The following is a 40,439-nucleotide window of genomic DNA, read 5'->3' as shown; positions in this document are numbered from 1 at the left end:
GTGCACGAGCGGCTCTCCGTCCACAACGTGACGTTCTACGGCGCACCGCTGTCCGAGCTCCATGAGCACTGGCAGCGGCTGGCGGTGAAACAGTTGAGCGTGATCGACTCGCAGCTCTTCGATTCGACGCGGTCCAGCGCTTCGCGGGCGGCGCGCACCTCGGCCGGCGCGACGGGAACCCTGCCCGCGCCGAACAGGTGATAGACGGCGTCCACCCGGTAGCCGTGGCGGGCCGCCAGCTCTGGCAGCGCCGAATCGAAGAGCTGCGAGTCGATCACGCTCAACTGTTTCACCGCCAGCCGCTGCCAGTGCTCATGGAGCTCGGACAGCGGTGCGCCGTAGAACGTCACGTTGTGGACGGAGAGCCGCTCGTGCACGGTCAAACCTTCAGTCCCGCTTCTCGATCTCGACGCCGAACCGCTCCCGGAAGGGCCGGAACTCCTCGTGCAGCGCGTCGAGGTTCTCGCCGATGTCGGTGAGCAGCGAGGTGGAGTAGCGGAACTTGCCGTACCGGTCGCCGGGATTGCGCGCCAGATAGTCGCGCATGGCGGTCTCGGCTCGCGGGGTCAGTTCGCGTCCGCTGAACGAGTAGTACGCGCGCGCAACACCGACCTGGTCGGCGACGAAATCGGTGTAACGCACGTGCAGGATGCGTGGGTCGGCGACGAGCGGATGGCTCATGGTGTTGGCGATGCTCGCCCGGGTCAGCTCCAGATGCATCTTCGCCGCGGCTTTCAGGTCGACCGGGCCGACGATGCCTTCGAGGATGTCGGCCATCATCATGGTGCGCGACGCCGCCACCTGGACCGGGTCACGATGCAGCCACAGCAGCGACGCGTCGGGATAGGTGTCGAAGAACTCGGTGAGCCGGAACCCGTGGAAACCCTTGCACACCCAGTACTTCGGCGGGCGGCCGTACTGGCATTGCTGCAGCATCGCCTTGTGGATACGGTACTGCGCCGCCGCGTCGGTGGGCAGTCCGCCGACCACGGTCTGCATCGGCACCCGCCACCACGCGGTCGGCGTCATCACCCGGAAGTCGAACGCCCAGGTGCGCTCGTCCTCCGGCAGTCCGGCGCCGAGCATGTCGTTGTAGGGGTGACTGTGCAGCCACTTGGGCATCCTGGTGTTGATCTCGCGCCAGTCCGCGTCGGCGCGCGCCGGCCGGGGATCGTCGCCGGTGGCCAGGCCCGGCGGCGGCGACGGATACATCACCTCCCAGAACCGCAGCGCCCGGGCGTCCGGATCCACCGACAGCAGGGCGTGCATCAGCGTTGTGCCCGAACGGGGTTCGCCTGTCACGAACATCGGGCGGTCGATGACCTCGGCGGCGACCGGGTGGCGAGCGCGGTCGGCGAAGAACTCCAGCCGCGAGGTCAGCAGCCAGTGACACACCTCCTCGGCCCGTGCGAGACCGTCGGCGTCCATGCCGGAATCGTTGAGAAGGTCGACGGCGGTCGCGAACCGCTGCGGCAGCGTCGGATCACCGTAGTCGCGCAGACCGGTGGCGGCCTCGGCGTCGCGCAGGAGCCGGCCCGCGTCCAGGACAGTGCTCACGATGCCGCCCCGCAGAGCCGCAGCAGTTCGTCCTCGGTCTCGCGTACCCGATCCGCGGACGTTGCGGCGTAGTGCAATCCGGCCATCGCGCCGTAGTCCATGATCTTCGGCACGCGTAACCCCGCATCGACGAACTCCTTGATCCGGCGGGCCACCTGCGCCGGGGTGCCGTGCGGGATGACGGCCAGCAGAGCCTCCGGTTCGACCCGGCCGAGGAAGTCGACGATGCGTTCACGGGTCATGGTGGCGGGGTCGATGTCGTGGAAGCCGTGCCAGTCCTCGCCCATCGGATGCGCGAACCCGAACGACCGAAGCGTCTGTGCGGACACCTGTAGCAGGAAGGCCTTCACCAGCGGCGCTCGGAAGATCTCGGCCAGCATGGCCTCGTCGTCGGCGATCAGACAGACCTGGATGAAGCACGGGGTGACCGCCATCGGGTCACGGCCGGCGCGTTCGGCCGAGCCGCGCACCGCGGACAGCATGTCGGCGTAATGGTCAGGGGTCCACGCACCGGCCGGCCACCAGCCGTCGGCGTAGCGGCCGACGATGTCGAGCATCCGGGGACCGCTCGCGCCGATCCAGATCTCCGGAAAGCGGCCGTCGAACGGTTCGGTGTCCAACCGCGCGTGGTGCAGCCGGTAGAACCGCCCGGTGAAATCGACGGGTCCGTCGGACTCCCACAGCAACCGGATGACGCGCAGCGCTTCTTCGAAGCGGCTGACCGGCCGGGCGAAGTCGAACCCGTAGGGCACGATGTTCTCACTCTCGCCACTGCCCAGGCCGAGGATGAATCGCCCGCGGGCGAGGTGGTCGATGGTCAGGGCGGACTGGGCCAGCGACGCCGGATGGCGGCGGACGGTGTCGACGACCGCGGTGGCCAGAGGGGTGTGCTCGGTCAGCACCGCGGCCGCCGCGGCCACCGCCATCCCGTCGAGGTGCCGGTGCGGGGACGGTGATGCGGTGGCCAGATCGGTGAACTCGGGGGTCCAGATCGAGTCGGGCCAGAAGCTGACCATGTGGTCGGGCAACCAGATCGAGTGATAGCGGCCGGTGTCGAGCCGGCCGAGCCCGGACAGGTCGAGCGGCAGCGTGGTGCGCAGGAACGCCGCCGGTTGCACCGCTGCACTGCTGGGCACTCGCTCAGCATAGGGTGCGGCGCTCCGGCCGGAGTCGGGTTTGCGCCGATTCGGTCGTCAACGTGTGGCGCGCGCAATCGCGGCGACGACCGCCTCCCGCGGCTGGGGTCGCCCGAAGTGGTAACCCTGCGCCAGGGGGCATCCCATCGCCCGCAGCACGTCGGCCTGGTGCTCGGTCTCCACCCCCTCGGCGATGAAGGGCAGGCCGAGGGCATCGGCGAGGCCGGCGACGGCCTGCAACAGCGGCGGCGGCGAAGGTGCCGGCGTGATCGACGCGGTGAACGACGCATCGAGTTTGAGCAGGTCGGTCGGCAGCTTCTGGAGTCTGCTCAGCGACGAGTAACCGGTGCCGAAATCGTCGATGGCGATCCGGATCCCGTGGCGTCGGAGCTCGATCAAGGCTTTGATCGAGGACGGCCGGTCGACGTCGAGCACGCTCTCGGTGACCTCCAGGACCAGTTGTCGGGCGGGCCAGCCCGTGACCGCGAGGGTGCCGACGACCCGGTCGACGTAGCCGGGTTCGACCAGTTCGAGCCCGGACACGTTGACACTCAGAGTCATTCGCAGCTCGGCAGACTGCTGCTGCATCCAGCACGCGTCCAGGCAGGCGCGTCGCAAGACGTACTGGTCGAGCTCGCCGATCAGCTCGTTGTCCTCGGCGACGCGGATGACCTCGCCGGCATGCAGTTCGGAGCCGAGTGCCGGCGACCATCGCAACAGCGCCTCGACGCCCACGACGGCGTCGTCGTCGGTGAGCCGGACGACGGGCTGGTAGTGCACGCCGATGGTCTCCGCGGCGAGCGCGTCGCTGAGTTGACGCGCCAGGGGCGGTAGCCGCGAGGATTCCAGCATCGTGCGGTTCCGGCCGATCGATCTGGCCCGGCGCAGCGCGGTGTCGGCGCGCGCCAGAACCGGCGACGCCGATTCCCCGGGGCTCCACGCGCTGACGCCTGCCGAGAACTCTCGTGAGCTGCCGGCGCGAAGCAGTTCGGTCAGCTCGAACGCGCGCTGTTCGGTGGTCTCCGGCAGCAGCAACGCGAACTCGTCGTCGCCGCGCCGGGCGAGGACCTGGCCGGGGGCGAGCATGCTGCGCCACGCTGCGACGAGCTGTTGCATCACCGCATCACCGGCCCGGTCCCCGAATTCTTCGTGGATCGCGGCGTGCCCGTCGACCGACATCAGGACGACCGCCGGACCGTGCCCGGTGGCGAGCGCCTTCTTGATCTCGGCGTTGACGGCCCGGTCGAAACCCCGGCGGTTGGGCACGCCGGTGGCCTCGTCGAGCTCGGCCTTGGACACGATCCGGCCGAGGATCACGATGGCCGTCCCGATCGCTGCGGTGGTGGCGGCGGTGACCGCCCCGGTCCACCAGGGCACCGCCGGGGTCAGGGCCAGTGTGGTCAGGCAGCACGCGATCGCCAGCCCCATGTGGACCACCGCGGCGGGCCACGCGACGAAGAAGGCTGCGCAGGCGACGAATACATACAGGGTCGCGAAGGACACCGCGACGGGCCCTGTCGATGCGTTGACGGACAACGTGATCAGCGCGATCGCGGTCAGGACCAGCAGATGAAACTGCCGCAGACTCAACCGCGGTCCGATCAGCAGCACACAGACACCGACGAAGACGGCGACGGCGGCGTTGCCATACTGCACGGCGGCGCTGCGGAAGGCGTCGGAGGCCAGCGCGGTGACGAGAGCGACCAGGACGCCGCCGACCAGGAAGTAGGCACCGGCAGTGCGGGCCATGAGCGTCGGTGTCGCGATGCCCGGCCACATCTGCGCGCGCTTGACTGCGGTCCGGCCGGCCCGCACCCACCCCACGCCGACATGGTAGCCGCCGAACCGCACGATGCCGGTAGTCCTCAGCCCAGCCGGGCCCGCAGTTCACGCTTGAGCACCTTGCCGTAGCTGTTCTTCGGCAGTTCACCGACGAACTCGTAGCGCTTCGGCCGTTTGAACCGCGCGATGCGCTCGAGCAGGTGGACGTCCAGGTCGGCGGGCGAGACGTCACCGACGATGAACGCGACGACGACCTCGCCCCACTCCTCGTCGGGGGCGCCGACCACCCCGGCCTCGACCACGGCGGGGTGCTCCAACAGCACCTCTTCCACCTCGCGCGGATAGATGTTGCTGCCGCCGCTGATCACCACGTCCTTGGACCGGTCGCGCAGCGTCAGGAAGCCGTTGGCGTCGAACGAACCCATGTCCCCGGTGCACAGCCAGCCGTCCCGCAGCGTCGCCTTGGTGGCGGCCGGGTTCTTCCAGTACCCCGACATCACCACGTCACCGCGGCACACGATCTCACCGATCTCACCGATCGCGGCGGGTGCGCCGTCCGGTCCCAGCACCGCGACGTCGACGCCGGAGCGCGCGTAGCCCACCGAGCCGAGCACCGCGTCGGGCGCCCATCCGTCTTCGGCGACATGGTCCTGCCTGCGCAACCCGGTGATCGTCATCGGCGCCTCGCCCTGCCCGTACAGCTGCACGAAGACCGGACCCAACGCTGCCATCGCCTTCTTCAGGCTCTCCACGTACATCGGTCCGCCGCCGTACACGATGGTCTTCAGGTTCGAAGGACAGGCCCGTCCGGTCTGCACCAGCCGGGCCACCATGGTCGGCGCGAGGAACGCACTGCAGCCCGGGTGCCGCTCGCACAGGTCGAGGAACTCGTCGGGGTCGAACGTCCCCGACGCCGGCACCACTTGGCGTGCACCGCGCGAAACGTACGGGGGCACATAGAGTCCCGAACCATGTGACATCGGGGCGCCGTGGATCAGGCTGCAGTTCTGGTCGGGGGAGTCGAAGTCCGCCAGGTGTGACACCGTCATCGCGATCAGGTTGCGGTGCGACAGCATCGCGCCCTTCGACCGCCCGGTGGTGCCGCTGGTGTAGAACAGCCAGGCCAGCAGCGCCGGATCCGTGGTGCGCGGTACCGCCGAAGCATCTGCAGTACAACGGCTCTCGTACTCGACAGAACCGATCGTCTCGACCGGCGCCGACGTCACCGCGGCCAGCTCGGCGCCGACCTTCGCCGAGGTGAACACCCGGGCCGCACCCGAGTCGTCGAGGATCTGCGCCATCTCGCGGGGGTGCAGTTTGTAGTTGAGCGGCACGAACACACATTCCGCGGCCCAGATCGCGAACATCAACTCGACGAGGTGCGGGCTGTTCTCACTGGCCACCGCGATCCGGGCGCCGGGCCCCGACCCCCGCAGGGACGACGCGAGCCGCAACGCCCGCTCGCGCAACGACGCCCAGGTATGGACCTGCCGCTCACCGTGATACACCGCGCCCCGGTCGCCGTGGCGCGCCGCGGCCTGGTCGAGCAGGGCGAACAGGTTCAACGCGCCACCCAGTCCGAGTTCAGCGCGAAGTCGGACAGGTACTTCGTCGAACTCCAACCGCCGTCGACGACGATCGTCTGACCGTTGATGAAGCTGCCGCCCTCCGAGCACAGGAACGCCACCGTCGACGCGATGTCCTCGACGCGCCCGAGCCGCTGGTGCGGGGTCATCTCGGTGTTGATCTTGCGGAAGCGCTCGTCCTCCAGTCGCGTGGCGACCATCGGTGTCAGCGTGACACCGGGCGCGACGGCGTTGCACCGGATCCCCTGGGCGCCGTACTGGCAGGCGATGTGACCGGTCAGGGCCGTCAGTCCGCCCTTGGCCGCCGAGTACGCCCCGCCACGGAGCCCGCCGACGACCGCGAACGTCGACGTCACGTTGATGATCGCCGAGCCGGGCTGCATGTGCACGATCACGTCGCGTGCCAGCCGGAACGGCGCCCGCAGCATGATGCCCAGGAACCGGTCCAGGGTGTCGTCGTCGGTCTCGTGCAACGGCTTCGGGCTGCCGATGCCTGCGTTGTTGATCAGGAAGTCGATCCGGCCCCACCGCTCCAACGCCGCGGACACGATGCGCTGCGGGGCGTCGTCGTCGGTCAGGTCGACCGCCAGCGTCGCGATCCGGTCGGAGGTCCGGCCCAACTCGGCGAGCCGGTCCCGGTCACGCCCGGTGCCCAGCACCGCCATGCCCTGCGCGGCAAGCGTTGTCGCACAACTGAACCCGATGCCGCTGCTGGCGCCGGTGACGATCGCTACCTGCATGTCGAACCCTCCTTCGCCAGATCGGCTCTGATCGCGTGCTTGAGCACCTTGCCCGCATCGTTCTTGGGCAGTGCGTCGACGAACACCACCTGCTCGGGCACCTTGAACTTCGCGACACCGCGCGCGACGAGGAACTCCCCGAGTTCGGCGACGTCCGGCGCGGGCGGACCGGCGGCGACGATCGCCGCGCAGGCCCGCTCCCCGGTGCGCGGGTCGGGGAGGCCGACGATCGCGATCTCCGCGATCCGCGGGTGGGTGACGAGGATGTCCTCGACCTCCTTGGGGGAGATGTTCTCGCCGTTGCGGATGATGATGTCCTTGGCCCGGCCGGTGACCACCAGATGCCCGTCGTCGGTGAGGCGGCCCAGGTCACCGGTGCGGAAGTAGCCGGCCTCGTCGAAAGCGTCGCGGTTGTCCTCGGCGTGCAGGTATCCGGTCAGCATCTGCGGCCCGCGGGTACGGATCTCACCGTCGACCAGTCTGATGTCGGCGATGCCCGGCCGTCCGTCGGTGTCGGCGGCCCGGTCGACGTCGTCGAGGGATCCCACCGTGGTCACCGGGACTTCGGTCGAACCGTACACCCGGCTCACCGCTGCTTTGTCGAAATATTCTGCGGCGCTGCGGATGAGCGACGGCGGCACCGACGCCCCGCCGCAGATGAACACCTTCAGGTCGGGCAGTCTGGTGTCCGCGCGGCGGGCCGCGGCCAGCAGCCCGTCCAGGAACGGCGTCGCCCCGGCCATGTGGGTGCAGCGGTGTGCGAGCATCAGCGCCACCGCGGCGTCGGGATCCCACCGTTGCAACAGCACCGCCTGCGTGCCGAGCAGGAGCGGGCATTCGAACGCGTAGATCGACCCCCCGATGTGGGCGATCGGTGACGGGACCAGGAAGGTGTCGCCCGGGTCGATCCGCCAGTACCGGCCCAGCTGTGCGATCAGCGCAGCCAGCGACTCATGGCTGTGCAGCACACCTTTCGGCCTTCCGGTGGTTCCGGAGGTGTACATGATCATCCGGGTGGCGGCCGGGTCCGGCTCGGGCAGCGCGCCCCGGCCCGGTTCGGCCAGCAGATCCGGCAGCGCCAGGCGTCCCGGCTCGCCGCGGACGACGACGACCTCCGGCGGGGCCGCCAGGCCGGCGACCACACGGTCGAGCATCGCGGCGTAGTCGTGACCGCCGAACGTCTGCGGGATGAAGATCATCCGGCTGCCGGCGTCGTCGAGGATGAACGACAGCTCCCGCTCGCGCAACGACGGAAGGATCGGGTTGACCACCATGCCGGCCAACGTGGCGCCGAGGTAGACGATCGCGGCCTCGTGCCAGTTGGGCACCATGAAGGACACCACGCTGCCCGCCGGCATCCGCCGGGTGAGCGCATGTGCCAACGCCGTCGCCTGGTCCGACAGCTCGGCGCAGCTCAGCGACACCGCGTCGTCACGCAGCAGCACCCGGTTCGGCGTCTCGCGTGCGGCTTCGCGCAGCGCATCGGCCAGCGTCCCGCTCATTGTGCGTCCCGACTCAGGTCTGATTGTGCGTCCCGCACCCGGCGCATCGTCATCGCGTGCCGAAACCTCGACGCCGGATGGGTGTTCACCGTCACCTGGGCGATCTCGCCGTCGGAAGTGGTGTAGGTGCGCTGCATCTGCAACGCCGCGGTGCCCTCCTCGGCTTGCAGCTGGGCGGCGAGTCCGGCGTCGAGCACCACCGCCGAGATCTCCTGGTGCACCTCGACGATGCTGACCCCGAAGAGGTCCTCGATGAGCGGGAAGATCGGCCCGGTATGCCGGTGCAGCAGCCGTCCCACCGCGGCGAAACCGCGGTTGATGAAGTACTCGGTCCGGCAGATCGGCGCGGTGTCGTCGTCGGTGCGCCGAAATCCGCTCACCGACAGCCATTCCGACCCGGAGGGCAACCCGGTCCGGGCGGCCAGGGCGTCGTCGACGGTGACCATCGCGTTGCTCGCGATGGCGAACCGGGCACCCTGCGCGAAGGCCAGCAGATCGTCGATCGACACGACATCCTGCTCGTAGGAGTTCGTGTTGGGTCGCGGCACCACCAGAGTGCCTGCGCGGGGGCGGGATTCGACGAGCTTGTCGTCGCGGAGCCGGCGCAGCGCCTCGCGGATCGTGTACCGGCTGACCGCGAACCGCTCACACAGTTCGTGCTCGGTCGGCAGTTGCGAGCCCACCGGGTACACCCCGTCGACGATCTCCTTGCGCAGGGTGCGCGCCACCTGCAGGTAGCGGTGACCACCGGCCGTGGCGGTCATAGCCGGGCGACCGCCAGCACGCTGCCGTCACCGTCGGCCGACACGTACAGCGTGCCGTCGGGGCCGGACGCCACCCCGGCGAACGGTCCCTGCGGACCGGAGAACGGCGGCATGCCCTTGAGCGGCTTGGGTTCGACCCCGGGCGGCGGACCGACTGCCAGGCCGGCCGCGACGGTGGTGCGCGCCTTGGTGTCCAGGTCGAACTCGACGAGTTCCTTGGCGCCGGCGTCGACGATGTAGAGCCGGCCGTCGCGTACGTGGATTCCCTGGGGGCGCAGCAGGCCGTCCACCACGGTGTCGGCACCACCGGAGCCGACGCGCACCACCCGGCCCGCGCCGGACTCGGCCACCAGCGGCGCGCCGCCGGGGTCGATCGCGACACCGACGGGCTCGCGCAGTCCGGTCGCCAGCGTCTCGGTGGCACCCGAACGCAGTGCCAGAACCCGGCCGGTGCCGAGCTCGGCGAACACGATCGTGCCGTCGGCGGCGACGTCGACGCCGTAAAGTTGATCGAAATCGGTGGCCAGGAAGTCGGTTTCACCGTCGGCAGGACGGTAGCGGGCCACCTGTCCGCCCGAGGTGGTGACCACGAACTCGCCGGCGCCCACGGCCGTCACCCCGCGCAGGAAGCCGGGATAGCCGGGGGAGAACAGCATCCCGACCGTCTGCAGCCCCCCGTCGGGGGTCAGCTGATAGAAGTAGGTGCCGTCGGCGACGTACAGCCGGCCGTCGGAGACGGTCAGGTCCAGTGGCCAGTTCAGTCCGCCGGGCAGCAGCGTCGAGGTGTGCCCGTCGGCGTGGATCTCGGTGATCTCCCCGGTGAAGTTGGACGCGAACAGCCGGTCACCGACCAGCGTCAAATTGTCCAGTCCCGGGTTGAGCTGAGCGAGAACGGTTTTCTCGCCGGTGCGAGGGTCGATGCGCAACACCTGGCCGCTGGCCACCTGCGTCGACACGATGAACCCCTCGGCGTCGAACTTCACCGCGTCGGGCACCCCGAGGTCGGCGGCGACCCGCTGCGGTTCACCGCCGGCAGGGTCCACCCGCCAGATCTCGTTGGCCGTCATCAGCGGGTAGTAGAGAAGCCCGTCCGGGCCGACCTCCATCGCGTTGGGGGACGGCAGGTTCTCCAGCAGGATGCGGGGCGTCCCGCCGTCGAGCGGAAGTTCCAACAGCCGGCCGCCGTCGCGGCACTCGCCGACGAACAACCGTCCCCGGTGCACCGTGATGCCGTTCGCGCACGGAAGGTCGTCGCGCAGCACCCTTGTGCGGCCCGCGGTGTCCCGCGCCGAGACGCGCCCGTCCATCACCTCGGTCGCGAACAGTGTTCCGTCCTCGCCGAAGGCCACGTCGTCAGGGGCGACGATGTCGCCGCCCTTGGGGCTCACGGTGTCCAGCAGCCCGGTCGCCGGGTCCAGGGCGCTGATCTGACTTCCCGTCACCTGGGCCACGTAGACGCGTCCGTCCGGTCCGGTGCGCAAGCCGTTCGCACCGAACAGGCGGCTCGGTGCGGTCACCCGCCGGACCTGCCAACCCTCGGTGACGGTCGGGTCTGGCGCGTCGTACCGGGCAATCATGCGTCCGGACGTTAGCAAGCAGTGCTAGTCCAGACAATAGGGCCGCGATCAACGCTGTTCCGGCCTTGACGCCCACATAAGCCCTGCGGAATAGTGTTCTGCAATATGCAGAGCACCATTATTTGTCCGGACAAATGACGTGACGGTGGGGTTATCGCTGAGCCTCGACGGCAGGATCGTCGTCGTCTCGGGAGCAGGTGGCGGAGGCATCGGCACCACGGTCACCCGGCTGGCCGCCGAAGCCGGCGCCACGGTTGTCGCGGTCAGCCGGTCCTCGGCCAATCTCGACGAGCACGTCGCACCGCTGGCCGAACAGGGGCTTGCCGTCGTGCCCGTCGCCGCCGACGCGTCCACCGACGACGGCATCGCGACCGTGCTGCAGCAGGTGCGCCGCACCGACGGGCGGCTCTACGGTCTGGTCAACATCGCCGGCGGGGCGGCACCGTCGACGTGGATGCCGTCCACCCGCGTCACCCGTGACGACTGGCGCGCACTGTTCGCCGCCAATCTCGAGACCGCGTTCTTCATGAGTCAGGCCGTCGCCGCCGAGATCCGCGGCCAGGGTGATCCGGGTTCGATCGTGTCGGTGTCGTCGATCAGCGGCATGAACACCGCGCCGTTCCACATCGCCTACGGAACGGCCAAGGCCGCCATCGTCGCGATGACCCGCACGATGGCCGTGGAGTTGGCCACCGACGACATCAGGGTCAACGCCGTGGCTCCGGGGGTCACCGAGACAGCGGCGTCACGCATGTACGTCGACGAGGACCCCGACCGCGACCGCCGGGCCATCGCGATGGGCAGGCGCGGCACCCCGGAGGAGCAGGCCGGCGCGATCCTGTTCCTGCTCTCGGACCTGTCGAGCTACGTCACCGGGCAGACCCTGCTCGTCGATGGCGGGCTCAACCTCAAATGGAGCCATCTGGGCGCCGACAACACGTCGCTGTTCCTCAAGGACGAGTCATTCCGAGAAGCCATTAGGAGGATCTGATGACCGATCTCGAAGCGAAAGTGGAGACGGCAGAAGAACTGTCGGAACCGATGACCATCGGGGTGGACGCCTACATCTCCCCGGAGTACGCCCGCGCCGAACGGGACCGGCTGTGGCGCAAGGTGTGGCAGCAGATCGGCCGCGTCGAGGAGTTCCCCGAGATCGGCAGCTACCTCACCTACGACATCCTCGACGACTCGATCCTGGTGGTACGCACCGGCGACAAGGAATTCAAAGCCCACCACAACGTGTGCATGCACCGCGGCCGCCGACTGGTCGACACCCCGGAGGGCGCCAAGAACGCGCGCGGCCGCGCCCGAAAGTCGTTCGTGTGCGGCTTCCACGGCTGGACATACGGTCTGGACGGCACCTGTACCCACATCCGCGAACAGGACGACTGGGTCGGCAAGCTCACCCCGCGGAACACCCACCTGGCGCCCGTGCAGGTCGACACCTGGGGTGGCTGGGTGTTCGTCAACATGGACCCCGACTGCGAGCCGCTGGCCGACTACCTGTTCCCGGCGGCCAAGATCCTCGACCCGTTCGGGCTGGAGAACATGCGCTACAAGTGGCGCAAATGGCTCTACTTCGACTGCAATTGGAAGGTCGCGATGGAGGCCTTCAACGAGACCTACCACGTGTTCACCACCCACCCGGAGTTCAACAAGTTCGGCGAGTTCAAGGGCTGGGCCAAAGCGCAGGGCAAGCACAGCAACATCGGTTACGACGCGCCCAAGGGCATGGACGAGACCAAGTCCAAGATCCGGCTCGGCACCGGCGACGACCCGCGCGTCTCCACCGCCGAGATGCAGATGTACACCTGGGAACAGACCAACGCGACCACCACCGAGACACTGGTGAACGCCGCCAAGCGGCTGGTCGACGAACTGCCCGAGGGAACCCCGGCCGACAAGGTGCTGCAGCACTGGCTGGCCTCGGCCCGCCGCGACGACGAGGCCCGCGGGGTGATCTGGCCGACCATCCCACCGGACATCCTCGGCCAGAGCGGCACGGCGTGGCAGATCTTCCCGAACTTCCAGATCGGCCAGGGCCTGACCAGTGCGCTGTGCTACAGCGCCCGCCCCGATCCGAGCTACCATCCCGACAAGTGCATCTTCGAGGTGGCCGTCTTCGAGCTGTACCCCAAAGGCCAAGAGCCCGAGACGGAATGGGCCTACACCCCGAAGGACTCCCCGAACTGGCTGTCGGTGCTGCCGCAGGACTTCTCGAACATGGCGGCCGTACAGCAGGGCATGAAGTCGGCGGGTTTCCCGGGCACGCTGCCGAACCCGTATCGCGAACGCAGCACCGTCAACCTGCACCACCAACTGTCCAAGTACATGGGAACCGGCGAACCCCGAGCGCTGTAGAGCGATTTGGGCGTACTTCGTCACGCTCACCGTGACCAACTACGCCGAAATCCCGAAGAGGAGGAACTGTGGAGACCTGCGGGCCCACCGACACGCCGACCGACATCGACATCCCGGCGTTGCGTCAGAAGTACGCGGCCGAACGCGCCAAGCGGCTGCGCCCGGAGGGCGCGTCCCAGTACCTGGAGCTCGAGGGCGAGTTCGCCGAGTTCTACGAGGTGGACCCCTACACGCCGGCGACGGTGCGCGATCCGGTCGCCGAGGACGTCGAGGTCGTGATCCTCGGCGGTGGCTTCGCCGGGCTGCTGGCCGGCGCCTACCTGAAAAAGGCCGGTGTGACCGGGATCCGCGTCATCGAGATGGCCGGTGACTTCGGGGGCGTGTGGTACTGGAACCGGTTCCCCGGCATCCAGTGCGACAACGACGCCTACTGCTATATCCCGCTGCTCGAAGAGCTCGGTTTCATGCCGAGCAAGAAGTTCGCCGACGGCGCCGAGATCTTCGGCCACTGTCGCAACATCGGCAAGCACTTCGGCCTGTACGACGGCGCGCTGTTCTCCACCCAGGTGCGCGAACTGCGTTGGGACGACGAACTGCAACGGTGGCGGATCAGCACCGACCGCGGCGACGACGTCCGGGCCCGGTTCGTCGTGATGGCGCAGGGCTCCTACAACCGTCCGAAGCTGCCCGGCATTCCCGGCATCAAGGACTTCGCCGGACACGTGTTCCACTCCGCCCGCTGGGACTACGACTACACCGGCGGTGACGCCGACGGCGGCCTGCACAAGCTCGCCGACAAGCGGGTCGCGCTCGTCGGCACCGGCGCGACCGGTGTGCAGCTGGTGCCTCATCTCGGCCGGGACGCCAGGGAGCTCTTCGTCTTCCAGCGGACCCCGTCCTCGGTGGACGAGCGGGTCAACACCCCCACCGACCCGGACTGGGCCGCCTCGCTGCAGCCCGGGTGGCAGGAGGAGCGCAAGCGGAACTTCCACAACTGGTCGCCGTTCGTCGGCGTGGTGTTCGGTGAGCCGGATCTGGTGTGCGACTTCTGGACCGAGCTCGGCCGCAACCTGACCGCGCGCATCGCGGGCAGCGCCGATCCGGCGGCGGTGACCATCGAGCAGATCATGGCGTTCCGGGAGGAGGAGGACTACAAGATCATGGAGCGGCTGCGGCGCCGTGTCGCCGCCGTCGTGGAGGACCCGGTCACGGCCGAGGCGCTCAAGCCGTACTACCGGTTCATGTGCAAGCGGCCGTGTTCGAGCGAGCATTATCTGGCCACCTTCAACCGGCCGAACGTGACGCTCGTCGACGTGTCGGAATCCAAGGGCGTGGAACGGCTGACCGAGAAGGGGATCGTCGCCAACGGCGTGGAGTACGAGGTCGACTGCGTCATCTTCGCGAGCGGCTTCGAGATCTCGACGGAGATCAGCCGCCGGTACGCGATCGACCGCATCATCGGCAGGGGCGGGCTGTCGCTCTTCGATTACTGGCACGACAGCTACAAGACCCTGCACGGCATGACGACCTGCGGATTCCCGAACCAGTTCTTCATGGGCTTCATCCAGGGCGGGGTGTCGGCGAACACCACCGCGATGTTCGAGCAACAGGCCAAGCACATCGCGTACATCATCGCCGAGGCGCAGAGCCGTGGTGCGACGACGGTCGAGCCCACGCAGGAGGGCCAGGACAACTGGGTCGCGACCGTCCGCGAACTGTCGATCGACAACTCCGCCTTCGAGTTGTCCTGTACTCCGGGCTATTACAACAACGAGGGCCGCGGCGGCGCGGAGAACAACGGCGCGTTCCTCGGCGACTTTTATTCGCCCGGCTTCTACGCGTTCGACGATCTGATCGCCGAGTGGCGCGCGGCCGGTGCCCTCGAAGGCCTCGAGCTCCGTGGCTGACCTGCGTTTCGATGGACGCGTCGCCGTCGTCACCGGAGCCGGACGCGGGCTGGGGCGCGCGTACGCGCTGATGCTGGCCGCGCAGGGTGCCAAGGTGGTGGTCAACGATCCCGGTGGCGCGCTCGACGGCGAGGGCGCCGACACCGGCCCCGCCCAGACGGTCGTCGACGAGATCGTCTCGGCCGGTGGGGAAGCCGTCGCCAGTACCGACAGCGTCGCCACCCCCGAGGGTGGCCGGGCCATCGTCTCCGCGGCGCAGGAGCGCTTCGGCGGCGTCGACATCCTGGTCCACAACGCCGGCATCGTGCGCCGCGCATCGCTGGCGGAGATGACCTACGACGACTTCGAGGCCGTGCTCGACGTGCACCTGCGCGGCGCGTTCCACGTCGTGCGGCCCGCCTTCCCGGTGATGCAGGCGGCCGGGTACGGCCGCATCGTGTTGACCTCGTCGATCGGCGGGCTCTACGGCAACCACGACGTCGCCAATTACGCCGTCGCGAAGGCCGGGGTGATCGGTCTGTCCAACGTCGCGGCGATGGAGGGCGCCGCCCATAATGTGACGAGCAACGTGATCGTGCCCGCCGCGGTGACCCGGATGGCCGCCGGGATCGACACCTCCGCCTACCCGCCGATGGGCCCCGAGCTCGTCGCCCCGGTGGTCGGCTACCTGGCCCACGAAAGCTGTTCGGTCACAGGGGAGATGTTCATCGCGCTGGCCGGCCGGGTCGCCACCGCCGCGGTGACGGAGTCCCCCGGGGTGTACCGGTCGTCATGGACGATCGCGGACGTCGCGGACAATCTCGACGTGATCCGGGACCGTTCCGAGCCGCTCACGTTCCCGGTGGTGCCGGACGGGCACGGCGACCACATCCGGTACAGCTTCGCGATGGCCAACCGAGGGTCCGTCCATGCCTGAGAACGGACCGCTGGCCGGCATCCGCGTCGTCGATCTCACCGCGATGGTCATGGGCCCGTACTGCACGCAGATCATGGCCGACATGGGCGCCGAGGTGATCAAGGTCGAACCGCCCGAAGGGGACAACACCCGGTTCATCTCGGTCGGTCCGGTGCCGGGAATGAGCGGGGTGTTCGTCAACGTCAACCGCGGCAAGAAAAGTGTGGTGCTGGACCTGCGCTCCGACGGCGGCAAGGCCGCGATGCGGGAACTGATCGCCCGGGCCGACGTGTTCATCCACTCGATGCGGTCCAAGGCGATCGCCAAGCTCGGATTCGGCTATGACGACGTCGCGGCCATCAACCCCTCGATTGTCTACACCAACTGCTACGGATACGGGCGGCGCGGACCCGAACGTGACCGGCCCGCGTACGACGACACCATCCAGGCCGAGTGCGGAATCCCGGCCGTGCAGCGGCAACTCACCGGCGAAGCCGACTACGTCGGCACCATCATGGCCGACAAGGTGGCCGGACTCACGGCGCTGTACGCGACGACGATGGCGCTGTTCCACCGTGAACGGACCGGGGAGGGGCAAGAGGTCGAGGTCGCCATGTTCGAGACGATGGCCGCCTTCATGCTGGTCGAACATGCCAACGGCGCCATGTTCGACCCCCCGCTCGGTCCGGCCGTCTACCCGCGGACGGTGGCGCCCAACCGCCGCCCCTACCGCACCAAGGACGGCTACATCGCCGTGCTGATCTACAACGACAAGCACTGGAACGCGTTCGTCAACGCCGTGCAGCCGCCGTGGTCCTCGGATCTGTACGCGACACTGGAAGCCCGTGCCCACCAGATCGACGCCGTGTACGGACTCGTGGCCGAGACGCTGGCGGAACGCACGACCGACGAATGGCTGGATCTGTTCCGGGAACTGGAGATTCCGGCCGCGCCGCTGAACACCCCGGACGCGCTGTTCGACGACCCGCACCTCAACGCGGTGGGGCTTTTCGAGACCGTGGACACCGGGCACGGACCGGTCAGGTTCCCCGGTGTGCCGACCTGGTTCTCCCGCACCCCGGGCCGGGTGCGCGGGCCGGCGCCCGAACTCGGCGCGGACACCGCATCGGTGCTCGACGAACTCGGCCTGGGTGCGGGGTAGGGAACCCGATGGACTTCGACATGGGCAAGCGGGCGTCAGACCTGCGCCGCGAGTTACGCGATCTGGTGAACGAGCATGTGCCGGAAGACTTCCTCGGCGCGTTCACCGACGACCCGGCCGATCTGGCGACCGCGCAGGCGTTCTGCCGCATCCTCGCCGAGCGCAACCTGCTGTGCCTGGCGTGGCCGGAGGAGTTCGGCGGCGGCGGGGCGTCGGTGTGGGAGCAGACGGTCGTGCGCGAGGAGATGTGGGCCCACCACGAACCGCGGGGCGCCCAGTACATGGGCGTGAACTGGGTCGGGCCGATCATCATGCGCCACGGCACCGAGGAGCAGCAGCGCAGGCATCTGCCGCCCATCGCCGCCGGCGAGGTGATCTGGTGCCAGGGTTTCTCCGAGCCCGAGGCGGGTTCGGATCTGGCGTCGCTGCGGACCACCGCGCGTGCCGACGGTGACGGCTGGCTGGTCAGCGGTCAGAAGATCTGGACGTCCTACGCGACGATGGCACAGTGGTGCTTCCTGCTCGCGCGGACCTCCAAAGGTGAGAAGAAACAACAGGGCCTGACGATCTTCCTTGTGCCGATGGATGATCCGGCCATCACGGTGCGCCCCATCCGTTCCATGCTGGGCCCGCACCACCTCAACGAGGTGTTCTTCGACGACCTGCGCGTCAGCCGGGCCGACGTGCTCGGCACCGTCGACGCGGGCTGGTCGATCGTGCAGGACGTGATGGCCTTCGAGCGGGTGGGCATCGCGCGGTACGCCCGCTGTGAACGGTTGCTCGCCGCCGCGCCGGCCGTCCTGGGTGACCGGTGGGATGCGCTGCCCGGCGAGCTGCGCGGCCGGTGGATCCGGATGCTGACCCACTGCCGCCGGGCGCGCCTGCTCGCCTACCGCGTGGTGGCGCTGCAGAGCAGCGGCCGCATCACCCCGGGTGACGCGTCGGCCTACCGCATCGCGGTCACCACGCTCGACCAGGACAGCGCCGAGGTGTTGATGGACATCGCCGCCGAGGTCCGCCACGACGACGATCGCGCAGCGTGGTTCCTCGGCGAGGTCGAGGACCACTGGCGGTACTCGCAGGCATCCACGGTGTCGTCGGGAAGCATTGAGATGCAGCGGATTCTGCTGTCGCGGGCGATGCTGGGTGCGCACGCGAGGAGCGGTTCGGCAGGTGCCCGATGATCCTCGATCTCAGCGACGACGCGCTGGAGTACGGACGCCAGGCGCTGCATGCGTTCGAGGCCGCCGGCGGCGACCGGCTGCTGGAACGCGCCGAAGCCGACCCTGCCGACCGCCAGGCGCTGATCGGCCCCGTGCTCGACGGGCTCGGCGCGTGGGATCTCGACCCGCGCACCGACCCCGATGGCCTGGAGGCCGCGGCGGCGCTGTGTCGCAGTGCCGGTTACTGGGCACTGCCGTACCCGCTGGCCGAGCGGCTCGCCGCACCCGCCGACCTTGATGCCGACGGTCTCCTCGTGGTCGGCGGCCCGCGTCCGTCAGCCGCGATCGCCGGGCTGGAGCTACGTTGGGCAACAGTGGATCTCGACGGTCGGCGCGCCTCGGTCACCGGGCCCGGGCCGGCGGGCCCCGGGTTCGTCGCCGAGTTGGAGCTGTCACCCGTCGACGGTGACGGTTCCGGCGATGTCGCGCTCGCACTGGTACTGCCGTGCTGGACGCTGCTCGGCATGCTCGACCGCGCGGTGGCGCTGACCGTCGCCCACGTGAGCCTGCGCCAACAGTTCGGCCAGATACTGTCGTCGTTCCAGGGTGTGCAGTTCCAGCTCACCGACGCCGAGGTGGAGCGCAGCGGGGTCGACATCCTCGCCAAGCACGCGTTGTGGACCATCGCGACCGATCAGCCGCACGCCGTCGACGACGCGCTCGCGCTCCGCATGGCCGCCGTCGAGGCCGCCGACGTGGTGTTCCGGGTGTGCCATCAGCTGCACGGGGCGGTGGGCTTCTGCGACGAGACCACGCTGTCCTGGCTGTCGCGGTACAGCCAGCCGTTGCGCCGGCTGCCGTTCGGATTGTCCGCGACCCGTGACCATCTCACCCGGCGCGCCGGACGCCGCGGCCTGACAGGGCTGTTCGTATGACGGCACTGGACGACTTCCGCGCCGAGGTACGGGCCTGGTGCCGTGCGCACATCCCGGCGGACTGGCGCGCGGCCCAGACCGGGGTCGGTGACGACGAGTTCGTCCGGTTCCAGAAGGAGTGGTTCGCCGAGCTGCACAGCGCCGGGTACGCGGTGCCGCATTGGCCCGCCGAATGGGGCGGCGGCCTCCCGGTGGATCAGCAGGTCGTGCTGTACCAGGAACTGGCCGCCCATGACGCACCCCGGTTGGTGCTGGCCTTCGTCGGGATCCATCACGCCGCGTCCACGCTGCTGGTCGCGGGCACCGACGAGCAGCGCCGACGGCATCTGCCGGCGATCCTCGACGGCGAGATCTGGGTACAGGGCTTCTCCGAGCCCGAGGCCGGTTCGGACCTGGCGGCGTTGCGCACCACGGCCCGCCGGTGTGGCGGCGACGAGTTCGTGGTCAACGGGCAGAAGTTGTGGGCCAGCGGCGGAATGCACGCCGACTGGTGCCTGCTGCTGGCCCGCACCGACCCGGATGCCCCCAAGCGGAAGGGCATCTCGTACTTCCTGCTCGACATGACCAGCCCCGGGGTGGACGTCCGGCCGATCCGCAACGCGGTCGGGGACTCGCACTTCTGCGAGATCTTCCTCGACGACGTGAGAATCCCTGCTGCGAACCTGATCGGCGCCGAGAACAACGGGTGGCAGGTGGCGCAGGCGACGCTGGGAGCCGAGCGCGGCATGACGATGCTGGAGCTCGCCGAACGGCTCGGCAACGCGGGCTTCCGGTGGCTGGTGGAGTCCGCGCCCGTCGACGACCCGATCGTCGCCGACCGGCTGGCCGGCTTCGAAACCGAGATCACCGGGCTGCGCGGCCTGTGCAGGCAGATCGTGGAACACGGCGCCGCCGGACCGGCCGACGCGTCGATTGTGAAGCTGTACTACAGCGAGCTGTTGCAGCGGCTGACCGACTTCGGCGCCGAGATCGGCGGTCTCGACGCACACACCGTGCTGACCAAGCCGATGTCGAGCGGGTGGGAGTCCGGCTCGTGGGTCTTGGATTTCGTCGGCTCCTGGGAATGGACGATTCCCGGTGGAGCCAGCGAGATCCAGCGCACCATCATCGCCGAGCGGGGCCTCGGCCTGCCACGGGAACCGAGTCCGGCGTGACGGGCCGATTCTCCGAGTTCCACGACGAGCTCCGCTCTGTCGCGGGAGATCTGCTGGCCAAGGAGGGCACGGCCGACTGGTCGGTGCTTGTGGACGCGGGCTGGACCGGCCTGGAGGTCCCCGACAGCCTCGGCGGAGCGGGGGCGACGTTCGTCGAGACCGCGGTGATCCTCGAACAGATCGGGCGGGCCGCCGGGGCCAACAGCTATCTCGGAAGCGCGGTGCTCGCTGTCGGTGCGCTGAACATGCTGCCCGCCAATGCTCTTCGTGACGAACTGCTCGGCGCGGTCGCCGCCGGGCCGGGTCGGCTCGCCGTCGTCCCGCACGGCTTCGTCGTCGACGGCGGCAGGCTCACCGGCCGCGCCGACTTCGTGCCCGACGCCGACGGTGCCGACCGGCTGCTGGTGCTGGTGGACGGCGCCGCGGCGGTGGTGGACGCCGCGCAGATGACCGTCACCAAGCAGCCCGTCGTCGACCAGACGCGGCAGTTGGCGACCGTCACCGCCGACGCTGCCGAGATCACCGGACTGCTGGAGTTCGACGGCGATCCGGAGTCGGTGCGGCACCGCGCCGAGGTGGCAATCGCCTGCGACAGCCTCGGCCTGGCTGCGCAGATGCTGTCGGACACCGTCGATTACGTGAAGGTGCGACACCAGTTCGGGTGCCCCATCGGATCCTTCCAGGTCGTCAAGCACGCCTGCGCCGACATGCTCGTCGCGGTGGAAATGTCCCGCCGTCTCGTCTCCGACGCCGTCGGCATCCTCGCCGACGGCGGCGACGCGGCGGTGGCCGCCGCGATGGCGAAGTCCTACGCCTGCTCGGCGGCCGTCACCGTCGCCGGCAAGGCGATGCAGTTGCACGGCGGCATCGGCTACACGTGGGAGAGCGGCATCCACGTCTACCTCAAACGCGCCACCCTGAACCGATCCCTCTTCGGTTCTCCTGCAGCACAACGGAAACGACTCTCACAGAGATACTCGAAAGGGAAATGACCATGGGTGTACCCGTGTACAAGCGCATTCTCGACCTCTTCGAGGCGGAGGGCGTCAACACGCTGTTCGGCATTCCCGACCCCAACTTCGTGCACATGTTCGCCGAGGCCGACGCCCGCGGGTGGTCGGTCGTCGCGCCGCATCACGAGCTCAGCGCCGGATTCATGGCCGAGGCGGCGTCGCGGATGACCGGCAAACCCGGCCTGTGCATCGGCACGCTCGGCCCCGGTGTCGCCAACATCGCGGGCGCGATGATGTGCGCGCTGGTGGAGAACTCGCCGGTGATCTTCCTCGGCGGGCAGCGCGCCCGCATCACCGAGCGCCGGGTGCGTCGCGGCCGGATCCAGTTCGTGCAGCAGGAGGGCCTGTTCGCGCCGTCGGTGAAGTACAGCAGCTCGATTGAGTACGCCGACCAGACCGACGAGATCGTGCACGAGGCGCTTCGGCGCGCGATGTCCGGCACCCCCGGCCCGGCCTACATCGAGTTCCCGTCGCACGTCATCCTCGAAGAACTCAACGTGGGTGAGGCGCCGCCGCCGTCGGCCTACCGCCTGGTCGGGCAGGGCGCCGGCGCCCCCGAGGTGGCCCGTGCCGTCGAACTGATCCGCCAGGCGCAGAGCCCGGTCCTGTTGGTGGGCCACGGTGTTCACACCTCCTGCACGCAGCAGCAGGTCAAGGAGCTGGCCGAGCTGATGGCCTGCCCGGTGATCCAGACCTCCGGCGGCACCTCGTTCATCCCCGGCCTGGAGGACCGCACCTTCCCGTACCTGTTCTCCCCGGCCGCCAACCAGGCCGTCGAGGACTCCGACCTGTGCGTGGCGCTGGGCACCGAACTCGGCGAACCCATGCACTACGGCCGCACCCAGCACTGGGCCGGCAACGACGCCCACCGCAAGTGGGTTCTCGTCGAGCAGGACCCGACCGCGATCGGGGTGAACCGGTCCTTCGACGTGCCGCTGGTCGGCGATCTGCGAGGGGTGGTGCCCCAACTGGTCGAGGCGCTGCGGGACACGCCACGCACACCGTCGCCCAATCTGGAGACCCTGGTGAAGGCCGACGCCGCCGAACTGGCCCGGGTGGCCGACGAAGCCCCGAGCGGGCGCACCCCGATCCATCCGGCCCGCTACGTCGTCGAGGCCACCAAGGCGTTCGACGAGTACGCCCACGACGGCATCCTGGTCCGCGACGGCGGCGCCACGGTGATCTTCCAGTGGACGTACTCGCAGACCAAGCCGCGCGACGTGATCTGGAACCAGAACTTCGGTCACCTCGGCACCGGACTGCCCTATGCCGTCGGCGCGTCGGTCGCCGACGGCCGTAACCGCCCGGTGATGTTGCTGACCAGCGATTCGGCGTTCCTGTTCCACATCGCCGAGTTGGAGACCGCGGCGCGGGAGAACCTGCCGCTGGTCTGTGTGGTCGGCGTGGACCACCAGTGGGGTCTCGAAGTGGGTGTCTACAAGCGGACATTCGAGCAGCCGTCGCCGCAGCCCGGCGTGCACTGGAGCAAGGACGTCCGGATGGACAAGATCGCCGAGGGCTTCGGCTGCCACGGCGAGTACGTCGAGAAGGACGACGAGATCGGTCCGGCCATCCAGCGCGCGTTCGCCAGCGGCAAGCCCGCGGTGGTCCACGTCTGCATCGACCCGAAGGCCAACTCCGAGGAGATGCCCAAGTACGACCGATTCCGCACTTGGTATGCAGAAGGCACCCAGTAGGCCGGCGAATTAGGGAAGAGTGGAACCATGCGTGAGTATCTGAAGCACTACATCGACGGCCAGTGGGTGGACCCGGTCCGGCCCAACACCCTGGAGGTCGACAACCCGACCACCGAGGAGATCTCCGGCAGGATCGCGCTGGGCTCGTCGGCGGACGTCGACCTGGCGGTCACCGCGGCGCGGCGCGCGTTCACCACCTGGGCCGGCACCAGCCGCGAGGAGCGCCTGGAGTTGCTGGGCGCGATCATGACCGAGTACCAGAACCGGTCCGGCGACCTGGCCGACGCCGTCACCGAGGAGATGGGCGCGCCGGCGTCGCTGGCGTCCGGACCGCAGGTCAATCTGGGCATGGGCCACCTGGCCACCACGATCGACGCGCTGAAGAACTTCCAGTTCGAGGAGCAGCACGGCAGCACGCTGGTGGTCAAGGAGCCGATCGGGGTGTGCGGGTTGATCACGCCGTGGAACTGGCCGATCAACCAGATCGCGTGCAAGGTGTTCCCGGCGCTGGCCACCGGCTGCACCATGGTGCTCAAACCGTCCGAGGTGGCCCCGTATTCGGCGCAGATCTTCACCGAGATCCTCGAGGCCGCGGGGGTTCCGGCCGGCGTGTACAACCTGGTCTACGGCGACGGTCCCGGTGTCGGCGCCCCGATCTCCAGCCACCCCGACATCGACATGGTGTCGTTCACCGGATCGACGCGGGCGGGCATCGAGGTCGCCCGCAACGCGGCGCCGACCGTCAAGCGGGTCACCCAGGAACTGGGCGGCAAGAGCCCGAACATCGTGCTCGACGACGAGGACTTCGCCAAGAGCGTGGCCGCGGGCACCTCGGTGATGATGATGAACAGCGGCCAGAGCTGCAACGCGCCGTCGCGGATGCTGGTGCCGAACTCCCGCATGGACGAGGCCATCGCGGTCGCCCGCGAGACCGCGGCCGCGGTCAAAGTGGGTGTGCCCGAGGACAAGTCCGCGATCGGGCCGGTGGCGTCGAAGGCCCAGTTCGACAAGATCCAGGGCCTGATCCAGAAGGGCATCGACGAAGGCGCCACCCTGGTGACCGGTGGCACCGGCCGCCCCGACGGCATCGACACGGGCTACTACGTCAGACCGACGGTGTTCGCCAACGTCACCAACGACATGACGATCGCCCGCGAGGAGATCTTCGGCCCGGTGCTGTGCATCCTCGGCTACGACGACCTCGACCAGGCCGTCGAGATCGGCAACGACACCGAATACGGGCTGGCCGGCTACGTCTCGGGCGCCGACCTGGAGAAGGCGCGCGCGGTGGCACGGCGGATCCGGGCCGGATCGGTGGCGATCAACCACGGCTTCGACATGGCCGCGCCGTTCGGCGGCTACAAGCGCAGCGGCAACGGCCGCGAATGGGGCCCGTTCGCGTTCGACGAGTTCCTCGAGGTCAAGGCCGCGCTGGGCTACGCCCCGGCCTAGTCGGTGGATCGGGCGCGCTCAGGCACCCCCGCGGTGCTCGAGCGCGCCCGATTCGCAGGAGGATCGTGAGCGAGAAGTACGAGTACGGAATCGATTTCGATGCGGTCGCGGCAATCGACATGCACACCCACGTCGAGGTCGACAGCCACGGTTACCGCGCCTACGACGACGTGCTCGTCGACGCGACCGCCAGGTACTTCAGGATGCCGGAAGGCATCACCGCGAGCGTGGACGCCGTCGCCGACCAGTACCGGCGCCACAACACCGCCGCGGTGGTGTTCACCATCGACGCCCGCCACGGCATGCGGCACGCCCCGAACTCGATCGAGGACCTGGTGGCCGGCGCGGCGCGAAACAACGACGTGCTGATCCCGTTCGGGTCCGTCGACCCGTGGCAGGGCCGCCACGCCGTGCACCGCGTGCACGAGCTGGTTCGTGACCACGGGGTCAAGGGCTTCAAATTCCACGCGAGCATGCAGGCCTTCGAACCCAACGACCGCGCGTACTACCCGATCTACCACGCGATCGCCGAAGCGGGTGTGCCCGCGCTGTTTCACACCGGACAGACGGGCATGGGTTCCGGGCTGCCCGGCGGCCACGGCATCAAGCTGCGCTACAGCGACCCGATGCTGCTCGACGACGTCGCCGCGGACTTCCCGGAGCTGACGATCGTGATGGCTCACCCCGCGGTGCCGTGGGTGGACGCGCAGATCTCGATCGCGACGCACAAGGCGAACGTCTACATCGATCTGTCGGGCTGGTCGCCGAAGTACTTCCCGCCTCAGCTCGTGCACGCCATGGGGCGCCAGCTGCGCACCAAGGTGCTGTTCGGCACCGACTTCCCGTACATCCACATCGACCGCTGGCGCCGCGACTTCGACACCCTGGACATCGACCCGGCCGTGGTGCCGTTGATCTACAAACGCAACGCGCTGCGGGTTCTCGGCCTCGCCTCGTAGCGCGATGAGTTTTCCCGGTGGCTGCGGTCTGCATCGGTGACCTACCCCCACCACCGAGGAGAGTTCACATGCCCGTCCGCACCACCGCCCCGTTGGGCGCCCCCATCTGGATCGAACTGGCCACCTCCGACCTCGACCGTGCGCAGGATTTCTACGGCACGGTCTTCGGCTGGACCTTCGACGCGGCCGGGCCCGACTACGGCGGCTACGTGACCGCACTGCGCGACGGCAGGCCGGTCGCCGGATTGATGGTCAACGATCCGCAGTGGAACGCACCCGACGCCTGGACCACCTACCTGCACACCGCCGACATCAGCGCGGCCGTCGCCGCGGCCACCGCGGCCGGCGGCAGCTCCTGCGTGGGACCGATGGAGGTCAAGGACAAGGGCTGGATGGGCATGGTGACCGACCCGACGGGAGCGTTCTTCGGGCTGTGGCAGCCCACCGGGCACCGCGGATTCGAGGTCGTCGACGAACCCGGCGCGCCGGTGTATCACCAGCTCACCACCCGCGACTACGCCGCCGCGCTCGGCTTCTACCACACGGTCTTCGGCTGGAACACCGACACCGTGTCCGACTCCGACGAATTCCGCTACAGCACGGCGATGTTCGACGGTGCGGCGCTGCTCGGTGTGATGGATGGCAGCACCATCGGCGACGCCTCCTCGAGCTGGTGTTTCTTCCTCGGCGCCGACGACGTCGACAAGACCGTGCAGCTCGTCGTCGACAACGGTGGCGCCGTCGTGCGCGCCGCGGAGGACACCCCGTACGGCAGGCTGGCCGCCGTCACGGATGCGACCGGCGCCGCGTTCAACCTGTCCTCGATCGGGAGGTGACCTGGTCCCCCTTGTCGCCTTCTTGAACGCCTGTTCAGTCACAGCAATGTGCATACCCATGGCGTGACCCGCGTGTCGTGGGGAAAATGACGGGTACAGGCATCACCGGCGACAGCCTCGGCGGCATAGGGGACCATGGTGAAGTTTCCGGAAGTGGTGGTGACAGGGATCGCCATGACCACGGCACTCGGCACAGACGTCGAATCGACCTGGCAGGCGCTGCTCGCGGGACGCAGCGGAATCCGTCACCTGGAGGATTCCTTCGTCGACGAATTCGACCTGCCGGTCCGCATCGGCGGCCACCTGCTGGAGACGTTCGACGACCAGCTGACTCCCGAGGAAGTCGCGAACAATTCCTACCTCCAGCGCATGGCGCTGGTGCTCGGCCGGCGGGTCTGGGAGAACGCCGGTGCACCCGAAGTCGATCCCCGCCGGTTGGCGGTGTCGATCGGCACCGGGATGGGCGGCATCGAGATGATGATCTTCGCCTACGACGACCTGCGCCACCGCGGGTACCAGGCCGTCGCACCGACCACGGTGCAGCAGTACATCCCGAGCGGCCCGTCCACCGCGGTCGCAGTCGAACACCACGCCTGCGCCGGGATGGTGACGCCCGTGTCGGCGTGCGCGTCGGGGTCCGAGGGCGTGGCCCAGGCCTGGCGCCAGATCGTTCTCGGCGAGGCGGACATCGCGATCTGTGGCGGAGTCGAGTCCCGCATCGAGGCGGTGCCGATCGCCGCGTTCGCCAAGATGCGCATCGTGATGTCGACCAACAACGACGACCCGCAAGGCGCCTGCCGGCCGTTCGACAAAGACCGTGACGGCTTCGTCTTCGGGGAGGGAGGCGCGCTGCTGGTGATCGAGACCGAGGCGCACGCCAAAGCCCGGGGCGCGCGGATCCTGGGCCGCCTGATGGGGGCGAGCATCACCTCGGACGGCTACCACATGGTCGCGCCCGATCCGGACGGCAAGCGGGCGGGATACGCGATGGCGCGGGCGATCGAGCTGGCCGGCCTGTCACCGACCGACATCGACCACGTCAACGCCCACGCCACCGGCACCAGCGTGGGCGACGTCGCGGAGTCGGTGGCGATCAACAACGCGCTGGGCACTCACGCGCCCGCGGTGTACGCGCCGAAGGCGGCGCTGGGGCACTCGGTCGGCGCGGTGGGCGCCGTCGAGTCGATCCTCACGCTGCTGGCGCTGCGCGACGGCGTGGTGCCCGCGACGCGCAATCTGAAGAACCTGGATCCGGAGATCAACCTGGACGTGGTGGCGGGCAGCCCGCGGCCGGGGAACTACCAGTACGCGATCAACAACTCGTTCGGGTTCGGCGGCCACAACGTCTCGCTGGTGTTCGGCCGGCCCTGACCGTCAGGGTTTGACGAGCGTGAACTGGCCCAGTTCGCTGATGCCGCGGTTGAAGAAGTCGCTGCAGCCGGTCAGGTACTTCATGTACCGCTGGTAGACCTCTTCGGACGTCGCCGCGACCGCTTCGTCGTGGTGGGCCTCCAGCGCCTCGGCCCAGGTGTCGAGCGTCCGCACGTAGTCCTTGTTCAGGTACTGCTTGTGTTCCAGCATGAACCCGGCGTCGGTGGACAGCTCGAGGATGTTCTCCTCACCGGGCACCGAACCGCCGGGAAAGATCTCCTTGGCGATGAACCGCATGAACTTCAGGTCGGTCATCGTGATCGGAATGCCCATCTCGGGCCACTTCTTCAGTGGATGCCCGAGGATCGCCTGCAGCAGCATGCGCCCGCCGCTGGGCAGCACGCTGGCGCACATCTTGAAGAACGGCGCGTAGCGCTCCTGGGGGAACGCTTCGATCGCCTCGATGCTGATGATCCGGTCGACGGGCTCTTCGAACTGTTCCCAACCGCGCAGCAGGATGCGGCGGGACCGCTCGGTCTCCAGCCCGTCGAGCAGTTCGTGAGCGAACTTGCACTGGTTGCGGCTCAACGTCAGGCCGACGACGTTCACGTCGTACTTCTCGACCGCACGTCGGAGCACCGATCCCCAGCCGCAACCGATGTCGAGCAGCGTCATACCCGGCCGCAGATCCAGCTTCCCCAGCGCCAGATCGATCTTGGCCAGCTGCGCCTCGGCCAGCGTCATGTCGTCGCGTTCGTAATACGCGCAGCTGTAGGTCCGGGAGGGGTCCTGGAACAGGCCGAAGAAGTCGTCGGAGAGGTCGTAGTGCGCCTGGACCTCTTCGAAGTGGGGCTCCATGTCCTTACCCGACTCGGGCGGGTTCACCGTGCGCTTGGCCATCCCCGACCTCCATCCGAAAAGCGGACTTAGTTCCGTATGTCTGTATTCAGGTAACGCGCGTACCCAAATTACTACACCGGCGTCATTTGTTGCTTCTCACAGGTGAATTGGACGACATCGGTGTAACCGTCGCGGAACAGGTCCGCGCAACCGGACAGGTACTTGTAGAACCGCTCGTAGATCTCCTCCGAGGTGATCGCGATGGCCTCGTCCTTCTTCTCCTTCAGGTTCGAGGCCCACGTGTCGAGTGTCTTGACGTAGTGCGGCTGCAGGTGCTGCTCGCGGGTCACGGTGCAGCCGTTGCGCCTGGCCGCGTCGGTGACCTGAGCGGCCAGCGGCAGACGGCCACCGGGGTAGATCTCGTCCATGATGAACTTGATGAAGCGGACCTTCGACATCGTCAACGGCAGCTTCTTGGCTTTGATCTCCTCATCGCTGGGGATGATGATCGTGTGTAGCAGCATGACGCCGTCGTCGGGCATCCAGCTGAAGGTCTTCTTGAAGTAGTCGTCGTACTTGTTGAAGCCGAAGTGCTCGAACGCGCCGATCGACACGATCCGGTCGACCTTGCCCTCGAACTCCTCCCAGGGCTGCAGCCGTACCTCCATGCTGCGGCCGGTGTCGATGTTCGGGAACCGGTTCTGCTCGATGTGCTGCTTCTGGTTCTCCGACAGCGTCAGCCCGATCACGTTGACGTCGTACTTCTCGACGGCGCGCTGGATGGTCGAACCCCAGCCGCAGCCGATGTCGAGCAGCGTCATCCCGGGCTCCAGGCCCAGCTTGCCGAGGGACAGGTCAACCTTGGCGAGCTGCGCCTCTTCCAGGGTCATGTCGTCGCGCTCGAAGTACGCGCAACTGTAGGTCTGCGACGGGTCCTGCCAGAGCTTGAAGAAGTCGTTGGAGATGTCGTAGTGGAACTGGACTTCTTTCTTGTCCGAGCCTCGGGTCTGAGACGCGGATTTGGACAGCCAGGCGGATTCAGCGGTCTGATTCACTCGGTCGGTTGGGCTGTTCGGCATCGGGTGTCCTGTCGGCATGGAGATGTCACGCCCGGGCGGGACGCTGGTTCTCTACTACCCCGCCTGGGGAACGTGAAAACGGTCCGCATGTGAATGTACGCGCGGTACCCCGCGCGCCGCGCGCCCCACGCCCAAGGACGTCAAGATGGTCTGCATGTCCCGCAGTCCGCAGAGCTACGTCAAGGCGTGCATCAACGGCGCCCGCACGCCTGACCAGCATCCGAACCTGCCCGTCACCCCCGAACAACTGGCGGCCGAAGCGGTGGCCGCCCACCGGGCAGGGGCACGGGCCGTGCACATGCATCCGAAGAACGCCGACGGCGTGGATTCGTTGCTCGCCGGCGAGGTCGATGCCGCCGTGGCCGCGGTACGGCAGGCGTTGCCGGGCCTGCCGCTGGGCGTGACGACGGGCTTCTGGGCGCTGCCCGACCCTGCGCAGCGGCTGCGGGCCGTCGAGAGCTGGACGGTGCTGCCGGACTTCACGTCGCTGAACTGGCACGAACCCGGGTCACCGGAGCTGGCCGAGTTGCTGCTCAGCCGTGGGCTGGGGGTGGAGGTCGGCATCTTCCACGCCGAGGCGGCTCAGTCGTGGGCGGCGTCGGACATCGCGCAGCACTGCATGCGCGTGATGATCGAACTCGGCGCCGACGGTGACGCCGCGACCGCCGACGAACTGCTGGGCATCATCGCCGCGGCCGGGTCGCCGGCGCCGGTGCTGCTGCACGGACTCGACGAAAGCTGTTGGCCCTTACTGGAACACGCCGGAGCGCGAGGACTGCAGACCCGCATCGGGTTGGAGGACACCCTGCTGCTGCCGGACGGTACCACCGCCGACGGCAACGCGGCTCTGGTGACGGCCGCAGTGGAGCTGCTCAGTCGGTAGACGCGCCGAGCGCGAAGTCGGCGAAGTCGAACCCGGGCACCACGACGCAACTCACCAGGCAGGGTTGGTCGTCGCGCGGTCGGGCGCGTTGCCAGTGTCCGGGCGGCACCACGAACTGCGGGATCTCGCCGGCGGCGAGGTCGGCGCCGAGCAGATGGGTGGTCGCCGATTCCTGCTCGGACCCGACCTCCAGCACCAGCGGCCCGCCGAAGTGATAGAGCCACAGCTCGGCGCTGCGCACGGTGTGCCAGGCGGACTGCTGGCCTGGCATCAGCAGGAACAGGATCGCGGTGCCCGCGTTGCGAACCCCCGTGTAGTCCGGCGGGAGCGCCGACTGCGGGATGGTGAGATCGCTGCGCCACGTCTCCTTGAACCAGCCGCCCTCGGGATGCGGCGCGAGGTCGAGTCGACGCGCCCACTCGGGAAGATCGCTCATCGGTTCACTTTAGTAGGGTGCGGGGCATGGCTCGTGCGCTCCCGGGGTGGCTGGTCGCGCTGTGCGCACTCCTCGTCGCTGTCAGCGGATGGCTGCCGTGGCTGAATTCGGCAGAGAGCGGGGGCCGTGCCAACGCGATCGGCGGGGTCGTCGGCGCCATGCCGGCGCCTCCACCGGGCTTCGGGGTCGGTCAGTTGGTGGTGCTGCTGGCGTCGACCTTGGTGGTCGCGGGTGCGATGGCGGCGCGGGGGATTTCCGGGCGGGCGGCTTCCACGGCCGCGCTGGCGATTTCGGTGGTGCTGGTCGTATTGGCCGTGTGGTTCTACCGGCTCTATGTCTACCCGCCGGTGTCCGCCGGTTACGGTCTGTATGTCGCCGCGGCGCTGGCGCTGGCCGCGGTGGTGCTGTCGGTCTGGGCGATGGTGTCGGCGTGGACGTCGCCGGCGCCGGCCGGCATGCGATGAGCGGTTTCGTCGAGCCCGTCACCCTGGTGGGTGACCGTTGGGTCACGCTGGAACCGCTTGGCCGCGAACATGTCCCGGAGGTGGAGGGCCTGGCCGCCGACGGCGAGCTGGGCCGGCTGTGGTTCACCGGGGCGCCGAAGGCGGGCCTGGCAGGAGACTGGGTCGACATGCGGCTGGCCCGGCAGGCTCCGGACACAGGGCTGACGTTCGTGGTGCGCGGTCGCGACGGCGCGCTGGTCGGGTCCTCGAGTTATCTCAACGTCGACGGCGCGAACCGGCGTCTGGAGATCGGCAACACGTGGTACGTCGAGGCGGTGCGCCGGACCGGGGTCAACACCGAGGCCAAGCTGCTGATGCTCGGCCACGCGTTCGATGTGTTGGGTTGTGTCGCAGTCGAATTCCGCACGCACTTCTTCAACTTCGCGAGCCGGACCGCGATCGAGCACCTCGGCGCCAAGCTCGACGGCGTCCTGCGCAGTCACCAGCTGCTACCCGACGGATCCCGCAGGGACACCGTCGTGTATTCCATCCTGGACATCGAGTGGCCGGCCGTGCGGTCCAGCCTGCGCTTCCGGCTGGACCGCAACGGCTGACGCCGCCGGACTACCCGGCCTCGACCGTCGTCGTTTCGATCGACTTCTGGTTTCCTGCGTGGCTGACCTCGATCTTGCGCGGTTTGGCCTTCTCGGCGACCGGGATCGTCACCGTCAACACGCCGTTCTCGTACGTCGCCGAGATCGCGGACGTGTCGATGCCCTCACCGAGCGAGAGTTGCCTGCGGTAGCTGCCGAAGAATCGTTCGTTGGCCAACCACTGGGCCGACTCGTCGGACCGGGCGGTGCGGTGCGCCGAGATGGTCAACGTGCCGTTGTCGACGTTCACGTCGACCGATCCGGGATCGACACCGGGTAGGTCGGCGGTCAGGACGTAGTGGTCCTCGATCTTGCAGAGGTCCATCGGCATGAACCGCGGGGCTCGATTTGATCCGGTCTGGCTGCTCAGCAAGCCCCGGGTCAAGGCATCAAGGTCACTGAACGGATCAAAACGAAGCACAGCAATCCACCTCCTATGCCACTCAGAGCCCGCCACCCTGGCGGGCAGCCAAATCACTGTGCACCAGCGAGATTAGCACTCTCACTTGGAGAGTGCTAGCCCCTGCCGGGGGAATTTTCGGGCGTCGCACGGCGTGGTCCTGGGCGTTTGAGCCAGCGTTTCCAGGACTCGCAATCGGCTGGACGGGGTACCACACCTGACACGGTGATCGGAAGGGCGGGCGGCCCCGCCGGCTCGCAGTCTGAACCGACGAGACCTCGACAGTGATCACGGTCGACCGTCATCACTGTCTGGTGCCCTGCATTGCCCCGTGTGACGGGGCGCAAACCCCGCTCGCGTGTATGCATCGGGACGATGGGGAACCCTGCGCCGATGACCGAAACCTCCAGCCACACGTTGGCCAAGCGGATGGCTGAGCTGGCCCGGACGGTGGCAGCTCCCCGCCGCGTCGAGGACGTGCTGTCCGATGTCACCGGAGAAGTCATGGACCTCATCCCCGGCGCCGACGCGGCGGGCGTCCTGTTCGTCGGCAAGGAGGGGCGGTTCCGGTCCGTGGCCGGTACCTCGGACCTGCCGGGACGGCTCGACGAGCTGCAGATGACCTACCGCGAGGGGCCGTGTCTGGACGCCGCGCTCGACCACCTGATCGTGCGCACCGATGACTTCCGCACCGAGAAACGCTGGCCGCAGTACACCGCGGCTGCCCTCGCGATCGGAGTGCTGAGCAGCCTGTCGTTCAAGCTCTACACCAGTGCGCAGACCGCGGGTGCGCTGAATCTGTTCGCGCTCAGGCCCCATGCCTTCGACGGCGAGGCCGAGACGGTCGGCGCCGTGCTGGCCGCGCACGCGGCCGCCGCGATCATGGCCAGCCGCGAGAGTGAGCAACTAGAGTCTGCCCTGTCGACGCGGGACCGCATCGGCCAGGCCAAAGGCATCATCATGGAGCGGTACAACGTCGACGACGTCGCGGCGTTCGAGATGTTGCGCCGGCTGTCGCAGGACAGCAACACCAAGCTCATCGACGTCGCCGTCAAGGTCATCGAGACCCGGGGCCCGTGACCGGTGCGCGGTTGAGGACCGCCGACCTGCGGGTCAGGCGTCCGGCATGTTCGCCGAGGGGAGCCCGCACCGGGCGCGGAAGTCCGTCATCGGCTGGCGGATGCTCTGCAATTCGCCTGCCACGCGGGGGTTCATGTCCATGTACGCGTCGACCTTGCCGCGCCGTTCCTCGGGCGGGAGGCCGCGCAGGCTGCTGAAGAACCCGTTCACGTCCGGGTGGGTGAACATGTAGGCCGACAGCGACGCGGAGACTCCCGAGAGGATACCGGCCTGGTCGGCGATCGAGCAGTTCGGCGCCGGGGGTGGCTGCGAAGCTGCCGGCGCACTGGAGCCGAGCAACGCGGCACCGGCAGCCAACACTGCACTTGCGGATCGGACGAGAACAGACATACCCACTCCTCTACGTGGTCGAGTCAACATGCCGGGGACCCTGTGGTCGTCAATTGCCGTCATCATCGCTACCGAAGGCGGCGCCGCCGCCGTATCCCACCTCATGCCGGTCCCGCTGTGGGTTGAGAGCAACGCTGATGTCGTCGTCGTAGCAGAACATGTCCAGTTCGCACCACGGATACTCGGTGGGCAACGGCCAGGACAGTACCGGGGCGGCGCCGGCGACCGTGGCGGACGACAACGCGGTGGCCACCGCTCCGGCCGCCAAAAACGGAATTGCGTAGTACGCCTTACGCATCTCGACCTCCCGACCAGATCGCAACGTTTCGCGGGCCGGTAATCGGCGGCGCTGCTGCTCAATCTGCCGCCGTATCGGGGGACGAGCATCCCCCAGGATGGGGGAATTCGCTTGGTGCGACGAGTCCGAACTGCCCGGCGAGCGGCTGGGCACTACCGGCACGGCGACTTCCCGCGATACCCGAGCCGGTGACTCCTGTTGCGAAGCCGCCAGTTACGACCCGAACCGGCCGCACGTTCCGGGTCCGCGCAGGGTGGTGAAGGGTGACTCGTTCCGCTGATGAGCCACATCGGGTTCGTCGCATCACGCGCCAGAACCTGCGCAGCACTGGCTTGCGCCCCGATCACCGATGTTTCGCGAGCCGCCAACCCGAACCGGTGTGCCTGTTGCGCTTGTGCCGGCAGACCTGTCCGGCGGCGGCAACGGCGACCGGATCAAGGCCTGCCGGTACCGGACCACCGGCCACCAGTGCACGGATCAGGGCTTCCTGCCGCTGCGCCAACGTTTCTCGCGCCTCCGAAGCCTCGGTCATAGCCACACCTCCCGCGCCGTAGTGGTGATCGGCGCGGCCCCGGCGGCTGCGGCGATCGCGTCCAATTCGTCGAACAACTCGGCAGCCGGCGGGTACCAGCCGTCACGCTCCAACATGACCGGGGTATCCACCCGCTCCCGGAGCGCGGTGACCAGATCCAGCACCTCCGGCGGGGTGGCCGCGGTGTGGGTGTCGTGGTAGAAATCCTCGCCCTGGTGCCCGCCCGCGACGTGGCTGTAGGCGACCTGTTCCACCGGCAACCGGGCCAGCTCACGATGCGGGTCCCGCCCGCGGTTACGGGCGTTGGCGTAGACGTTCGCCACGTCCAGCACCAGCAGCACCCCGGTACGTTCAACCAGCTCGGCGAGGAACTCCGCTTCCGTGAGGTTCGATTCGGGCCACTCGATGAACGACGCGATGTTCTCGAGGGCCAGCGGCACCGGTAGGTTCTGCCGGGTCCGACGGATGTTCGCGGTCAACGCATCCAACGCCTCCCGGGTGCGCGGAACAGGCAGCAGGTGGCCGGCCTCGATGCCGGCGGCGCGGACGAAGGCGACGTGCTCACTGACGATCGGTGCGCCCAACGCCTCGGCGCAGGCCGCCAGCCGCCGCACCCGGGCACGTTGTCGATGTCGAAGGGCTGCAACGGATGTTCGATGAGCACGTGAGCGCGGACCGGGCCGGCGGTGGTGCCGTCGAGGGTGTCGAGCAGCTCCACCACCGGGACGGCGGGCGGCTTGCGCTGACCGCTGACCTCGTCGGCGCCGGTGTAGGTGACGACGAGTTTCTCGGTGGCCGCCTCGATGGCGTCCAGCAGCAGCTGGCGGTCCTCCGAGCGCAGGTCGCGCTCACCGGTTCTCGGGTCGCGGGCCAGCACGTCGTCGCCGTCGACCACGCCGATGCGGGGGAACACGCCGTCGTCGAGACCGACCAGGCACACCACGCGGTGGGGGACCGAGCGCATCGGCACCATCGTGCACACCGTCAGCGTGCCGGTGCGGAAGTTGGCGCGGGTGGGCCGGCCCGCGAGATGACGGTCCAGCATCGCCTTGACGTCCGGGAGCCGCAGCTCGATCCCGGCGTGCCGGCCCGCGGCGGCGCGGATGTCGTTGAGCTCACGCTCGACCTGGCTGCTCTGCCACAGGTCGGCATCCGGCACGGCGGTCAGCGCGTCCAGGCCCTCGACCAGGCGGGTCAGCCATGTGCTCAACGGCGCTGTGCCCGAGAGGGATCCGACGACCCGGTGCAGCCGGTCGATGTAGTCGGCCAGCCGCCCGGCCAGTTCGACACGGTTGCTGCTGACGTCGTCGAGCGGAAGCGTGGTGTCCAGCCAGGCGTGGGAGTCGTCGGACATCGCGACGCCGGCGAGCACCCTGTCGATGCCGAATCGCCAGGTGTTCTGCACGAAGTCGACGCCGTAGGGATGACGGTGATCCCGATCGAAGCCCCAGCGGATGTTCGCCTCGCGCACCCAGTCGCCGATCGCGTCGAGGTCGTCGTCGGAGAACCCGAAGCGGGACCGGACCGGCCCCGCCTCGGCGAGGTTGAGCACCTCGCCCGCGGTGGCACGCCCGCCCGCCAGTTCCAGGAGCTGCCGGGCGACACCGAGCAACGGGTTGGTCTGGGTCAGCGCCCGGTCGGCGAGTTTGACCCGGAGCCGGTGGGCCGGATGCGCCCCGGTCACGACGTCGCCGAGACCGAAGCCCGCCACGATCAACGGGGCGTAGGCCTCGATGTCGGGGCACATCACCAGGATGTCGCGGGGTTCCAGGGTGGGGTCGTCGGCGAGCAGACCCAGCAGCACCTCCCGCAGCACGTCGACCTGGCGGGCCGCCCCGTGGCAGCTGTGGATCTGCACCGACCGGTCGTCCTCCCGGCGGGAACGCCCCTGCGGGCGAACGCCATTGGCGGCGATGTCGGCCTGCAGCCAACCGAGCAGGGTGTCGGGCCGGTGGGCCGGACCCAGGCCCTCGTCGGTGTTCACCTGTGCCGGCAGCGCGCGTTGCAGCTCCCGCAGGTCCCGGCCCAGCGTGGCCAGCAGCGGATGACCGACGCGACGGTGGGACGTGTCGTGGCTTCGCGGCAGCACCCCGCGGACGTCGCCCAGCGCGTCCCACAACCGCGCGCTCGGATGCGGCAGCCACAGGTGCAGCTCGTGGTGGGTGCTCAGCGCGTCGAGCAGCTCGATCTCGGTGACCGGCAATCTGGTGTGCCCGAACAGCGACAGGCGCTCGGGTAGATCGGTCGGTGAATCCCGAAGGCGGGCCACGCTTTCGGCGTGCCGCACGTGCGGTGGGGTGGCGTCGAGTTCGGTGAGCAGCGCCCGGTAGAGCTCGGGCTGCCACCAAAGGTCCTCGTCCAGGTCACCGGTGCGGCCGGCGCTCCAGTCGATCAGGAGTTGCGGCCGCTGCCGGGCGTACGAGTCGAACAGGCCGGCCAGGCGGCGTGCCACGGCGTAGCGCCGGCCTTGTCGCAGCGCCTTCTCCTCACCGTCGGCGACGTGGCCGAGGTGGGTGGCCAGGGTGGCGCACCACGGTTCGGCCAGGCAGCGGTCGATGACGTGGAGCAGCGGCCACACCATGGCCTCGGGCGACCAGGGGTCATCGGCGGCGGTGCCCGTCAGTTCGGCGATCAGCGAGCGCGGATGGCGGAAGGTGACCCCGGCGCAGATGCCGTCCTGACCGGTGCCGCGCCCGAGAAGGTGGGACAGCCGCTGGCTGAGCCAGCGTTCGGTGCCGCGGGCCGAGACCAGCACGAGGTCCTCGGCGAACGGGTCGGCCGGCGGGGTGGCCAGCATCGCGCCGAGGCCGTCGGCAAGCAGATCGGTGCGGTCGGCCCGGTGCAGATGCAGCGCCATCGGGGGTCAGCCTACGACGGGCCGTCGCGCAGCCGCCTCAGCCCCGCTCGACGATGTTGCCCACCCCGGATCGCGTGATCTCGGGCTCGCCGGTGCGGTAGGTCACCCGGTTGTCGAAACCGGATGCGCTGATGGCGCCCGCGGACTCGACGGTGACGGAGTTCTCGACCCCGGAGACGCTGACCGTCGTGCAGGGCCCCTGCAGGTCGATGGTGTTCTTCACGCCGCTGACGATCACCGTGCCGTCGTCGCACATGACGGTCTGCCTGGTCTCGACGCCGCCGATGCTCAGCACGCCGCCGGACCCCACCGTCACGACCTGCTGGGTGGAGTCGATGCGGGTCTCGCCGGCCACGCTCGGTGGCGAGTCGAGCGGCCCCCCGCCGCCGGCGACGGGCACCGGGTGGCCGTCCGAGCTGCCGGTGTTGCCGAACATGACGAACCCGGCGACGCCGGCAGCGAGGACGAACACCACGACCGCCGGGATCAGCCACACGGCCGTGCGGTGGTTGCGTTTGTGCACCACCCGCTGCGGCGGCGCGTAATACGGCGACCCGCCGTAATGGGGGGCATGGGCGCCGCCAAGTTCGTTCGCCCGGGCCTGATCGGACAACGGCCGCTCGAGATCCCGGATGCGGGCTTCAGGGTCCCCGAACGGCTCCATGCGCAGATGTTCGCACATCACATCGCCGCAGCTCAACGGTTCGGATTGGAGTCATCACCGGGGTGGTATCCCCAGCCCATGGCGGCACCGGGATTCCTTGTCGTCGGGAGTGGACCGGCGGGCGTCAGCGCGGCCGAGACGTTCCGTAGCCGGCGTCCACGGATCCCGGTGCGCATCGTGTCCGCCGACCCCGCCCTGCCCTATGCCAAACCGCCGCTGAGCAAGGAGTTTCTCGGCGGCGGGCACACCGACCTGGATCTGCACACCGCCGGCTGGTTCCGGCGCCACGACATCGACCTGCTCTTGGGTGTCACCGTCGAACACCTCGACGTCGACGCCCGGGAGGTGGTCACCGCCGGCGGCGCCCGGTTGCCGTACTGGCACCTGGTGCTGGCGCCCGGCGCGGCGCCCGTGCCGTTGACCGTGCCCGGCGGGCACCGTGCCCAGCGGTTGCGCACCTTCGCCGACGCCGTCGCGCTGAAGATGGCGGCCCGGTACGCCGACAGCGCCGTGGTGATCGGCGGCGGCCTGGTGGGGTGCGAGGCCGCGGCCCGGCTGGCCGCGCTCGGGTTGGTCACCACCGTGGTGGTGCCGGAGTCGGCCCCGCTGCAGCGCAGATTCGGGCTCGGCGTCGGCAAGCGGGTCGCCGAGATGCTGTCCGACGCCGGTGTGCGGATGGTGTTGTCCACGACGGTGACCGCGGTCGACGACCGCGGGGTGACCCTGGCGTCGGGGGGCCGGATCGACGGCGACGTCGTCGTCGCCGCCACCGGCGTGCGCCCGGACATCCGGCTGGCCGCCGATGCCGGGCTGACGACCCGGCAGGGCCGCGTGGTGGCCGACGAACACATGCGCACCTCGGTGCACGACATCTACGCCGCAGGCGATGTCACCATCGCCCACAACGTCGCAGCGGGCCGGCCGATCATCGCCGAACACTGGCGCGACGCCACCCAGCAGGGCCTGGTCGCCGGCCTCACCGCCGCAGGTCAACCCGCCGTCTGGAACAAGGTTCCTGGATTCTCCTGCACGATAGGAACTTTCATGCTGTCCTACCGCGGCTGGGGCGGCGGGTACGACGAGTCCACCGTGACGGACAAGGACGGCGAGTTCTCCGTCGTGTACAAGGCCGGCGGCCGGGTGGTCGGCACACTCGACGTCAGATCCAGTCCCGCTTCTTGAACGCCCAGTAGAGCAACGCCACCAGGATCACGATGATCGCGCTGCTGGTGACGAATCCGCCGAACGTGTCGATGCCGGGATAGTCGAGGTTCTGCCCGTAGAAACCCGTGATCGCGGTGGGCACGGCGACGATCGCCGCCCACCCGGTGAGTTTCTTCATCACGGTGTTGAGCCGGGCATCCTGCAACGACAGGTTGGTCTCGAACACCGTCGTGACCATGTCGCGCAACGACTCGGTCCACTCCGACACACGTTGCACATGGTCGTAGAGGTCGGCGTAGAGGGGGTCGAGCTCGACGGCGATCCTGTTCTCGGTCCGGCGGTGCTGGATGGCCAGCACCACCTCGCGCATCGGCAGCACCGCGCGGCGCAACGCCACCAGGTCCTTGCGGAGCTGGAAGATGCGGTGCTGGAACTCTTTCCGGGGCGCGGACTCGTCGAAGAGCGCATCCTCGAGGGACTCGATCCCGTCGTCGAGCGTCTGTACCGCGTCGAAGTGCCCGTCCACCACCACGTCGAGCAGACCGTGCACCAGGGAGCCGACGCCGTACTCCTGGCCGCCGAGCTCGTCGAAACGCCGGGACACCTCGTCGATGTCGAACTTCTCGGACAACCGCACCGTGATCAGCCCGCGCGGCAGCACGAACGCCGAGATACGGTGCCGGGCGATCGTGGTCTCGGTGAAGGTCTGCGGCGGTGGGTCTTTGGCGGCGACGCTGTACACGGTGAAGAACGTGTGCGTGCGGTAGACGACCGCCTTGGTGCGTTCGGAATCGGCCAGCGCGTCCTCGACGGCCCAGCTGTTGAGGTTCAGTTCCTGTGCCAGGTCGGCCAGGATCGCGTGGTCGGGGTCGAGGATGTCGCACCACACCAGGGCGTCCTCGTCGGCCAGGTAGTCCGACACCGCCGAGAACTCGAACTCGTCGGTGGGTTTGCCTGCGCGCCAGACCCGGCCCCGGACGTGAGTCACCCGACCATCATGTCACCGACGCGGGAGGCCGGTGGGCGGTGTAGAACGCGATGTGGGCGCGCGCCGCGGCGTTGCCCGCCGGGGGCGGGTAGGCGATCACGGCGAAGGCTTCTGCGCACCGCTCGTGAGATGGGCAATGAGGCGTGTGGGGAGAGGGGTGAGTACTGTGGGGGGTCAGGGTGT

Annotated in this window: 36 protein-coding genes and 3 pseudogenes; 20 read left to right on the top strand and 19 right to left on the bottom strand. The window is 68.7% G+C overall.

Translation table 11 applies throughout. The features are described from left to right. A pseudogene (locus ASJ79_RS33850) lies at positions 1 to 123 on the top strand (sugar phosphate isomerase/epimerase); the annotation flags it as partial. A gap of 264 nt (positions 124 to 387) precedes the next feature. Here the strand turns inward: ASJ79_RS33850 and ASJ79_RS10875 are convergent. From ASJ79_RS10875 to ASJ79_RS10840, 8 genes are read right to left on the bottom strand one after another with little or no spacing between them, the layout of a single operon-like run. Continuing rightward, complete coding sequence (locus ASJ79_RS10875; RefSeq protein WP_067954974.1) at positions 388 to 1,557, bottom strand: sulfotransferase; 1,170 nt, start codon at positions 1,555 to 1,557, stop codon at positions 388 to 390. After that, on the bottom strand, positions 1,554 to 2,693 hold the full coding sequence (locus ASJ79_RS10870; protein ID WP_231750814.1) for an LLM class flavin-dependent oxidoreductase: 1,140 nt from the start codon (positions 2,691 to 2,693) through the stop codon (positions 1,554 to 1,556). The genes ASJ79_RS10875 and ASJ79_RS10870 overlap by 4 nt, the downstream gene beginning before the upstream one ends. 57 nt (positions 2,694 to 2,750) lie before the next feature. Continuing rightward, positions 2,751 to 4,517: a bifunctional diguanylate cyclase/phosphodiesterase gene (locus ASJ79_RS10865; protein ID WP_067954989.1), complete on the bottom strand. Its 1,767-nt coding sequence runs from the start codon at positions 4,515 to 4,517 to the stop codon at positions 2,751 to 2,753. Between the two features lie 41 nt (positions 4,518 to 4,558). Further along, positions 4,559 to 6,040 (bottom strand): long-chain fatty acid--CoA ligase, encoded by a 1,482-nt coding sequence (locus ASJ79_RS10860; protein ID WP_067954972.1) that lies wholly within the window; start codon positions 6,038 to 6,040, stop codon positions 4,559 to 4,561. After that, entirely contained in the window at positions 6,037 to 6,801 is a 765-nt protein-coding gene (locus ASJ79_RS10855; protein ID WP_067954970.1) for an SDR family NAD(P)-dependent oxidoreductase, read from the bottom strand. The genes ASJ79_RS10860 and ASJ79_RS10855 overlap by 4 nt, the downstream gene beginning before the upstream one ends. Further along, positions 6,792 to 8,303, bottom strand: a complete 1,512-nt coding sequence (locus ASJ79_RS10850) for an AMP-binding protein (RefSeq protein WP_067954968.1) — start codon at positions 8,301 to 8,303, stop codon at positions 6,792 to 6,794. The genes ASJ79_RS10855 and ASJ79_RS10850 overlap by 10 nt, the downstream gene beginning before the upstream one ends. Next, a complete protein-coding gene (locus ASJ79_RS10845) occupies positions 8,300 to 9,067 on the bottom strand; it encodes a GntR family transcriptional regulator (protein WP_067954966.1) in 768 nt (255 codons plus the stop codon). The genes ASJ79_RS10850 and ASJ79_RS10845 overlap by 4 nt, the downstream gene beginning before the upstream one ends. Continuing rightward, on the bottom strand, positions 9,064 to 10,644 hold the full coding sequence (locus ASJ79_RS10840) for an SMP-30/gluconolactonase/LRE family protein (protein WP_067954964.1): 1,581 nt from the start codon (positions 10,642 to 10,644) through the stop codon (positions 9,064 to 9,066). The genes ASJ79_RS10845 and ASJ79_RS10840 overlap by 4 nt, the downstream gene beginning before the upstream one ends. Before the next feature lie 139 nt (positions 10,645 to 10,783). Between ASJ79_RS10840 and ASJ79_RS10835 the strand changes: the two genes are divergently transcribed. From ASJ79_RS10835 to ASJ79_RS10770, 14 genes are all read left to right on the top strand, one after another. Further along, complete coding sequence (locus tag ASJ79_RS10835) at positions 10,784 to 11,635, top strand: SDR family NAD(P)-dependent oxidoreductase (RefSeq protein WP_067954962.1); 852 nt, start codon at positions 10,784 to 10,786, stop codon at positions 11,633 to 11,635. Continuing rightward, on the top strand, positions 11,635 to 13,005 hold the full coding sequence (locus ASJ79_RS10830; RefSeq protein ID WP_067954960.1) for an SRPBCC family protein: 1,371 nt from the start codon (positions 11,635 to 11,637) through the stop codon (positions 13,003 to 13,005). Before ASJ79_RS10835 ends, ASJ79_RS10830 begins: the two co-directional genes overlap by 1 nt. A gap of 68 nt (positions 13,006 to 13,073) precedes the next feature. Beyond that, positions 13,074 to 14,912 (top strand): NAD(P)/FAD-dependent oxidoreductase, encoded by a 1,839-nt coding sequence (locus ASJ79_RS10825; protein WP_067954958.1) that lies wholly within the window; start codon positions 13,074 to 13,076, stop codon positions 14,910 to 14,912. Beyond that, positions 14,905 to 15,828 (top strand): SDR family NAD(P)-dependent oxidoreductase, encoded by a 924-nt coding sequence (locus tag ASJ79_RS10820; RefSeq protein ID WP_067954988.1) that lies wholly within the window; start codon positions 14,905 to 14,907, stop codon positions 15,826 to 15,828. Before ASJ79_RS10825 ends, ASJ79_RS10820 begins: the two co-directional genes overlap by 8 nt. Continuing rightward, positions 15,821 to 16,969 carry a CaiB/BaiF CoA-transferase family protein gene (locus ASJ79_RS10815; RefSeq protein WP_067954957.1) on the top strand — a complete coding sequence of 383 codons (1,149 nt, stop codon included), beginning with the start codon at positions 15,821 to 15,823 and terminating at the stop codon, positions 16,967 to 16,969. Before ASJ79_RS10820 ends, ASJ79_RS10815 begins: the two co-directional genes overlap by 8 nt. An 8-nt stretch (positions 16,970 to 16,977) precedes the next feature. Beyond that, the gene (locus ASJ79_RS10810) at positions 16,978 to 18,153 is read left to right on the top strand and encodes an acyl-CoA dehydrogenase family protein (RefSeq protein WP_067954956.1); all 1,176 of its coding nucleotides are present in this window, start codon (positions 16,978 to 16,980) and stop codon (positions 18,151 to 18,153) included. Beyond that, positions 18,150 to 19,067 (top strand): acyl-CoA dehydrogenase family protein, encoded by a 918-nt coding sequence (locus ASJ79_RS10805; RefSeq protein ID WP_067954955.1) that lies wholly within the window; start codon positions 18,150 to 18,152, stop codon positions 19,065 to 19,067. Before ASJ79_RS10810 ends, ASJ79_RS10805 begins: the two co-directional genes overlap by 4 nt. After that, positions 19,064 to 20,221: an acyl-CoA dehydrogenase family protein gene (locus ASJ79_RS10800; RefSeq protein WP_067954954.1), complete on the top strand. Its 1,158-nt coding sequence runs from the start codon at positions 19,064 to 19,066 to the stop codon at positions 20,219 to 20,221. The genes ASJ79_RS10805 and ASJ79_RS10800 overlap by 4 nt, the downstream gene beginning before the upstream one ends. Next, positions 20,218 to 21,213 carry an acyl-CoA dehydrogenase family protein gene (locus ASJ79_RS10795; protein ID WP_067954952.1) on the top strand — a complete coding sequence of 332 codons (996 nt, stop codon included), beginning with the start codon at positions 20,218 to 20,220 and terminating at the stop codon, positions 21,211 to 21,213. The genes ASJ79_RS10800 and ASJ79_RS10795 overlap by 4 nt, the downstream gene beginning before the upstream one ends. Before the next feature lie 2 nt (positions 21,214 to 21,215). After that, positions 21,216 to 22,931: a thiamine pyrophosphate-binding protein gene (locus tag ASJ79_RS10790; RefSeq protein ID WP_067954950.1), complete on the top strand. Its 1,716-nt coding sequence runs from the start codon at positions 21,216 to 21,218 to the stop codon at positions 22,929 to 22,931. Positions 22,932 to 22,958: 27 nt separating this feature from the next. Beyond that, the gene (locus ASJ79_RS10785) at positions 22,959 to 24,383 is read left to right on the top strand and encodes an aldehyde dehydrogenase family protein (RefSeq protein WP_067954947.1); all 1,425 of its coding nucleotides are present in this window, start codon (positions 22,959 to 22,961) and stop codon (positions 24,381 to 24,383) included. Between the two features lie 119 nt (positions 24,384 to 24,502). After that, complete coding sequence (locus tag ASJ79_RS10780) at positions 24,503 to 25,342, top strand: amidohydrolase family protein (protein WP_067954986.1); 840 nt, start codon at positions 24,503 to 24,505, stop codon at positions 25,340 to 25,342. A 68-nt stretch (positions 25,343 to 25,410) separates the two neighbouring features. Then, positions 25,411 to 26,178, top strand: coding sequence for a VOC family protein (locus ASJ79_RS10775; protein ID WP_067954945.1), 768 nt, complete (start codon positions 25,411 to 25,413; stop codon positions 26,176 to 26,178). Positions 26,179 to 26,313: 135 nt separating this feature from the next. Continuing rightward, positions 26,314 to 27,549, top strand: coding sequence for a KasA/KasB family beta-ketoacyl-ACP synthase (locus ASJ79_RS10770; protein ID WP_067954944.1), 1,236 nt, complete (start codon positions 26,314 to 26,316; stop codon positions 27,547 to 27,549). 3 nt (positions 27,550 to 27,552) lie between these two features. Here ASJ79_RS10770 and ASJ79_RS10765 read toward each other — a convergent pair whose 3' ends face one another. Together ASJ79_RS10765 and ASJ79_RS10760 are read right to left on the bottom strand one after the other, a co-directional pair. Then, a complete protein-coding gene (locus tag ASJ79_RS10765) occupies positions 27,553 to 28,449 on the bottom strand; it encodes a cyclopropane mycolic acid synthase family methyltransferase (protein ID WP_067954942.1) in 897 nt (298 codons plus the stop codon). A 71-nt stretch (positions 28,450 to 28,520) separates the two neighbouring features. Next, complete coding sequence (locus ASJ79_RS10760; protein WP_067954940.1) at positions 28,521 to 29,468, bottom strand: cyclopropane mycolic acid synthase family methyltransferase; 948 nt, start codon at positions 29,466 to 29,468, stop codon at positions 28,521 to 28,523. 154 nt (positions 29,469 to 29,622) lie between these two features. Here ASJ79_RS10760 and ASJ79_RS10755 point away from each other — a divergent pair, with 154 nt between their 5' ends. Continuing rightward, positions 29,623 to 30,351 (top strand): 3-keto-5-aminohexanoate cleavage protein, encoded by a 729-nt coding sequence (locus ASJ79_RS10755; protein WP_067954983.1) that lies wholly within the window; start codon positions 29,623 to 29,625, stop codon positions 30,349 to 30,351. Here the strand turns inward: ASJ79_RS10755 and ASJ79_RS10750 are convergent. Next, entirely contained in the window at positions 30,341 to 30,787 is a 447-nt protein-coding gene (locus tag ASJ79_RS10750; protein WP_067954938.1) for a cupin domain-containing protein, read from the bottom strand. The genes ASJ79_RS10755 and ASJ79_RS10750 overlap by 11 nt on opposite strands. 26 nt (positions 30,788 to 30,813) lie before the next feature. Between ASJ79_RS10750 and ASJ79_RS10745 the strand changes: the two genes are divergently transcribed. Together ASJ79_RS10745 and ASJ79_RS10740 are read left to right on the top strand one after the other, a co-directional pair. Continuing rightward, the gene (locus ASJ79_RS10745) at positions 30,814 to 31,251 is read left to right on the top strand and encodes a hypothetical protein (RefSeq protein ID WP_067954936.1); all 438 of its coding nucleotides are present in this window, start codon (positions 30,814 to 30,816) and stop codon (positions 31,249 to 31,251) included. Beyond that, complete coding sequence (locus ASJ79_RS10740; protein WP_067954981.1) at positions 31,248 to 31,844, top strand: GNAT family N-acetyltransferase; 597 nt, start codon at positions 31,248 to 31,250, stop codon at positions 31,842 to 31,844. Before ASJ79_RS10745 ends, ASJ79_RS10740 begins: the two co-directional genes overlap by 4 nt. A gap of 10 nt (positions 31,845 to 31,854) precedes the next feature. On the opposite strand, the gene ASJ79_RS10735 is transcribed toward ASJ79_RS10740, so the two are convergent. Then, positions 31,855 to 32,304, bottom strand: coding sequence for an Hsp20/alpha crystallin family protein (locus ASJ79_RS10735; protein ID WP_067954934.1), 450 nt, complete (start codon positions 32,302 to 32,304; stop codon positions 31,855 to 31,857). Positions 32,305 to 32,676: 372 nt separating this feature from the next. On the opposite strand from ASJ79_RS10735, the gene ASJ79_RS10730 reads away from it, so the two are divergent. Next, positions 32,677 to 33,363: a GAF and ANTAR domain-containing protein gene (locus ASJ79_RS10730; RefSeq protein ID WP_067954932.1), complete on the top strand. Its 687-nt coding sequence runs from the start codon at positions 32,677 to 32,679 to the stop codon at positions 33,361 to 33,363. 33 nt (positions 33,364 to 33,396) lie between these two features. Here ASJ79_RS10730 and ASJ79_RS10725 read toward each other — a convergent pair whose 3' ends face one another. The 6 genes and pseudogenes from ASJ79_RS10725 to ASJ79_RS10700 form a co-directional block, all read right to left on the bottom strand. Continuing rightward, positions 33,397 to 33,753, bottom strand: coding sequence for a heme-binding protein (locus tag ASJ79_RS10725; protein WP_067954930.1), 357 nt, complete (start codon positions 33,751 to 33,753; stop codon positions 33,397 to 33,399). Positions 33,754 to 33,802: 49 nt separating this feature from the next. Then, positions 33,803 to 34,051, bottom strand: a complete 249-nt coding sequence (locus ASJ79_RS10720) for a hypothetical protein (protein ID WP_067954929.1) — start codon at positions 34,049 to 34,051, stop codon at positions 33,803 to 33,805. A gap of 343 nt (positions 34,052 to 34,394) precedes the next feature. Then, on the bottom strand, positions 34,395 to 34,583 hold the full coding sequence (locus ASJ79_RS10715) for a hypothetical protein (protein WP_067954927.1): 189 nt from the start codon (positions 34,581 to 34,583) through the stop codon (positions 34,395 to 34,397). Further along, positions 34,580 to 35,200 (bottom strand): annotated as a pseudogene (locus ASJ79_RS10710) (DUF692 domain-containing protein); the annotation flags it as partial. The pseudogene ASJ79_RS10710 and the gene ASJ79_RS10715, both read right to left, overlap by 4 nt. Continuing rightward, positions 35,095 to 37,440, bottom strand: a pseudogene (recC, locus tag ASJ79_RS10705) (exodeoxyribonuclease V subunit gamma); the annotation flags it as partial. The pseudogenes recC and ASJ79_RS10710, both read right to left, overlap by 106 nt. Before the next feature lie 37 nt (positions 37,441 to 37,477). Continuing rightward, positions 37,478 to 38,104, bottom strand: a complete 627-nt coding sequence (locus ASJ79_RS10700) for a DUF3060 domain-containing protein (protein WP_067954977.1) — start codon at positions 38,102 to 38,104, stop codon at positions 37,478 to 37,480. 78 nt (positions 38,105 to 38,182) lie between these two features. Here ASJ79_RS10700 and ASJ79_RS10695 point away from each other — a divergent pair, with 78 nt between their 5' ends. Next, the gene (locus ASJ79_RS10695) at positions 38,183 to 39,286 is read left to right on the top strand and encodes an NAD(P)/FAD-dependent oxidoreductase (protein WP_067954925.1); all 1,104 of its coding nucleotides are present in this window, start codon (positions 38,183 to 38,185) and stop codon (positions 39,284 to 39,286) included. Here ASJ79_RS10695 and ASJ79_RS10690 read toward each other — a convergent pair. Next, positions 39,264 to 40,256, bottom strand: a complete 993-nt coding sequence (locus tag ASJ79_RS10690) for a magnesium transporter CorA family protein (protein WP_067954924.1) — start codon at positions 40,254 to 40,256, stop codon at positions 39,264 to 39,266. The genes ASJ79_RS10695 and ASJ79_RS10690 overlap by 23 nt on opposite strands. Positions 40,257 to 40,439: the final 183 nt, after the last annotated feature.

This window comes from Mycobacterium sp. NAZ190054 (assembly GCF_001545925.1).
Classification (GTDB): Bacteria; Actinomycetota; Actinomycetes; order Mycobacteriales; family Mycobacteriaceae; genus Mycobacterium.
The sequence above is the reverse complement of the archived record's forward strand: the minus strand, read 5'-3'. Positions and strand labels throughout refer to the sequence as shown.

Excerpts from the sequence above, each read along its gene's own strand:
- ASJ79_RS10855 (WP_067954970.1), bottom strand. The coding sequence starts at position 6,801 with ATGCAGGTAGCGATCGTCACCGGCGCCAGCAGCGGCATCGGGTTCAGT.
- ASJ79_RS10850 (WP_067954968.1), bottom strand. The coding sequence starts at position 8,303 with ATGAGCGGGACGCTGGCCGATGCGCTGCGCGAAGCCGCACGCGAGACG.
- ASJ79_RS10845 (WP_067954966.1), bottom strand. The coding sequence starts at position 9,067 with ATGACCGCCACGGCCGGTGGTCACCGCTACCTGCAGGTGGCGCGCACC.
- ASJ79_RS10840 (WP_067954964.1), bottom strand. The coding sequence starts at position 10,644 with ATGATTGCCCGGTACGACGCGCCAGACCCGACCGTCACCGAGGGTTGG.
- ASJ79_RS10830 (WP_067954960.1), top strand. The coding sequence starts at position 11,635 with ATGACCGATCTCGAAGCGAAAGTGGAGACGGCAGAAGAACTGTCGGAA.
- ASJ79_RS10815 (WP_067954957.1), top strand. The coding sequence starts at position 15,821 with ATGCCTGAGAACGGACCGCTGGCCGGCATCCGCGTCGTCGATCTCACC.
- ASJ79_RS10810 (WP_067954956.1), top strand. The coding sequence starts at position 16,978 with ATGGACTTCGACATGGGCAAGCGGGCGTCAGACCTGCGCCGCGAGTTA.
- ASJ79_RS10805 (WP_067954955.1), top strand. The coding sequence starts at position 18,150 with ATGATCCTCGATCTCAGCGACGACGCGCTGGAGTACGGACGCCAGGCG.
- ASJ79_RS10800 (WP_067954954.1), top strand. The coding sequence starts at position 19,064 with ATGACGGCACTGGACGACTTCCGCGCCGAGGTACGGGCCTGGTGCCGT.
- ASJ79_RS10790 (WP_067954950.1), top strand. The coding sequence starts at position 21,216 with ATGGGTGTACCCGTGTACAAGCGCATTCTCGACCTCTTCGAGGCGGAG.
- ASJ79_RS10785 (WP_067954947.1), top strand. The coding sequence starts at position 22,959 with ATGCGTGAGTATCTGAAGCACTACATCGACGGCCAGTGGGTGGACCCG.
- ASJ79_RS10780 (WP_067954986.1), top strand. The coding sequence starts at position 24,503 with ATGCACACCCACGTCGAGGTCGACAGCCACGGTTACCGCGCCTACGAC.
- ASJ79_RS10775 (WP_067954945.1), top strand. The coding sequence starts at position 25,411 with ATGCCCGTCCGCACCACCGCCCCGTTGGGCGCCCCCATCTGGATCGAA.
- ASJ79_RS10770 (WP_067954944.1), top strand. The coding sequence starts at position 26,314 with ATGGTGAAGTTTCCGGAAGTGGTGGTGACAGGGATCGCCATGACCACG.
- ASJ79_RS10765 (WP_067954942.1), bottom strand. The coding sequence starts at position 28,449 with ATGGCCAAGCGCACGGTGAACCCGCCCGAGTCGGGTAAGGACATGGAG.
- ASJ79_RS10760 (WP_067954940.1), bottom strand. The coding sequence starts at position 29,468 with ATGCCGAACAGCCCAACCGACCGAGTGAATCAGACCGCTGAATCCGCC.
- ASJ79_RS10755 (WP_067954983.1), top strand. The coding sequence starts at position 29,623 with ATGTCCCGCAGTCCGCAGAGCTACGTCAAGGCGTGCATCAACGGCGCC.
- ASJ79_RS10750 (WP_067954938.1), bottom strand. The coding sequence starts at position 30,787 with ATGAGCGATCTTCCCGAGTGGGCGCGTCGACTCGACCTCGCGCCGCAT.
- ASJ79_RS10745 (WP_067954936.1), top strand. The coding sequence starts at position 30,814 with ATGGCTCGTGCGCTCCCGGGGTGGCTGGTCGCGCTGTGCGCACTCCTC.
- ASJ79_RS10740 (WP_067954981.1), top strand. The coding sequence starts at position 31,248 with ATGAGCGGTTTCGTCGAGCCCGTCACCCTGGTGGGTGACCGTTGGGTC.
- ASJ79_RS10730 (WP_067954932.1), top strand. The coding sequence starts at position 32,677 with ATGACCGAAACCTCCAGCCACACGTTGGCCAAGCGGATGGCTGAGCTG.
- ASJ79_RS10725 (WP_067954930.1), bottom strand. The coding sequence starts at position 33,753 with ATGTCTGTTCTCGTCCGATCCGCAAGTGCAGTGTTGGCTGCCGGTGCC.
- ASJ79_RS10720 (WP_067954929.1), bottom strand. The coding sequence starts at position 34,051 with ATGCGTAAGGCGTACTACGCAATTCCGTTTTTGGCGGCCGGAGCGGTG.
- ASJ79_RS10715 (WP_067954927.1), bottom strand. The coding sequence starts at position 34,583 with ATGACCGAGGCTTCGGAGGCGCGAGAAACGTTGGCGCAGCGGCAGGAA.
- ASJ79_RS10700 (WP_067954977.1), bottom strand. The coding sequence starts at position 38,104 with ATGGAGCCGTTCGGGGACCCTGAAGCCCGCATCCGGGATCTCGAGCGG.
- ASJ79_RS10695 (WP_067954925.1), top strand. The coding sequence starts at position 38,183 with ATGGCGGCACCGGGATTCCTTGTCGTCGGGAGTGGACCGGCGGGCGTC.